Annotated in this window: 50 protein-coding genes and 2 pseudogenes (1 of these 52 running past the window's edge); 38 read left to right on the top strand and 14 right to left on the bottom strand. The window is 63.6% G+C overall.

Translation table 11 applies throughout. The annotated features are described in order from the left end of the window. From odhB to zapE, 3 genes are all read left to right on the top strand, one after another. The coding region (odhB, locus tag PTE30175_RS24775) for a 2-oxoglutarate dehydrogenase complex dihydrolipoyllysine-residue succinyltransferase (protein WP_150699733.1) at window positions 1-915 on the top strand (915 nt) is incomplete at its 5' end. Between the two features lie 88 nt (window positions 916-1,003). Beyond that, window positions 1,004-2,434, top strand: coding sequence for a dihydrolipoyl dehydrogenase (lpdA, locus tag PTE30175_RS24780; RefSeq protein WP_150699734.1), 1,431 nt, complete (start codon window positions 1,004-1,006; stop codon window positions 2,432-2,434). Window positions 2,435-2,557: 123 nt separating this feature from the next. Beyond that, on the top strand, window positions 2,558-3,655 hold the full coding sequence (gene zapE / locus PTE30175_RS24785) for a cell division protein ZapE (RefSeq protein WP_150699735.1): 1,098 nt from the start codon (window positions 2,558-2,560) through the stop codon (window positions 3,653-3,655). Window positions 3,656-3,658: 3 nt separating this feature from the next. On the opposite strand, the gene PTE30175_RS24790 is transcribed toward zapE, so the two are convergent. Then, complete coding sequence (locus tag PTE30175_RS24790) at window positions 3,659-3,985, bottom strand: hypothetical protein (RefSeq protein WP_150699736.1); 327 nt, start codon at window positions 3,983-3,985, stop codon at window positions 3,659-3,661. Between the two features lie 235 nt (window positions 3,986-4,220). Here PTE30175_RS24790 and PTE30175_RS24795 point away from each other — a divergent pair, with 235 nt between their 5' ends. Continuing rightward, window positions 4,221-4,847 carry a DUF2939 domain-containing protein gene (locus tag PTE30175_RS24795; RefSeq protein ID WP_191629204.1) on the top strand — a complete coding sequence of 209 codons (627 nt, stop codon included), beginning with the start codon at window positions 4,221-4,223 and terminating at the stop codon, window positions 4,845-4,847. Between the two features lie 217 nt (window positions 4,848-5,064). Then, window positions 5,065-5,475 carry a DUF2147 domain-containing protein gene (locus PTE30175_RS24800; protein ID WP_420819678.1) on the top strand — a complete coding sequence of 137 codons (411 nt, stop codon included), beginning with the start codon at window positions 5,065-5,067 and terminating at the stop codon, window positions 5,473-5,475. 235 nt (window positions 5,476-5,710) lie between these two features. On the opposite strand, the gene PTE30175_RS24805 is transcribed toward PTE30175_RS24800, so the two are convergent. From PTE30175_RS24805 to PTE30175_RS24815, 3 genes are all read right to left on the bottom strand, one after another. Continuing rightward, window positions 5,711-6,355: a MarR family winged helix-turn-helix transcriptional regulator gene (locus PTE30175_RS24805; protein WP_150699739.1), complete on the bottom strand. Its 645-nt coding sequence runs from the start codon at window positions 6,353-6,355 to the stop codon at window positions 5,711-5,713. A 25-nt stretch (window positions 6,356-6,380) separates the two neighbouring features. After that, window positions 6,381-7,544, bottom strand: coding sequence for a collagen-like triple helix repeat-containing protein (locus tag PTE30175_RS24810; RefSeq protein ID WP_150699740.1), 1,164 nt, complete (start codon window positions 7,542-7,544; stop codon window positions 6,381-6,383). 158 nt (window positions 7,545-7,702) lie between these two features. Then, a complete protein-coding gene (locus PTE30175_RS24815) occupies window positions 7,703-9,181 on the bottom strand; it encodes a collagen-like triple helix repeat-containing protein (RefSeq protein WP_150699741.1) in 1,479 nt (492 codons plus the stop codon). Window positions 9,182-10,385: 1,204 nt separating this feature from the next. On the opposite strand from PTE30175_RS24815, the gene PTE30175_RS24820 reads away from it, so the two are divergent. From PTE30175_RS24820 to PTE30175_RS24895, 16 genes are all read left to right on the top strand, one after another. Next, window positions 10,386-10,574: a Flp family type IVb pilin gene (locus PTE30175_RS24820; RefSeq protein WP_150699742.1), complete on the top strand. Its 189-nt coding sequence runs from the start codon at window positions 10,386-10,388 to the stop codon at window positions 10,572-10,574. Window positions 10,575-10,627: 53 nt separating this feature from the next. Continuing rightward, a complete protein-coding gene (locus tag PTE30175_RS24825; RefSeq protein ID WP_150699743.1) occupies window positions 10,628-10,825 on the top strand; it encodes a Flp family type IVb pilin in 198 nt (65 codons plus the stop codon). Then, entirely contained in the window at window positions 10,826-11,326 is a 501-nt protein-coding gene (locus PTE30175_RS24830; RefSeq protein ID WP_150699744.1) for an A24 family peptidase, read from the top strand. It abuts the gene before it with no gap. A 108-nt stretch (window positions 11,327-11,434) separates the two neighbouring features. Continuing rightward, complete coding sequence (locus PTE30175_RS24835; RefSeq protein ID WP_150699745.1) at window positions 11,435-11,935, top strand: TadE family protein; 501 nt, start codon at window positions 11,435-11,437, stop codon at window positions 11,933-11,935. Window positions 11,936-11,999: 64 nt separating this feature from the next. After that, window positions 12,000-13,004 carry a Flp pilus assembly protein CpaB gene (gene cpaB / locus PTE30175_RS24840; RefSeq protein WP_150699746.1) on the top strand — a complete coding sequence of 335 codons (1,005 nt, stop codon included), beginning with the start codon at window positions 12,000-12,002 and terminating at the stop codon, window positions 13,002-13,004. A gap of 158 nt (window positions 13,005-13,162) precedes the next feature. Beyond that, window positions 13,163-14,455 (top strand): type II and III secretion system protein family protein, encoded by a 1,293-nt coding sequence (locus PTE30175_RS24845; RefSeq protein ID WP_150699786.1) that lies wholly within the window; start codon window positions 13,163-13,165, stop codon window positions 14,453-14,455. 31 nt (window positions 14,456-14,486) lie between these two features. Beyond that, window positions 14,487-15,785: a hypothetical protein gene (locus tag PTE30175_RS24850; RefSeq protein WP_224788963.1), complete on the top strand. Its 1,299-nt coding sequence runs from the start codon at window positions 14,487-14,489 to the stop codon at window positions 15,783-15,785. Between the two features lies 1 nt (window position 15,786). Beyond that, entirely contained in the window at window positions 15,787-17,154 is a 1,368-nt protein-coding gene (locus PTE30175_RS24855) for a TadA family conjugal transfer-associated ATPase (RefSeq protein ID WP_150699747.1), read from the top strand. Further along, a complete protein-coding gene (locus PTE30175_RS24860) occupies window positions 17,151-18,074 on the top strand; it encodes a type II secretion system F family protein (RefSeq protein WP_150699748.1) in 924 nt (307 codons plus the stop codon). The genes PTE30175_RS24855 and PTE30175_RS24860 overlap by 4 nt, the downstream gene beginning before the upstream one ends. Before the next feature lie 7 nt (window positions 18,075-18,081). Continuing rightward, entirely contained in the window at window positions 18,082-19,089 is a 1,008-nt protein-coding gene (locus tag PTE30175_RS24865; RefSeq protein WP_224788964.1) for a type II secretion system F family protein, read from the top strand. A 2-nt stretch (window positions 19,090-19,091) separates the two neighbouring features. Continuing rightward, window positions 19,092-20,024, top strand: coding sequence for a tetratricopeptide repeat protein (locus PTE30175_RS24870; RefSeq protein WP_150699749.1), 933 nt, complete (start codon window positions 19,092-19,094; stop codon window positions 20,022-20,024). Window positions 20,025-20,095: 71 nt separating this feature from the next. Beyond that, window positions 20,096-20,527: a DUF3613 domain-containing protein gene (locus PTE30175_RS24875; protein WP_150699750.1), complete on the top strand. Its 432-nt coding sequence runs from the start codon at window positions 20,096-20,098 to the stop codon at window positions 20,525-20,527. A gap of 40 nt (window positions 20,528-20,567) precedes the next feature. Then, the gene (locus tag PTE30175_RS24880) at window positions 20,568-22,679 is read left to right on the top strand and encodes a pilus assembly protein TadG-related protein (protein WP_191629205.1); all 2,112 of its coding nucleotides are present in this window, start codon (window positions 20,568-20,570) and stop codon (window positions 22,677-22,679) included. A 32-nt stretch (window positions 22,680-22,711) separates the two neighbouring features. Then, window positions 22,712-24,154, top strand: coding sequence for a sigma 54-interacting transcriptional regulator (locus PTE30175_RS24885; RefSeq protein WP_150699752.1), 1,443 nt, complete (start codon window positions 22,712-22,714; stop codon window positions 24,152-24,154). Between the two features lie 16 nt (window positions 24,155-24,170). Beyond that, complete coding sequence (locus PTE30175_RS24890; RefSeq protein ID WP_191629206.1) at window positions 24,171-24,899, top strand: DUF2968 domain-containing protein; 729 nt, start codon at window positions 24,171-24,173, stop codon at window positions 24,897-24,899. A 360-nt stretch (window positions 24,900-25,259) separates the two neighbouring features. Continuing rightward, the gene (locus PTE30175_RS24895; protein ID WP_150699754.1) at window positions 25,260-27,155 is read left to right on the top strand and encodes a potassium transporter Kup; all 1,896 of its coding nucleotides are present in this window, start codon (window positions 25,260-25,262) and stop codon (window positions 27,153-27,155) included. 177 nt (window positions 27,156-27,332) lie between these two features. Here PTE30175_RS24895 and PTE30175_RS28885 read toward each other — a convergent pair. From PTE30175_RS28885 to PTE30175_RS24915, 5 genes and pseudogenes are all read right to left on the bottom strand, one after another. After that, window positions 27,333-27,422, bottom strand: a pseudogene (locus PTE30175_RS28885) (DUF2778 domain-containing protein); the annotation flags it as partial. A gap of 59 nt (window positions 27,423-27,481) precedes the next feature. Next, window positions 27,482-27,748: a hypothetical protein gene (locus tag PTE30175_RS24905; protein WP_150699755.1), complete on the bottom strand. Its 267-nt coding sequence runs from the start codon at window positions 27,746-27,748 to the stop codon at window positions 27,482-27,484. Further along, window positions 27,729-28,121: a DUF2778 domain-containing protein gene (locus PTE30175_RS24910; protein ID WP_338044475.1), complete on the bottom strand. Its 393-nt coding sequence runs from the start codon at window positions 28,119-28,121 to the stop codon at window positions 27,729-27,731. The genes PTE30175_RS24905 and PTE30175_RS24910 overlap by 20 nt, the downstream gene beginning before the upstream one ends. Further along, window positions 28,031-28,246: a hypothetical protein gene (locus PTE30175_RS29145; protein ID WP_338044474.1), complete on the bottom strand. Its 216-nt coding sequence runs from the start codon at window positions 28,244-28,246 to the stop codon at window positions 28,031-28,033. The genes PTE30175_RS24910 and PTE30175_RS29145 overlap by 91 nt, the downstream gene beginning before the upstream one ends. A gap of 49 nt (window positions 28,247-28,295) precedes the next feature. Further along, a pseudogene (locus tag PTE30175_RS24915) lies at window positions 28,296-28,778 on the bottom strand (Hcp family type VI secretion system effector). A 633-nt stretch (window positions 28,779-29,411) separates the two neighbouring features. Between PTE30175_RS24915 and PTE30175_RS24920 the strand changes: the two are divergent. Beyond that, the gene (locus PTE30175_RS24920; RefSeq protein ID WP_150699756.1) at window positions 29,412-30,566 is read left to right on the top strand and encodes a hypothetical protein; all 1,155 of its coding nucleotides are present in this window, start codon (window positions 29,412-29,414) and stop codon (window positions 30,564-30,566) included. A gap of 146 nt (window positions 30,567-30,712) precedes the next feature. On the opposite strand, the gene PTE30175_RS24925 is transcribed toward PTE30175_RS24920, so the two are convergent. Further along, on the bottom strand, window positions 30,713-33,061 hold the full coding sequence (locus PTE30175_RS24925) for a Tex family protein (RefSeq protein WP_150699757.1): 2,349 nt from the start codon (window positions 33,059-33,061) through the stop codon (window positions 30,713-30,715). Window positions 33,062-33,274: 213 nt separating this feature from the next. Between PTE30175_RS24925 and PTE30175_RS24930 the strand changes: the two genes are divergently transcribed. Genes PTE30175_RS24930 through PTE30175_RS24940 form a run of 3 tightly spaced genes read left to right on the top strand, consistent with a single transcriptional unit; the run spans window position 33,275 to window position 36,726 of the window. Further along, on the top strand, window positions 33,275-34,126 hold the full coding sequence (locus PTE30175_RS24930) for a hypothetical protein (protein ID WP_150699758.1): 852 nt from the start codon (window positions 33,275-33,277) through the stop codon (window positions 34,124-34,126). 54 nt (window positions 34,127-34,180) lie between these two features. Continuing rightward, window positions 34,181-34,384 carry a YdcH family protein gene (locus PTE30175_RS24935; RefSeq protein WP_150699759.1) on the top strand — a complete coding sequence of 68 codons (204 nt, stop codon included), beginning with the start codon at window positions 34,181-34,183 and terminating at the stop codon, window positions 34,382-34,384. A gap of 59 nt (window positions 34,385-34,443) precedes the next feature. Beyond that, window positions 34,444-36,726 (top strand): ATP-dependent DNA helicase, encoded by a 2,283-nt coding sequence (locus PTE30175_RS24940; RefSeq protein WP_150699760.1) that lies wholly within the window; start codon window positions 34,444-34,446, stop codon window positions 36,724-36,726. 82 nt (window positions 36,727-36,808) lie between these two features. Here PTE30175_RS24940 and PTE30175_RS24945 read toward each other — a convergent pair whose 3' ends face one another. Beyond that, on the bottom strand, window positions 36,809-37,627 hold the full coding sequence (locus PTE30175_RS24945) for an outer membrane protein assembly factor BamD (RefSeq protein ID WP_150699761.1): 819 nt from the start codon (window positions 37,625-37,627) through the stop codon (window positions 36,809-36,811). 21 nt (window positions 37,628-37,648) lie between these two features. Here PTE30175_RS24945 and PTE30175_RS24950 point away from each other — a divergent pair, with 21 nt between their 5' ends. From PTE30175_RS24950 to PTE30175_RS25000, 10 genes are all read left to right on the top strand, one after another. Continuing rightward, on the top strand, window positions 37,649-38,764 hold the full coding sequence (locus tag PTE30175_RS24950) for an RluA family pseudouridine synthase (RefSeq protein WP_150699762.1): 1,116 nt from the start codon (window positions 37,649-37,651) through the stop codon (window positions 38,762-38,764). After that, complete coding sequence (gene pgeF / locus PTE30175_RS24955; protein ID WP_150699763.1) at window positions 38,745-39,623, top strand: peptidoglycan editing factor PgeF; 879 nt, start codon at window positions 38,745-38,747, stop codon at window positions 39,621-39,623. The genes PTE30175_RS24950 and pgeF overlap by 20 nt, the downstream gene beginning before the upstream one ends. A gap of 320 nt (window positions 39,624-39,943) precedes the next feature. Then, window positions 39,944-41,815 (top strand): class I poly(R)-hydroxyalkanoic acid synthase, encoded by a 1,872-nt coding sequence (phaC, locus tag PTE30175_RS24965; RefSeq protein ID WP_420819677.1) that lies wholly within the window; start codon window positions 39,944-39,946, stop codon window positions 41,813-41,815. A gap of 76 nt (window positions 41,816-41,891) precedes the next feature. Further along, window positions 41,892-43,073: an acetyl-CoA C-acetyltransferase gene (locus PTE30175_RS24970; protein ID WP_150699765.1), complete on the top strand. Its 1,182-nt coding sequence runs from the start codon at window positions 41,892-41,894 to the stop codon at window positions 43,071-43,073. Between the two features lie 183 nt (window positions 43,074-43,256). Next, window positions 43,257-43,997, top strand: coding sequence for a 3-ketoacyl-ACP reductase (locus PTE30175_RS24975; RefSeq protein ID WP_150699766.1), 741 nt, complete (start codon window positions 43,257-43,259; stop codon window positions 43,995-43,997). 129 nt (window positions 43,998-44,126) lie between these two features. Next, a complete protein-coding gene (phaR, locus tag PTE30175_RS24980) occupies window positions 44,127-44,741 on the top strand; it encodes a polyhydroxyalkanoate synthesis repressor PhaR (RefSeq protein ID WP_150699767.1) in 615 nt (204 codons plus the stop codon). 169 nt (window positions 44,742-44,910) lie between these two features. Continuing rightward, window positions 44,911-46,275, top strand: a complete 1,365-nt coding sequence (rimO, locus tag PTE30175_RS24985; RefSeq protein ID WP_150699768.1) for a 30S ribosomal protein S12 methylthiotransferase RimO — start codon at window positions 44,911-44,913, stop codon at window positions 46,273-46,275. 92 nt (window positions 46,276-46,367) lie between these two features. After that, entirely contained in the window at window positions 46,368-47,549 is a 1,182-nt protein-coding gene (bktB, locus tag PTE30175_RS24990; protein ID WP_150699769.1) for a beta-ketothiolase BktB, read from the top strand. Between the two features lie 82 nt (window positions 47,550-47,631). Next, window positions 47,632-48,849, top strand: coding sequence for a cystathionine beta-lyase (locus PTE30175_RS24995; protein ID WP_150699770.1), 1,218 nt, complete (start codon window positions 47,632-47,634; stop codon window positions 48,847-48,849). A 162-nt stretch (window positions 48,850-49,011) separates the two neighbouring features. Further along, window positions 49,012-51,249, top strand: coding sequence for an NADP-dependent isocitrate dehydrogenase (locus PTE30175_RS25000; protein ID WP_150699771.1), 2,238 nt, complete (start codon window positions 49,012-49,014; stop codon window positions 51,247-51,249). Between the two features lie 104 nt (window positions 51,250-51,353). On the opposite strand, the gene PTE30175_RS25005 is transcribed toward PTE30175_RS25000, so the two are convergent. Beyond that, window positions 51,354-51,671, bottom strand: coding sequence for a hypothetical protein (locus PTE30175_RS25005; protein WP_150699772.1), 318 nt, complete (start codon window positions 51,669-51,671; stop codon window positions 51,354-51,356). A 161-nt stretch (window positions 51,672-51,832) separates the two neighbouring features. Next, entirely contained in the window at window positions 51,833-52,582 is a 750-nt protein-coding gene (locus PTE30175_RS25010; protein ID WP_191629207.1) for a helix-turn-helix domain-containing protein, read from the bottom strand. Window positions 52,583-52,832: 250 nt separating this feature from the next. Between PTE30175_RS25010 and PTE30175_RS25015 the strand changes: the two genes are divergently transcribed. The 3 genes from PTE30175_RS25015 (at window position 52,833) to PTE30175_RS25025 (ending at window position 57,001) form a co-directional block, all read left to right on the top strand. Further along, window positions 52,833-54,551 (top strand): N-acyl-D-amino-acid deacylase family protein, encoded by a 1,719-nt coding sequence (locus tag PTE30175_RS25015; RefSeq protein WP_150699774.1) that lies wholly within the window; start codon window positions 52,833-52,835, stop codon window positions 54,549-54,551. A 97-nt stretch (window positions 54,552-54,648) separates the two neighbouring features. Then, complete coding sequence (locus PTE30175_RS25020) at window positions 54,649-55,620, top strand: Rieske 2Fe-2S domain-containing protein (protein ID WP_150699775.1); 972 nt, start codon at window positions 54,649-54,651, stop codon at window positions 55,618-55,620. A gap of 13 nt (window positions 55,621-55,633) precedes the next feature. Beyond that, entirely contained in the window at window positions 55,634-57,001 is a 1,368-nt protein-coding gene (locus PTE30175_RS25025; protein ID WP_150699776.1) for a DUF1329 domain-containing protein, read from the top strand. A 266-nt stretch (window positions 57,002-57,267) separates the two neighbouring features. Here the strand turns inward: PTE30175_RS25025 and PTE30175_RS25030 are convergent, their stop codons facing one another. Continuing rightward, a protein-coding gene (locus tag PTE30175_RS25030; protein ID WP_150699777.1) for a hypothetical protein crosses the window boundary here: on the bottom strand, window positions 57,268-57,671 show its 3' portion. Its footprint extends 76 nt past the window's final position; 404 of the gene's 480 nt are visible here — the last part of the coding sequence; the start codon falls outside the window, past its right edge; the stop codon is at window positions 57,268-57,270.

Genomic DNA, 57,671 nt, shown 5'->3' on the forward strand with positions numbered 1-57,671 from the left:
CCGGCTGCCGCCAAGCTGCTGGCTGAGGGCGGTCTGGCCGCCGGCCAGGTCGCGGGTTCGGGCCGCGATGGCCGCGTGACGAAGGGCGACGCGATCGCCGCCGTCGCCGGTGGCGCGAAGGTTGCCGCCTCGGCAAGTGTCCCGGCGCCTGCCGCAGCACGCCCTGCGCTGCCGTCCGTGCCCGCCCAGATCGGCCGCGACACGTCGCTGGAAGGCCGTCCGGAGCAACGCGTGCCGATGTCGCGCCTGCGTGCCCGTATCGCCGAGCGCCTGCTGCAATCGCAACAGACCAACGCCATCTTGACCACGTTCAACGAGGTCAACATGAAGCCGGTAATGGACCTGCGCAACAAGTACAAGGACAAGTTCGAGAAGGAACATGGCGTGAAGCTGGGTTTCATGTCGTTCTTCGTCAAGGCCGCCGTCCACGCACTGAAGAAGTACCCGGCCGTGAACGCCTCGATCGACGGTAACGATATCGTCTACCACGGCTACTTCGACATCGGTATCGCCGTCGGTTCGCCGCGCGGCCTGGTGGTGCCGATCCTGCGCAATGCCGACCAGATGAGCCTGGCCGACATCGAGAAGAAGATCGCCGAATACGGCAAGAAGGCTGCCGACGGCAAGCTGTCGATCGAAGAAATGACCGGCGGTACCTTCTCGATCTCGAACGGCGGCGTGTTCGGCTCGATGCTGTCGACCCCGATTATCAACCCGCCCCAATCGGCCATCCTCGGCGTGCACGCCACGAAGGATCGCGCCGTGGTGGAAAACGGCGAGATCGTCATCCGTCCGATGAACTATCTGGCAATGAGCTACGACCACCGCATCATCGATGGTCGCGAAGCCGTGTTGAGCCTCGTGGCCATGAAGGAAGCGCTGGAAGACCCGGCACGCCTCCTGCTCGACCTGTAAGCGAGAACGCGCATCACGCGGTGTCCGCCGGATATGCTTCGGCGCACCGCGTGTCCCCCGCCGTCAACCTCACTGAGTCTCAATAAAAATGGCAAAAGAATTTGATGTAGTCGTGATCGGCGCCGGTCCTGGCGGTTATATCGCCGCGATCCGCGCCGCGCAGCTCGGCATGTCCGTGGCTTGCGTTGAAAAATGGAAGAATCCCAAGGGCGAACTCGCGCTGGGCGGCACCTGCCTGAACGTCGGCTGCATTCCTTCGAAGGCGCTGCTGGCGTCGTCGGAAGAGTTCGAGAAGATTGGTCATCACGCCAAGGATCACGGCATTTCCGTGTCCGACGTGAAGATCGACATCGCCAAGATGCTGGCCCGCAAGGACGGCATCGTGACGAAGATGACCAAGGGCATCGAGTTCCTGTTCCGCAAGAACAAGATCACGTGGCTCAAGGGCCATGGCAAGCTGGTCGCGACGAACGACAGCGGCTACCAGATCGACGTGACCGGCGACGATGCCTCGGAATCGGTGACCGCGAAGCACATCATCATCGCGACCGGCTCGAAGGCGCGTCATCTGCCGGGCGTTCCGGTCGACAACAAGATCGTGGCCGACAACGAAGGCGCCCTGAATTTCGACACGGTGCCGAAGAAGCTGGGCGTGATTGGCGCCGGCGTGATCGGCCTCGAGCTGGGTTCGGTGTGGCGTCGCGTGGGCTCGGAAGTGACCGTGCTCGAAGCCATGCCGACGTTCCTCGGCGCGGCCGACGAGTCGATCGCCAAGGAAGCGGGCAAGCTGCTGGCAAAGCAGGGCCTGAACATCCATGTCGGCGTGAACATCAGCAAGGTCACGACTGACAAGAACGGCGTGACGCTGGCATACACGGACAAGGACGGCAAGGACCAGACCCTCGTGGTCGACCGCCTGATCGTGTCGGTGGGCCGCGTGCCGAACACCGACGACCTCGGCCTGGGCAACCTCGGCCTGGCCGTGGACGAACGCGGTTTCATCCCCGTCGACGACCATTGCCGCACGAAGCTGCCGAATGTGTACGCGATCGGCGACGTCGTGCGCGGCCCGATGCTGGCGCACAAGGCGGAAGACGAAGGCGTGATGGTGGCGGAAGTCATCGCCGGCCAGAAGCCGCACATCGATTACAACTGCATTCCGTGGGTGATCTACACGGCGCCGGAAATCGCCTGGGTCGGCAAGACCGAGCAGCAATTGAAGGCGGAAGGACGCGCGTACAAGGCCGGCCAGTTCCCGTTCATGGCCAACGGCCGAGCGCTGGGCATGGCTGCGTCCGACGGTTTCGTGAAGGTGCTGGCCGATGCCGCCACCGACGAAATTCTGGGGGTTCACATCATCGGCCTGAACGCATCGGACCTGATCGCCGAAGCGGTGGTGGCGATGGAGTTCAAGGCAGCGTCGGAAGACATCGGCCGCATCTGCCATCCGCACCCGTCGCTGTCGGAAGTCATGCGCGAAGCCGCGCTTGGCGTGGAGAAGCGTTCGCTCAACATGTAATCATGTTGGCATAGCGTTTGACCGGCAAAGGCGAGGCAACTCGCCTTTGTCGTTTTGACATCCCCCACGGCCGGTTTCCGGCCGTCGCATGCGGCGGTTTTCACGCCTTTTCCCGGTAGTGGTATGGACGTTCGCGAATACTATCAACAAGAGCTCTCGACACGCGGCTATCGCCCGGACGAGGCCCAGGAGCGCGCGGTTGAACGCCTGCAGCGCTGTTACGACCAATGGGCGGCATACAAGGCGAAGCGTTCGAATACGCTCAAGAAGTGGCTGGTTCATCCGGACCTGCCCAAGGGCGTGTATCTGTGGGGCGGGGTGGGGCGCGGCAAGAGCTTCCTGATGGACAGCTTCTATGCCGTGGTGCCGATTCAGCGTAAGACGCGTCTGCATTTCCACGAATTCATGCGAGAGGTGCACCACCAGTTGCAGGCGTTGAAGGGCATGCCAGACCCGCTCGACGAACTCGCGAAGCGCATTGCGAAGCGGTACCGCCTGATTTGCTTCGACGAATTCCACGTCTCGGACGTGGCGGACGCGATGATCCTGCATCGGCTGCTCTCGGAGCTGTTCAAGAACGGCGTTCAGTTTGTCATGACATCGAACTATCGCCCGGACACGTTGTATCCGGATGGACTGCATCGCGATCGCGTGTTGCCGGCCATTGCACTGCTCGAAGAAAGGCTCGATGTCCTGAATGTCGACGCGGGTATCGATTACCGGCGCCGTACGCTGGCGCAAGTGCAGGTCTACCATCATCCGCTCGGCAACGACGCGAACCGGGCGTTGCGCGGTGCCTTCGCGGAGCTGGCCGAAGTGCCTGACGAAAGTCCGCTGCTGCATATCGAGCAGCGCGAACTCAAGGCGTTGCGCCGTGCCGGCGGTGTCGTCTGGTTCGATTTCCACACGCTATGCGGCGGCCCGCGTTCGCAGAACGATTACCTCGAACTGGCCAACCGGTTTCATACCGTGGTGCTGTCCGACGTACCGCAAATGACGCCACGCATGGCATCCGAAGCGCGGCGGTTCACGTGGCTCGTCGACGTGTTCTACGACCACAAGGTGAAGTTGCTGATGTCCGCCGCAGTGCCGCCGGAGCACTTGTATCCCGAAGGCACGTTGGCAAACGAGTTTGCGCGGACGGTTTCGCGTTTGGTCGAGATGCAGTCGCGTGAGTATCTTGAAACGCCGCGCCGGATTGTCGATACGGCCCTGACTTGACCGTCAGCGCCCCCGGTCGCCACGTCGCTCGCGCGGCGGCGGTTCGGACGGCGGGGGGCCGCCGCGTTGCTCGCGGATATGGTTGTAGATGTCCGAGCGCAAGTCGCCGTGCGGCCGGACTTCCTGTTGCGGCGATCTGCCCGGTGCGGGCTGCATCGCCCCGCCGGGGCCCTCGGCGTTATTGCCTTGGCCGCGCCCTCGGGGCGGCGATTGTTGGACTGACCAGACGCGGCCGAACGGGATCACAGACGTGATGTCGGCGAACGCACTGCCTGCGCCGCCCGCCATCAGAACACCCCACACAATCGGGACAAGAACGGTGCGTTTCATGCATCCTCCTTGTCGTTGCGGCATCCGTGCCGGACACCATGGCTCGCCGGCATCGAGAAAACCCCACTTGGGATTGCGGGCAACCCTGCACCGATTTCCGTCCCCGGCGATTACACTTTGAGCGTATTGCGCGCGGCGCCGCGTTGCTGTAAGTATTTGTAAAGCAATGTAAGCCGTGTAATGCGCCGCGCGTATGAGCGCGTACCATGACGGCAAGGTGATTCCTGGAGATTGCATGCGTCGTACGACCTGGCGGGGCTTCGCCATTGTTTTGGTTCCCGTGATCATCGCCGCCGCGTTGTTCGGCTCGCCCTATTACGTGCTTATGCGAGCCAAGCAGGCCGCCGATGCGCGCGATGCGCAGGCGCTGTCCGTCTACGTCGACTATCCCGCCGTGCGCGAGAGTCTCAAGACCAACCTGCACGACGCGCTCGGGAAGGAAATGGACAAGCGCCGCGACAATCCGTTCGGGGCACTCGCGCTGGCGTTCGGCAGCTGGGTCTCGGACCGGGTTGTCGAAGCCTTGCTGACACCGGAAGCGGTGGCCGCCATGTTGCGCGGTGACAGCACCGGGTTGCCGCCGGTGCCAGGCGCGCCTGCGCCCCGCATGGAAGACGCGCCGGCTGCTCCGCCGCAGCCCAGGTCACCGGCGCCGGCCACGTCGCCAGCGCCCGCCGACAGCGCTGCGAACGTGCCCGATGTGCCGCCGCGCACGGTGACGACGACGGCGTTTCAGGACTTCAACCACTTCCTCGTGTACGTTCACCGCAGCAATCGCCCCGATCGCGTCGTGACGTTTACGCTCTCGCGCCGCAATCTCGTCCAATGGCGTCTCACGGCGATTCAGTTGCCGGCGATGTGAGCGGGCGGCGCATGATGCACGGCTAGAGGACTTCCTCAGCACGCGGCGCCGGGTTTGTCGTAATCTTCAACGTGGCAGTCGCCGATGCCTTGGCATTGCGCGGCGGCCCTACGACAAACCAATCCGGGAGGAAGACATCATGACGAATTCATCGTTCGCGGCGCAGTGGCGCCCGCAGTTCTACAAGATCGGCGCGCGCGTGTGTATTGCCGCTGCCATGTTCGGTAGTGCATCACTGGCGTTTGCGCAGTCCGTCACGCCCGCCGGGGTCTGGAAGACCATCGACGACAAGACGGGCAAGCCCAAGGCGCTCGTGACGATCACGGAAAAGAACGGTGAGTATGTCGGCACCATCACGAAGGGGCTGGGTGAGAACGACGATCCGAATCGCGTGTGCACCGCCTGCACGGATGCGCGCAAGGGTCAGAAAATGCTGGGTATGGAAATCATCCAGGGCATTCGCAAGGATGGCGACGAATTCGTCGGCGGCAAGATCCTCGATCCCGAAAACGGCATGATCTACAGCTGCAAGATGAAGGTCGTCGACGGCGGCAAGAAGCTCGAAGTCCGTGGCTTTCTCGGCTTGGCGCTGCTCGGCCGCACGCAAACCTGGGTGCGCGACGAGTAAGGTCACCCGGATGGATGCGCTCGGGTATTGACACGGACGACGCGGGCAAGGGCTTGCTCGCGCCGGGCCGGCTCAACCGCGCTCCGTTCGGGGGCTTGCAGCGCTTATCATGGTCTTGCTGCAGGGCTTTAATTTGTACTACAAAGTTAAATGCCCCGGCGCGGCGTTTGCAGTGCGGCCGCCCCCCGGGCGGCGATGACGACGCCGCCGGTGGGCGCTGCGGGCCGCGTTTCGTCTACCCTTTCGGCCTGGCGCCCGTTACCAGGCCGGCAATGTCCTGATCCGCTTCGAAGCGCAGGCGGAAGGTCTCACTCTTCAAGGTGCGGATGCTCTGCACGAGGAAGTCGTGAATGGCCGCCAGCTCGTTGTGATCGTAGGCGGCGCTGACCGCCGTGATCTCTCGCGAAATGGAAGCGAGATAGGTCTCGATCTCGGCGCAGCGCGATTCGATCGGGTGAATCATGACCATGCGGCGATCGTGCGGATTTTTTTCCCGCTCGACGAACCCGGCACGCTCGAGACGGTCAATGACGGTGGTGATGCCGCCGGAACTAACCCCCATGAGCTCCGCCAACTGGCCGGCTGTCACCGATTCGAGCTCCAGAATCAGGTCCAATGCGTTCAAGTCGGTGACGTTCAATCCAAGCTGCTCTGCCAACGCCGAGTGATACAGCGCGGTATAGACGGACAGTCTGCGGCCCAATGAGCGGACGATGCCGGTAACGAGGTCGTTGCGATTCGAATGACGGTCGCTCATGGTGTCGTTGGGCGCATGCGGCGCGGCGGTGTCGGCGCGGCCTGCCGCGGGTTCGGAAAATGCGCTGGCGGGTTCGCCATGGCTGCGCAACAGCAAGCCGGTTTCACGTCTGAAGCGGGCCATGGCGATCTCCTCTCGCGAAGGATGGTTACTTGCCGACACTGCCGAGCAGGTTGGTGACGGGGGCCAGCAGACTTGTCACGCCGCCGCTAGCGCCACTGCCGGCGCTACCGCCGGCAGCCGATGTGACGGTACCCAACAGATTCGTGACGGGCGCCAGCGGGCTGCTTGCGCTGCTGCCGCCCGGCAGACCGCCAAGCCCGCCGGTGAGGCCGCTCAGCGGATTGCCGCTGCTCGTGCCGCCGAGCAAGCCGGTCACCGATGAGAGGGGCCCCAGCGGGGTGCTCGCCGTCGCCGGGCCGCCCGACGTCACACCGCCGAGGTTGCCGAGCAACGAGCCGAATGAGTTGCTGCCGCCGGTGCTCGTTGGACCATTGACGACACCGCCCAAGCCGCTGACGGTGTTGCCCGTCGCAACGACCGTGTTGCCCAGGTTGGCGACGACGGCATTCGGCGCCATGCCCTGGATTTGGGCGCCGACACCGGCGACCGCGCCGCCAACGGTGCCCAGCAGGCTTGCGCCGGGGCCATTGAGACCGCTTGTGCTGCCCACGGTGTGGGTCGTGTCGGACACTGTGTTCGTGATCGGCGTGATCGCCGAACTCAACGCCGTGGTCGCCTGCACGGCCGGGCCGCCGGTGAACGCTTGCGTCAGGACCGAGCCGCCGGCAATGCCAGCCTGACCAACCGTCGAGACTGCATTTCCCAGTGCGCCGGTCAAGGTGTCGACGGGCGTGCCGGCCAGCGGCCCGCTCTTGCCGATGCCGGCGACGCCGCTGCCGAGTGAGACGCCAGCCTGGCCAAGGTCCGTCACCACGTTGCCTGTGCCGGCGAGCGTGGTGCCGACCGGGTCCGTCGACGCACCGGTTGTGCCGAGACCGTTCGTCACGGCTTTGCCAAGGTCGCTCACTGCCAGCCCGGTCTTGCTTAACGCGCCGCCCATGCCTTGATTGGCCTGAGGGTTGACGAGCGGCAGGTTGGTGCTGGCGATGGTGTCGCCCAGGGCGCTGACAACGGTGCCGGCGCTGCTGACGACGCCGCCCGCATTGCCGGCGGTTGTGCCGACCGCGTTGGGGGTGCCGGTATTGACGGTGCCCGCGGCGCCGCCGCCGCCGGTACTGGAGCAGCCGGCCAGCACGAAAGCGCTGGCGGCCAGGGTCGTGAGAAGCGTCTTTTGAAGTGCGATCGTCATGGTGTATCTCCCTATTGGTGTTTCGCAGGCGCAGCACCCCGGCCGCCCCCTTTCGTTTTTCATCTGCGATGCCGCGTTGGGGCGACGGCCTGGGTGCGGGCGTCGCCTGGCCCAATTCGTCAATGCTTTCGGTACTGGTGTCCGGTTCGGCCGGGCGCTTACTTCTTGCCGCCGAGCAAGCCGCCAAGCAGACCAGTCGCCTGTGCCAGCGTGCCGCCCGACGAACTGCTGGTGCCGCCCGTTGCGCCACCGAGGCCACCGGTCAGCGAGCTGACCACATTCGTGACCGGTGCAAGCGGGTTGCCAGTGCCGCCGGCTGCACCGCCGAGACCACCGAGGCCACCGGTCAGCGAGCTGACCACGTTCGTGACCGGTGCAAGCGGGTTGCCAGTGCCGCCGGCTGCACCGCCGAGCCCGCCGAGGCCACCGGTCAGCGAGCTGACCACGTTCGTCACCGGTGCAAGCGGGCTGCCTGCGCCGCCGGCTGCACCGCCAAGACCACTCAGACCACCGGTCAGCGAGGTGACGAGATTAGTCACCGGTGCAAGCGGGCTGCCACTGCTGCCACCGACGCCGCCGAGACCACCCAGGCCGCTGAGCGCAGTCGACACGGCTGCGAGCGGATTGGCATTGGCGTTCGGGCTATAGGGCAAACCGCCGGCTGCCGTCACGATGTTGCCCAGACCCGATACGACGCCGCCGACGTCGGTGGCAATCGGGTTGTTGACGCTGCCGCCGATCGTGCCGCCGGCCAGGTTCAATCCGTTGCCGACTTGCCCCACCAGGCCCGCAACCGGCTGACCGAGCGGCGTCGCCGCACCCATCGATTGGGTCGTGCCTACCGCCATCGACGTGATCGGATTGATGATCCCGCTGACGGTCGAGGTCGGTTGCTGCACCGGGCCCGTGGTAATGGCGGTCGTCAGCATGTTGCCGCCGGTGATGCCGGCTTGACCGACTTGCGTGACGACGCCGCCCAGCAGGCCCGTCAGGCTACCGATCGGCGTGCTGGCGAGCGGGCCGGTTTGACCGAGGCCGCTCACCGCGCTCCCCAGGTCGACGCCGGCCTGGCCCAGATTGCTCACCACGCCGCCGGTGCTCGCGAGCGTCGGATTCAACGGATCCGGGATCGCGCCGAGTTGGCCTAGCCCGTTGGTGATCCCGCCGCCAAGCGACTTCACCGCGTTGCCGGTCGACACCGCCGCGCCGGACAGACCACTTTGCGTTTGCGCCGATACCAGCGGCAGCGACGTGCCGCCCAGCGTGCTACCGAGGTCAGCAACGGTCTGCCCCAGTTGCGTGACAACGCCCGTACCGGCCGCTGCGCTCACCACGCCGACTGCGTTGGCCGACGGAGCGTTGCCGCCGCCGTTGTTGCCGCCGTTGTTGCCTCCGTTGTCGCCGCAGGTACTGCAGCCGCCCGAGCCGCCGCCCGAACCGGTGCTGTTCGGGCCGCCGGTGTTCGGGCCACCCGAGCCGCCGTCTGTGCTGGTGCCGGTCGCGCCGGCGCTCGCACCTGAATCGGTGGAGCCGACGGAGCCGCTGGTGCTGCCGACCCCTGAGCCGGCGCAACCGGTGAGGGCCAGCATGGCCAGGACACAGGCAGAAGCGATGACATTGCGTTGAATGGTTTTCATAATGTTTTCCTCTGGTCTTTCAGGTCTTGAATCAGCGCGATGCTTGGGTCGTCATGCGGGCGTGCATGTGTTGCCCGATGAGGACATGCAGGAGCGCCTCGATGGCTGCGCTCTGTTGGCCGGATTTCTCCTGGGCCGAAATCGTGGCCGTTGCACCCGGGAGCGGAGCGGCGGTGGCGCGTTCGCCACCGCCTTCCCATCCGCCCCTCCCTGGGCTTGCGCCTCTACGATCTTCTGTGGCGGCGGCCTCGCTGCGGGCCACTTCGCCAATGCACCGGCTTCGCGCCGCAAAGGCGGCAGGAAGCGGTGTGGATTGCTTTGTATTGCCAATGATCATGGCGTCCCCCGACGGTTTGTTTGCATTGCAATGCGGGGGGATTTCGCAAAAAGAATGCCAGTGCGCGCCAGATGACTCGAATAAAACTTCTAATTTTTCAATCAAGTGGCCGGAAAGCCTGTGTTTATTTGACTTTCGGAAAATAAGAATCTCTAGGTTCGAGATATTCGGGTATTGTCGTCCTAGGGTTAACGCGGCAAAAATTGAACGAATCGTGTGGCGTGTTACGGGCCACGTTACGGGTTCCGTAACGTAACGCCGGGAACGAAACGGGCCGAAATTCCGTAACGCTTGACGGGGCGCGGGGGCGCGAAAGCGCGTAAATAAACGCTTGCGTTCGCATTGCAGGGGCCGGCAAAGTCAATGATCACCGGGCTGCTGGACGGGGTCGCGTAGTGGGGCAGAATGCGGCAGTTCGAATCGAGAGGCGTTGCGCCGGCAGGGACATTTCAATCAGGTTGCAAACGCAAGTTTAAAAGAACGAACCATATTTTCAGACGGGTCGGCGGTTGCCGGATTGTCATCATGGTTTTCCCTTGACAGCGTTGCAGGACATCGTTTTGGAGTATTGTTCATGCGAACGGAGTAACCAATTCTTACATTTGAAACGCTGATTGGTGGGATTACTCTAGTTCTTTCGTTTTAGTTTAAATTACGATCGAAAAAAGAACTCGCAGCGCAAGTGGTGGTCAGGCGGATCAATCGGCCGCGTGATTTTCGGACCGAACCGGGTCCACAGCATTTGCGACATGCCGGGTCGATGGCCGAATTTCAACATTAGCAAGTGGCGCAGGGTGATCGCCGTCAGGCGGATAGGTCTCCTTATGCCAAAAAAGTTTGGCGCAAGACGCGCTACAGAGGAGGGGTATGAATCTGGTTCGTGGCATTCGACGTTTTTCCCGTGACGAAGCCGGTGTGACGGCGCTCGAGTACGGCATTCTTGCAGCGGTGGTCGCGGTGGTCATTGGCGGGGTGTTTTCCACGCAGATGAGCACGACCGTCACTTCCATATTCTCCAAGGTCTCGGCCGCCGTCACCAACGTGAAGACCCAGTAGTTGCCGGGCGCATTGGACAGCATAAGAAGAGAAAGTTATCCGGGGAGTGTGAGATGAGACTGATCCGTGGATTTCAACGGTTCTTTCGCGACGAAGCCGGTGTGACGGCGTTGGAATACGGCATTCTCGCAGCGGTCGTCGCGGTGGTCATCGGGGGCGTGTTCTACACGCAGATGAGTACGGCCATCGGAACCATATTCGGTCAGGTGACGACGGCCGTCGGCAACGTGAAAACCAGCAGCGGCAGTTAGGTGCTGGCATTGCTCGTGTTGCTGTGTGTGCCAGTGATCGTGCTCGATACGACGGCACGCAGAATTCCGAACACGCTGTTGTTTGCGGTCACAGCGCTGACACTGCTGTGGCTGGGCAGTTGCGACTTGTCCGGAGTCGCCGCAACGCAGGCGGCGCCCGTATCGGTCTGGTCTCACCTGGCCGGTGGTTTGCTCGGAGGGGTCGTGCTGCTGCCGTTCTGGCGCTGGAATTTGATGGGCGCCGGGGACGTCAAGTTGTTTGCGGTGATCGGACTCATTGCCGGACATGCAACCCTGTTGCCGGTGTGGTGGCTGGCAAGTCTTGCGGCCGGGGTCCACGCAGCGGCGACATTGTTGTGGCGCAGACCGTTTGCCCGAACCTGGCGCGAACGGACGGCGGGGTGGGCTTGGGTGCGGCGCATGCACGCGTGGCGCGAGGGGCGGCAGGGTATCCCGTACGGCGCGTATCTTGCGGCGGCGGCGTTGCTGGTGAAGTTGTAAGGCATACAAAAAGATTCGGGAGGCGCGGGCGACGCCGCGCAAGGAATGTGACTATGAGCGTCGCCGAACACGGCCTACAAAGGCCGGAAGCGACGGGGAGTTTTGGGCATGAGGGCAGGCGGACGGCGGGCACAGGTACAGGCCGCGCGATCGCGCGCGCGGCAGCGGCCGCGGCGCATGCGCGGCGTGGCGGCCATCGAGTTCATGATCGTGATGATCCTGCTGCTGCCGGCGTTCTATGCCGCCATTGCCTTTTCGCTGTCGCTGGTGGCGCGCCAGATGCTGTCTCAGGCGGCGGCCGAAGGTGCGCGGGCGGCATTGCGCTCCGGCACGCTCGCCCAACGGCAGGGCTATGCCACCACCGTCATCAACCAGACGCTCACCTGGCCGGCGCTTGCCCAGGCCAACGGTATCGTGTTCTCGGCAGACCCGACATACCCCTGTCCGACGGCCACGCCGACGATACCGCAGTGCATCCTGCATGTCACGTTGACGTCCAACCAGGGCCTGGTCGCATCCTGGCCGGGCCTTGGCACCATCGTTCCACAAACATTGACCGGTACTGCCGCTGTCACGCTGGATACGTCCACGTTGACGGCGGGAACGTGAGCGCGCATCGGTTCATCCGGCTGCGCAAAATCATAGGGATCGTCAGGCCGCAAGGCCCCACGCCATGAACAAAGCCACAAAGATTCTTGCTGCAGTGTTGGTCGTTGCCGGCGCGTTGCTCGCGCTGTTCGCGTTACGGATGGGCAGCACGTCGCCGGCGGTGCCGGCTGTCACGCCGCAGGTGGCGCAAACGCTTACGCAGCGCTTCCCGGCGCTCGTCGCGACGCACGCGCTCGACGCCGGCCGGCCGATCACGGCGGCGGACATCAAACTCGTCACGTCCGATAACCCGACCGCCAACGGCTTTGCCAATCCCGAGGACGTCGTCGGCCGCGTGCCGCTTGTGGCCGTCGCCGCCGGCGCGCCGATCACGCAAAATGCGCTCGCGCGCGGCATCGCGATGCAGTTGCGATCGGGCGAACGTGCCGTTGCAATTCCCGTGACCGAGGTCGTGGGGGCCGGCAACCGGATCCGGCCCGGCGATTTCGTCGACGTTTTTTTCACCATGAAGACCAATGCCACCGCGAGTGTGACGACGCCCGCCGACGACCAGCAAGCCCGCCTGCTGGCCTCGCGCGTGCGCGTATTGAGCTACGGCCCGGCGACGCTCGACGACGTAACTTCGCCCCAGGCGAACGCACCGGCGCCGGCTTCGGGGGCGCCCGCACAGACCAACGCTACCCCTGCGGCGAACGGCGTGCCGCCGATGCCGGCTACGGCAGCAGTCGTTGCCGTGCCGGTCGCGGACGTGAACCGGCTGGTGCTTGGCACGCAACAGGGCAAGCTGACGCTCGCGCTGCGCAGCCCGGGCGACGAAACGACACCCGATGTCTCGCTATTCCCGACGACTCCGCCCGTGCTCGCGGCGCGCTCGAACCTGAGCCCGGAGCAGAAAGTCGCGCTCGCCACGCCGGAGAACCAGGCTTACGCGGGGTTGGCAACGACCGCGCTGGCCGGCGACCCGGTGCGCCGTCCGGCGGCGCGCGCGCCTTCGGGCACCCGGGGCGAGGGCGGCGGGCATACCGTTGAAGTGATTCGCGGCGCCGAGCGCGGCGCGGCGGCTTTCTAGCGGCGTGCGGCGGCGGCCTGCCGTCGCGAGGAAATGGGCGTTTGCAAGTTTGACTGATAACGGATGGATAACACATAGTGCGACCGACAAGACGCCACGACATGATGAGAAGCCAGGTTTGTTTTGCCAGACGTGAAACGGGGATTTTGCTGCTGATGATGACGGTGTTGCTGATATCGGCCGTGATTCTGGCCGCGCACACCGCCTGGGCTGCCGACACGGGCGGTGGCAACACGATGGCGCTGGGTGTACACGAGCAGCGCGAACTACCGCTGCCCGGCACGCTTGAACGCGTGGCGGTTGCCGATCCGGCCATCGCCGACGTCGTCGTATTGCGCGGCAGCGGTACGCGCAAGGGGTCGGTGCTGGTCGTTGGCAAAAAGGCGGGGATGACACAGGTGTCCGTCTGGCCGCGCGGCGGCGCGCCCGTGCAATGGCGCATTCGGGTCATGGGTGAACTGCAGGGCGCGCTTGGCGAGACGGCCGACGTCGACGTGCGTGGCAATGCGGCCGTCGTCAGCGGGCACTCGGCATCGGTGCTCGAACACAACGAACGCGCGCAGGCGGCTCAACAGGCGGCGCAGCAGGCCGGCGGCGCCGCCGGCGTCGTGCTGGACCGATCGACGGTCGGCCAGACCGGTGTCGTGCAGGTGGATGTCAAGGTGGTCGAGGTCAATCGCAACGCCCTCAAGCAGATCGGCGTCGATTTCGCGCTGTCGGAGCGGAGCAATACATTTTCCTATGGCGTGGCCAGTGCGCTTTCGCCGCGTCTGGGCAATGCCTTCACGCTGACGGGGTCGTTGACGCGCGGCGTCTTCAATATGTCCGCCGCCATCAACCTGCTGCAGAGCAACGGCATGGGGCGCGTGCTTGCGGAACCGACCCTGGTGGCCCTGTCGGGACAGAGCGCCAGCTTTCTTGCGGGGGGCGAGCTGCCGATTCCGCAGTCCGGCGGCCTTGGCACCACGACCATCGTCTACAAGCCGTTCGGCATCGGCCTCACGCTGACGCCGACCGTCCTGTCGCCCGAGCGCATCGCGCTGAAGGTCGCGCCTGAGGCGAGCGACATCGATTTCACCAACACGGTGACGATTTCCGGGACCGTGATTCCGTCGATCGTGACGCGCCGCGCCGACACGACCGTCGAGCTTGGCGACGGCGAGAGCTTCGTGATCGGCGGCCTGGTCTCGCGCACCACGACGGCCGCCGTGAGCAAGGTGCCTTTGCTCGGCGATCTGCCGATCATCGGCGCGTTTTTCCGTAACTTGAAGTACACGCAACAAGAAAAGGAACTCGTCATCGTCGTTACGCCCCATCTGGTCAAGCCAATCGCCAAGGGCGTGAAGCTGCCGTTGCCCGGCGATGCACGCGAGCAGCGTAACGGCCCCGTGTGGGGCGCCTATCTGATGGGTGTCGCCAGCGACAGTGAGTTGCCGGGTTTCTCCAAGTGAGTGCCCGCGCCGCCCAGGCAGGAGCAGAACCATGAATGCACCGACCCGAATACTGGATACCATGACCGAGCTGCACCGCTTCCTCTTCTGCTCCGCGCACGGCAGCCACGGTGAGTGGCTGTCCGAAGCGCTGCGAGGCGCGGGCGTGGTATTGCAGGAAGCGGGGCGTCCTGCGCAGTTGCAACAGCGCATCGGCGACCTCGATCCGCAGCTCGTCCTGCTCGATTTTTCGGGGGCGTCCGACGGCCGCCCCGACAGTCCCGACGACGGCGGCATCGCGCAAGCCGTGGACCTGACGCGCATGCTCAAGCGCGTGGCGCCAAAGTTGCCGCTCGTGGCGGTCGGCACGATGGCGCGCGCCGACGGCATGAAAGCCGCCATTCGCGCCGGCGTTCACGACTTCATCGACATGGCCTCGAATCACGAGGAAGCGCTCGAAGTCGTGCGCCGCGTGCTGGATCATGCGTCGGCGCCAGACGCCGCGCCCATGCGCCATGGGCGCTTCATTGCACTGATTGGCGCGCGCGTCGGCGTGGGCTGCAGCACGCTCAGCGCGCATCTCACGCAACTTGCCCAGGAGATGCGCGCGGGGCCGCGTACGGCGAAGCAGACGAAGGGCAATGAGGCCGCGGCCCCGGGACACGTTGCCTTGCTCGATCTTGGCCTGCCCGCCGGGGATGGACTTCTGTATCTCAACACGCAGGGGCATTTCCATTTCGCCGAAGCCGTCCAGAACTTGCGCCGGCTCGACGAAACATTGGTCCACACCGCCATGACCCGCACGACGAGCGGCCTCACTGTCGTGCCGCTGCCGCAGGATCTCGGCGAAATGCGCGCGGTCGCGGCGGCCGATGCGCTGTCGCTGACTGACCGCCTGCGTGCATTCTTCGATCTGATCGTCGCTGATCTCGGCGGATTTTCGAATCCCGCGTTCGTTGCCAGTCTCGCGCGTGCCGCTGACGAGGTCTGGCTAGTCGCTGACCAGAGTGTGGGTGCGATCGTGTCGCTGGCGAACCTGTTGCACGACCTGGATGAGAAGGGCGTCGAGCGCGGCCACATGCACCTGGTGCTCAATTGCTACGATCCGCGCTACGGCATGGCGGCCGAACAGATCGCCAAGCGCTTCGACGTGCCGCTGCTCGCCACGCTCCCCGACCGGCCGCTGGCCATGCTCAGCGCGACCAACCAGGGCAAGTTGATTCTCGACACGGGACGCAGTGATCCGTACGTACGCGCTTTGCAGCCGCTGGCCGAGCGGCTGATGGTGTCGCAAGCGGCTGCAGCCCGCGCGGCGCAGGGTTGGTTGGGACGTTTCATGGGAAAGCACTGATATGAGCAATTCGATCGAGTTTGCCGACGACAGCAGTGCGTTCGCCAGCTCGCAGCAATTCCAGGACATCAAGACGGCCGCGCATGAACATCTGCTCGCGCGCATCGAAGAGTTGGGCGCAGAGTTCGGACGATGGAGCCGCGGCGCGATTCAGCAGTTCGTCGACCTTGAGATGGACGGGTTCGTGCGCCTGCGCCGCATTCCGATCAATGAGTCGGAGCTGCGCCAGATCGCGGACGCGCTGACCAAAGAATTGGCCGGCTTCGGGCCGATCGAAGACTTGCTGACCGATCCGGCTGTCGAGGACATCCTGATCAACGGCTACAGCGACGTCTACGTATCGCGCCTGGGTATTCTGGCGCGCGAGGCGATCCGGTTCTCCGACAACCAGCATTTGCTGCGGATCGTGCGGCGCATTCTGGCGCCGATCGGGCGCCGGCTTGATGAATCCAACCCGATGGTCGACGCTCGTCTGCCGGACGGCGGACGCCTGAACGTCGTGATCGAACCGCTGGCCGTGGATGGTCCGGTGGTGTCGATTCGAAAGTTTCGCAAGGACCCGCTCAAGCCGTCCGATCTGCTGGCGCTCGGCAGCTTCAACGAAGAAATCTACGCATTGCTCGAAGCCGCCGTGCGGTCGCGCTGCAACATCCTCGTGTCGGGCGGGACCAGTTCGGGCAAGACATCGCTGCTCAACGCGCTGGCGAGCTTCATTCCGGCGACCGAACGCGTGGTCACGGTCGAAGACACGGCGGAATTGTCGTTGAACCACCCCCACGTGGTGCGGCTCGAATCGCGTCAGGGCGGATTCGACGGCTCCGGCGAGGTGACGATTCGCGACCTGATCCGCAACAGCTTGCGGATGCGCCCCGACCGGATCATCGTGGGCGAAGTGCGCGGCTCCGAAGTGTTGGAGATGATGCAGGCGATGAACACCGGGCATGAGGGGTCGATGGCGACGATCCACGCGAACTCGCCGCGCGAATGTCTGTATCGTCTCGAGATGCTGGCGGGCTTCGCGGGGTTTCAGGGCAGCGAAAGCAGCCTGCGCCGGCAGATCACCAGTGCGCTCGATTTCATCGTGCAGATCGGACGCCTGTCGAGCGGCCGCCGCCGCATTCTGTCGATCACGGAAGTCACGGGCGTGAGCGACACCGTCATCTCGACCCAGGAGCTCTATCGTCACGAAGCGTACATCGCTTCGGATGGCGAAGAAAAGGATCGCTGGACCTCCCTCGGCATCCAGCCGCATTCGCCGAAGCTGCAGCGCTACAAGGAACTCACGCGCGGCGCGGGGGCCGCCCAGTCTTCGCAGGGCGGCAACGTGCCGCCGGATTCGGGCGGCGGCTTCTTCGGAAGACGGCGATGAATGCCATCCTCCTCTGGATCGGCTGCGCGGCCCTGCTGCTTGTCGCGGCGGGGCTGGAACTGTGGCGCCGCAGCCATGTACGGGCGCATGCGCAGGCGACGAGCGCGTTCATCGACCAGCAGCTTGCGCACGCAGCGTCCCGACACACAGCGCAGGCGGACGGTGCACTACGCACCCAGCCGCGCCGGGCACTGCCGTGGGAATTTTTCTTCGAACGCGCCGGCGTTGCGCCATCGCCGTCGCTGTACATGCAGATACTGATTCCGGCGGTCCTGCTCACCCTCGCCATGGGCTTCTCGGCCGGGCCGTTGTCGGCCGGGGTCGTGCTGGTGCTGTACACGCTGCTTGTCGTCTTCCGGTACTGGCTGAAGGCCGCGCGCCGCTATCGCGCGATCGTGCGCCAACTGCCGGCATTCCTTGACGGCATGGTGCGCATGCTGACGATCGGCAACAGCCTTCCCGCCGCGTTCCAGACGTCGGCCGGCAATAGCGAGGCGCCGTTGCGCGACTTGCTCGAACGGGCAGCCCGGCAAGTGCAGGCCGGCGTCGACCTCGACGTCGCCCTCAGGCAGATCGCGCGTGTGCACCGGGTCGACGAAATCTACCTGTTCGCCGCCGTGGTGGATCTCAGTACGCGGTTCGGCGGGCGTGCCGACCAGATCCTGTCGCGCATGGCCAGCTTCATGCGCGATCGCGAGCAGGCACAGAAGGAGCTGGTCGCAATGTCTTCCGAGACGCGCATGTCGGCGTGGGTGCTCTCGCTGTTGCCGATCGGCGTGGGTGCCATGCTGATGCTGCTCAATCCCGCCTTCTTCGAGCCGATGCTGCACGAACCGGACGGCCAGAAAATGCTGCTCGCGGGCCTCGGCATGGAGGTGCTCGGGGGATTCCTGCTGTATCGCCTGGCACAATCGATCTGACGCCGACATGATGACGCTGCCGCGCTTGTCCCCTGATGTTTTCCTGACTTTCGGCTTGCTGCTGATGTCGGCCGGCCTCCTCACGTTGGCCGGTGCGTTGTTGATGCGGATGTTCCGCCAGTTGCGCAGCGAACGTCAGATCGAGCAGGTGCTGGCGAACCGTCAGCAACAAGCGCTGCAGGCGATCGCCGGCGGCAACAGCGTTTCCGCCGCTTCGGATAACGCAGAGCCGGCACCGAAAGACCGGGGCTGGCGCGGACTTTTCGATCGAGCGGCGGCGCTGGGCAAGCGCTGGTCCGAGACGCGTGTCGGCCACTATCTGCTTGCGGACGAAGACCGCATCATCCTCGCGCAATGCGGCTACGACGACGCCCGCGCGCGCTCGTTGTTCATCTTCGTTCGCGTTGCAACCGCGCTGCTTCTGCCTGCGGCCGTCTGGGTATGGTTTCGCGGCAACGGCGATGTCGACACGGCGGTGCGCCTCATCGCGGGCTTCGGGCTCGGGCTGTTGTTGCCAAAATTCGCCATTGCCCGGCGCGCCGCAAAGCGCTGCGAGGCGCTGGTCGGCGAACTGCCGCTGCTGATCGACCTGCTTCGCCTGTTGCAAGGCGTGGGGCTGTCGATGGACCAGAGTCTGTACGTCATCGTCAGTGACTTTGGCGGCATCCTGCCGATCTTGTCGCGCGAGTTCGAGAGCGCCAACCGCCAATATTCGACCGGCCGCAGCCGCGAGCTGTCGCTGGCGCGACTGCGCGAAGTCTACGACAACGACGACCTGCGCGCCCTGGTCCGCCTGATCGTCCAGGTCGAGCGGCACGGCGGCGCGGTACAGGAACCGTTGGCGCAGTTCAGCGAACGGTTGCGCGAACAGCGCCGGCACACGATGAAGGAGCGTATCGGCAAGCTGACCGTCAAGATGACGCTGACCATGATGCTGACGTTGCTGCCGGCGCTGCTGCTGGTGATCGCGGGTCCTGCGATCCTGTCGCTCATGCATTCGATGGAGAAAATGTAGTGATGATTGGCATCCCCCTGACATTCATGACGCGCGCGGCGGCGGCCCGCGTCGGCGCGACGGCGTTCCGGCGTGGCCGCCCGCCGTTTGCCTCGATGCTCGTCTCGACGCTCGTCGCGCTACTCGCTGCGTGCAGTTCGACGCAGACCGGCGGCTATGGCGCAGCGCCGTCGGCGGCCGATCTGATGCGCGCGGAGCAAGAAGCCGATGCACAGGCCAGGAAACCGGATTCGAAGGATGTCTATCTTTCCCTGATCCGCCAGATGCAGGGGCAGGGCATGTACTTCGCGTCGCTCGCGCATATCGACGGGTACCGTCAACAGTTCGGCAGCACGCCCGATGTCGAATTGCTGCGCGCCGATGCGCTGCGCGAGACGGGCCAGCCGGCACAGGCCGAGGCCGCGTACCGGAAGTTGCTGGGCGGCGAGCAGGCCGGCGCAGCGTGGCACGGCATCGGCTTGCTCGCCGGCCTGCGCCATGCCTACGGCGATGCCGCGCAGGCGCTGAAGGAAGCGGTGCGGCTCGAGCCGACCGAAGCCCTGTACCTGAACGACCTCGGCTTCGCATTGCTCTGGTCGGGCGACGTGGGCGGCGCACGCGTGCCGATCGCACAGGCGGCCGAGCTCGCGCCGACCAACCGAAAGGTCCTCGGCAACCTGGCAGTCTATCTGCTGGTCGCGGGCGAGCGCGGCCGCGCGGAGAAGGTGATGGCAGAAGCGCAGCTGCCGAAAACGACGCGTGACGCCATCGTGAAGCTGGCGGGGGAAATCGGACGGGCGCGCACGCGTGCGGCGGCGCCTGCCGCTGCACCCGCTGCGGCGCTCGCGCCGGCGATGCCTGCGCGCGACGACGCGGCGCAGCTGGCCACGGCGAGGGACGCCGGACGCTGGGATGTGCCAAAGACGATGTTGGACCGCTTCGCCAAGGCGCAGTGAGACGGCCGGATGATGGCGTGTGATGTGATGGCCACCGTGCGATCGAAACCAGGCAAGGACAAGGAGAACCCATGATGCACGAAGATTCCTGCGAACCCACGGCGGCCAATCGGTCTTGCGCGCCGTCTGTCCTGCGTGCGTTGTGCGTGATGGCGATGTTCAGCGCGAGCGCGATGGCGATGGCGCAGGCGCAAGGCAGTGCGCCGTTGACGGTGCCGCGCGCGCAGACCCGCGATCTTCCGCTCGGCGAGCAGACGAGCGCGCTGCTGCGTCTGCAGGCGAGCGGCGATGTCGCCGGACCGGGCTTGCCGATATTGGGTGCCGAAGCGACGTGGGCCTACACCCGTTACATGGACAGCTTCAAATACCGGATTCCCGTGTTCTACGGCAACATGGTCGGCAACGGCGGCGGGAACAGCGGTGGCGGTGGCGGCGGCGACAGCAGCGGCGCGAGCCCTTCGACGGCGGGCGTCGCCACTGCGGCAGCCTCGGCTACCCAGTGACACGAACATGATGCCGCGCGCCCCGCGACCCGCCCGATTCATGCTGTCACGGCCAAGGCCATGGCTGGCGAGTCCGCTTGCCGGGCAGCGCGGGTCTGTGCCGATCGTGGCGCTGATTTTCGTGATCGTGGCGGTCATGCTGGGCATCGCACTGGACTTGGGCGTGGTGTTTTACAAGCGGCGCGATTTGCAGAAGGCCGCCGACATGGCGGCGATTGCCGGCGCTCAGGGGCTGCCGGATTGCACGACGGTGGCCACGCTTGTGACCAACAGCCTGACCGCGAATCTTGGCGCAACGGAACTTGGCACGGCGACCGTCAGCGCGTCCTGCGGTCAATGGGCGATGGCTTCCAGCGGCACGAGCGGGACCTTTACCCCGGACGGGGCGCTTGCGGCGGGGGCTGCGCGAGACTCGGTATCCGTCACGATCAGCGAGAACGTTGCATCGCTCCTGATGGGCACGCGCAATGTCGGGGCGACGGCAGTGGCGCAGAAGAAGGGCAAGTCGGCAACGTTTTCCGTTGGATCGGGGCTGTTGGCGCTGGATACGTCGAAAGGCTTGCTTGGGCCGTTGCTGACGTCGATCGGGGTGAATCCTGCGCTTTATGTCGGATATGGAAACCAGCTGGTGGGGGCGACCGTGACGCCGTCGGGACTGCTGCAGGCCTTGGGTATTCCCGTTTCCGCCAATGTAACGGCGGCGTCGCTGAACTCGGTTGCCAAGATTCAGACGCTCACTGTCGGCCAGCTCCTGTCCGCGTCGTTGAGCGCGCTTCAGTCGCAGGGCAATGCGGCGCAGGCTTATGTCGGCGTGCTGTCGAATCTTGTCACCCTCATGGGGAGTTCGGCCGTACTCAATAATCACATCAGCTTGTTCGGCACAGCGACGACGCCGGGCGTGATTGCCGATATCAGTTCCGCCGGGACGACGGCGCTCAATGCCAACGTCAACGTGATGGACCTCATTTCGGCGGCAGTGGTCGCCGGGGTGCTGGATCCGGGCAATCCGCTGACGTCCAATGCGTTGACGGTGCCGGTGTCGTTGCCGGCGGTCACCTTGTATGGGCGCATCATCGCGCCCCCCTCGATTGCCGTCGGCGATGTGGGCGCCAAGGCGACGACCGCCCAGGTCCGTCTGTATGCGCACATCAACCCGAACAGTATCCCGGCAATCGGCACCATCCTGAGCGCGGTAGGGACTTCAGTCGACTTGCCGCTGATCATCGAGGTTGCCCAATCGACCGGCACCCTGACCGCGCTGTCGTGCACACCGCAGCGAAGCGCGACGATCGCAGTCAATTCGGGCACCGTCAATCTGTGCGTCGGCGTGTTTGCCAATGCGGCGTCGCTGACAAACAGCGCGAACAGTTGCATATCGGCCAGCGACCTGAAAGGGCGGGCGACGATTGCGACGGTACTCGGAATTCCGCCGGCGGCTGGCATTCAAGTGAAGAGCCAGGTGATGCTGTCGCTGCTGGGCAATCAATCGTCGTTGACGTTCCCGGCGAATCCGCCTGCGCTACCGTACACACAGAGTACGTCGGCAACGGTCGATGTCAGTTCGCTGGTCAGCGCATTGCTGGGCGCGATCCTCAATGATATTTCCGTCAATACGTCGGCATCGATTGGATCGCAGACGGCGTCCACGGTCGGCAACTTGCTTGGCGCGGCGGGTCCGGGCTCGACAATGGGGGCCATTGTCTCGAACGTGACGACCTTCCTGACCAATGCGAGCACAGCGGTCAACGGTCTCGTGAGCGGGCTTGGCGGCACGTTGGGCAGCCTGCTCACACTCAATATCGGGGGCGTCGTGACGGGGTTGGGCAATGTCGTGACCGGGCTGGTCGGCACGGCCGGCGCGCTCCTGACAGGCATCGGCAGCGCCCTCGGCGGTCTCGTGTGCAATGCCGTCGGCATCTTTAACCCCACGGCCGGCGCGCAATGCCAGATTCCGCTGAACATCGGATCGACGGCCAACGCCGTCAACGCGGTCGTCGGCGTCGTGTTCGAAGTGCTGAAGCAGGTCTTCGATACCACGCTGAGTCCGCTGCTGAACAATCTCCTGAACACCCTGGGTATCAAACTCGGCATCACCGACGTGACGTTGATGAACATCAATTGCAACGCCGGAACAGTGCAACTCGTCTATTGACGCATCATAAGACCGCTTCGGCGGGGAAGAGCATGAAAAGCAAGCCGTTACGTGAAGATTTGGATGTCTACGTGTGGGAGGGGAAGTCGGACATTGCCGATCGGGTGGCGCATTGCCTCGCGAGTTTCGACATCGAGGTGATCCGCGCGGACGGCGTGGACATTTCCCGTGATCGCACCAAGGCCCGCCCGTCCATCGCGGTGGTGAGCGTGTCTGTCATCGACAGCGGGCTCATCAATGCGCGCGAATGGCAAATGGGCCACGGCATGCCCGTGGTCTGGGTGGCGGCCGCGCCGCGCGAAAACGACCCCCGTGTTTACCCGCCCGAATATAGCAATATTCTGACACTGGACTTCACCGGAGCGGAACTGCGCACGCTCATCTTCAAGCTCGCCGGCGCCATCGCGGAGGCCGACAAACCGGTCCCGGAAAGCAATCTGCTCGTGGCCCACTCAAGCGCGATGCTCGGTCTGCTGTCCGAAGTCGATGCCTTCGCCGACTGCGACTCCAATGTGCTGATCCACGGCGAGACGGGCGTGGGCAAGGAGCGCATCGCCCGCCTGCTGCATGACAAGCACAGTCATTACGGCCAGGGCCCGTTCGTAGCCGTCAACTGCGGCGCCATCCCGGATGGCCTGTTCGAGTCTCATTTTTTCGGACACGCGAAGGGGGCTTTTACTGGCGCGCTGTATGCCCACAAGGGATATTTCGAGCAGGCCAACGACGGCACATTATTTCTGGACGAAATCGGCGATTTGCCGTTATATCAACAGGTGAAGCTGTTGCGTGTGCTCGAAGACAGCGCGGTGACGCGTCTGGGATCGGCACAGCCGATCAAGTTGGACTTCCGTCTGGTGGCGGCCACCAATAAAAATCTGAAAGTGATGGTGCGCGAGGAATTATTCCGCGCGGACATGTACTATCGGTTGGCGGTGATCGAATTGCGCATTCCGAGCTTGGAAGAGCGCGGCGCGGTGGATAAAATTGCGGTCTTTCGCGCTTACCTCGCCAAGGCGGTGGGTGAGCCGGAGGTTGCGGCGCATGCGCCACAATGGCTGTTCGACAGGGTTGCAAATACCCAGTTTCCCGGTAATGTACGGGAGCTGCGCAATATTGCGGAGCGCGTAGGTATCATTTATCGGCAATTAGGTGCCTGGGATGAGCAGCGCATCCGTCAGATGTTCGATACACTGTCGGCTTTGCGTGGCAGCCCCCGAGGTGACGAGGGGGCGCAGGGCGCTCAGGCGGAGTCGAGCGAGCGGGCGCGGTGGGACGTGGCCGAGCGTGCGAGGATCGTGACGGCGCTCGATGCGAACGGGTGGCGCAGGCAGGACACGGCCAATGCCTTGGGCATCAGCCGGAAAGTGTTGTGGGAAAAGATGCGCAAGTATCAGATTCTGGGCAACGAGTCCGAGGTGGCGAACGAGTTCGAGTCGTCCGGGGAGCGCGGGCCGGTGCCGGGTTTTGTCAAATAACAGGAAAATAGATCAGATGAAAGTGCGTGATTGCCGGGGGCGATTCTGGTTGAGCGTGGGGGCAGTGTGCGTGGCGGCGTGGGGATCTTCGGCGATGGCGGCCGATGCGGCGAAGGGGCCGGTGGATTCGGCCGTGCCTGGACAGACCAACACGCTGCAACTGCCGAGCGGCAGCAACGCGGCGCCTCAGGTGTCGGGAACGATCCAGGAGCTGCGCGACCGTATCAAGAATCGGGAAGTCACGGAACTGCGCACCACTTACAACGGCCGCTACGGCTCAAGTCTGTTGTTCTACCCGGCAGATATGAACTACTACGTGGCGCTTTTCCATGAAGGCCAGTTCTGGCGTGTGGTGAAGCTCCCGAATGAGAAGAAGGCCGAGGCGCTGTACGCCGACTTCGTCCGCCAGACGCAAACGCTGGCCGACGTCGAGATCCGCCGCATCAAGCTGGAAGCCCAGAAGGCGCTGATGGAGCGTCAACTGGCGGCGAGCGAGGCGCGCCTCAACGCGATCCAGAGCGACCTGGCGATCCAGCGCGAGCAGGAACAGCAACTGGCGCAGAACCAGCAGGCCGTGCGTGAGCAGGCCGGGGCGCTGGAAACCGAGCGCAATGCAGCCCGGCTTCGCCTGGTTGACCTTCAGGGCCAGATTCGATCGCTGGAAAACGCGCAGAACAGCGCGGACTCCGATCTGATGCGTTCGGTCAAGGCCAGCAGCCACAAGCCTGCAAAGCGTCATCATTGACGCCGTCGCTTCCCGGCGGAAGGGCCACCCGAGGGTAGGGTGGCCTTTTTGTTACCCGCGCGCTGTTTGGCACGCGGTACACTCAATCCGTCGGGCTGTCGAGCGCGAATGGGGGCGTGTCGCGCAATTGCAACTGGCAAATCGGCGACGGCGCATACGCGTGTCGGGTGGGGCGCATGCCGGACGCCGCCAAACCCTAGCCGGACGGGTCGTGCGCCGCCGGGCGAACTATCCTGGCGATGTCCGGTTGCGGGAGGCGGGCGGACACTCAGGACACATCCGGACTGGCGACCGGCATCGCGCCCCGTTAGAATAGCGCACATTTGTGCAGCGCAATAAAGCGACTTCCCTACCTTATTTATGACGCAAAACATACGACATGGGCATGGGCCTCAAGCCTTGCCCGCGCTCATGATCGCCGCAATCGGTGTGGTATTTGGCGACATCGGCACGAGTCCACTCTATGCGCTCAAGGAATGCTTCGACAAGGAGCATGGCATCCCGTTCAATAGCCAGGCGGTATTCGGCATCATCTCGCTGATTTTCTGGGCATTGGTGATTGTGGTCTCGCTCAAGTACGTGCTGTTCGTCATGCGCGCCGACAACAAGGGCGAGGGCGGTGTTCTGGCGCTGATGGCGCTGAGCCTGCGCAGCGTGAAACACCAGGGCGGACGTGTGGCGACCACGCTGATGATGCTCGGGATGTTCGGCGCCTGCATGTTCTACGGCGACGCGGTGATTACGCCGGCCATTTCGGTGATGTCGGCGGTGGAGGGGCTGGAAATTGCGGCGCCATCGCTCACGCGCTTCGTGCTGCCGATTACGATTGCGATCCTGATTGTCCTGTTTTCCATGCAGAAGTCGGGCACGGCCAAGGTCGGCCGGCTGTTCGGACCGGTGATGGTGATCTGGTTCGTGATTCTCGGCGTGCTGGGCGTCTACAACATCTTTCGGGCCCCGGAAATCTTCCACGCGATCAACCCATACTACGCCATCGCGTTTATTCGAACCCATGCCCTGCAGGCCTATGTCGTGCTCGGCTCGGTATTCCTGGTGCTGACGGGCGCGGAAGCGCTCTACGCGGACATGGGGCACTTCGGCATACGTCCGATCCGGTACGCATGGTCTTTGCTGGTGTTTCCGGCGCTCGTGCTGAATTACTTCGGCCAGGGTGCGCTGCTGCTCACGAACCCTGAGGCGATCCAGAATCCGTTCTTTCTGATGGCGCCGGACTGGGCGCTGCTGCCGTTGGTGATCGTTGCCACGCTCGCGACCGTGATCGCCTCGCAGGCGGTGATTTCGGGAGCGTTCTCGCTGACGAGCCAGGCGATCCAGCTCGGCTACGTGCCGCGCATGAAAATCCAGCATACGTCCGATCGCGAGATTGGCCAGATCTACATGCCGGTGATCAACTGGATGTTGCTGCTGGTGATCATCTGGATCGTGCTCGGCTTCAAGTCGTCGAGCAATCTGGCGGCTGCGTACGGCATTGCCGTGACGACCACCATGGTCATCACGACGATTCTGGCGTGCGTGGTCATGGTCAAGGTCTGGAACTGGAACAAGTTTCTGGTGGCGATGATCATCACCAGTTTCCTGGTGGTCGACTTCGCGTTCTTCGGCGCGAACCTGATCAAGGTCGAGGAGGGCGGCTGGCTGCCGCTGGCGCTGGGCGCATTCCTGTTCTTCATGCTGATGACGTGGCACAAGGGGCGTCAACTGCTGCGTGAGCGCACGGCTGCTGACGGGATTCCGCTGGCGCCGTTCCTGCAGGGGCTGCTGGCGCATCCGCCGCATCGCGTTGCCGGCACCGCGATCTATCTGACGGGCGGCAATACGCTGGTCCCGGTGAGCTTGCTGCACAACCTCAAGCACAACCGCATCCTGCACGAGCGCACGATCTTCATGACCTTCCGCACGGTCGATGTCCCCTATGTGGATGACAATGCGCGCATCGAAATGAAGGACCACACCGGCGGATTGTTCAGCGTGGTGGCGACCTTCGGTTTCAACGAGACGCCGGACGTCAAGGAAGTGCTGACGCTGATGGAAGGCAAGTCGGACATGCACTTCGAACTGATGGACACGTCGTTCTTCCTGGCACGCGAGACCGTGGTGCCGACCAAGCTGCCGGGCATGTCGATCTGGCGCGAGCGGGTGTTCGCGTGGATGCACCAGAACGCGGCCAAGCCAACGGACTTCTTCTCGATCCCGGCCAACCGTGTGGTCGAGTTGGGCACGAAGATCGAGATTTGACGGAGGCGCGCCGGCCGATACGACAAGCGCCGCGTTGTTTGAACTGCACCCCGAAAGTTGGACATCAATCCAACCTTTGGGGTGTTTTTCATGACGAAATACAAAACGGAGTTCAAACGACGGCTAGTTCAGGAGTACCTGTCTGGCGCCGGTGGTGCCGGATTTCTGAGCAAGAGGCCCGCCAGTGGGCCGATCCACGATCCAATATCTACCGGCCGAAATCGGTTCGATGCCGAGCAAAGCGGTGCAACCGCCTCGGTTTCGATACGCACCGTGCATGCCGGTTCCACGCCCGCCCGCCTGCTTTCAGAGGCTCAATGCTCGTGCTAGGTGTCCTTCCAGAAGCGTCGAGCACAGATTCGCCACAGCCGGATGAGCAAGATATAAACGACAACTGCCGTCACCAGTTGGCAGATCATCATCGTGGGAACTATGAGGTCGTTGGCATCTTGAATGCCTAGCTTGCCTGATAGGCCGTACCAGAACGTCAACTGATAATCTGGCACGGGGTAGATGTGAACATGCTTGATCGAATACAACCAAATAAACAGAAAGAGCAGAATTTTATAGGCCCTACGGACAAGTGTTGCCATGCGTAATCACCTCAATGCAACCGTAGGCCATCAGTCCGGAATCGCGAGCGGGCACGCGACTAGTAGCAAGGAGTGCGCGGCGAATCGCCAAGTATTCCACGCGGCTAGATAGTGTGATGCAGCCTTGGGAAATGCCACTTCCGCCCAGTGGGTGAAGCCGAAAAAGACCTCGACGCACGCCGTTGATCCACGTTTGATCATCGATGCGGCCATCGTCCCGATAGAGCGCGAACCATTCTCGGTGATCGACAAAGCGCCTCGTAATGCTGGTGCCGAGATCCGTCATCCACTGGTAGGCTTTTGAAAAGTTGCCGCCCGTCGGACGGTCGACAATCCAGTATTTTCCTGCGGGTAGCGGCCCGCTATACGGGATTGCTGTGCATCCCCCCGGTTTCGATAAGCGCCATCCCCGGAGAACGCCAGATAGGTGCCGACGCCATTGATAACCAGCGGGGCCAGGGTCTCGTTATTGACCACAAACTTGCCGTATAACGCCATGAATCAGTTCCCGATGCTGTTGAGAAAAGGGGGCATGCCGCAGTGCCAATTAGCGGTCATTCCACGCATCGGTGAACTTGATATTGCCGTCGGTGTAATGCCATGTGATGCGCTCGTACATCATGGAAACTGACTCCATGTGATTGAGCTGCGACATGCTCATCACTTTGGTATTCGCCATGCCGGGATTGACGCCGGTGATCTTCACGTCTTCGAGCAGCATCGCGAAATACAGCTCCTCGCGCCCGTTATTGTTGATTCGATATCAGCGCAACTCAGCAGATTCCAGGGTTTGACCCGTTGCGACGGCTTTGTACAGATACGGACTCGACGCATCGAACTCCTTTTCGAGGGACATCGGAGAGTGCATGCGGGTGCCGGTGATAATTCCGCTCTGGCCATCCACGGGCAGCGTAAGGCCGTGGCTGAATCCAATGATCTCGATACTTCCCTCTCGTCCCTGAACGGTCGAGGAGCCCTTGATGTCGGTGCCGCCGTCATCCTTGAGCCACAGATGCGCTGGAATTGCCATAACGTCCATCTCCAAGTAGGTAAGCGCGATGTTCGCGCGAGGCCGCCACTTATATCGCGGCACAGCGTACGTGGGCAATGGGCAAAGTCCCAATTCAATATTCCGGCGCGACTCAGGCATTGACTGCGCTCGCACAGGTGCAGCTATCGGAATGAACGACGGTGTCGCCGCCTCCAGTCGCCCCGCCTTGGCCAACCCCAGCCATTTGTGCACGATATTGGCGTTCATGCCGTACTTGCGCGCCACGCTCGACACCGACTCGTCCGCAGCGTGGCACTCGGCCACAACCACTCGCTGGAATTGTTTCGAGTGGGCGCACCGTACGCGCTGAACTGCCAATTCTGTACTCATGAAAGTGTCCGCTTATTTTTAAGCGGACACTATCTGTCGACTCGGCGAGCCCTGCAAGATGGGTTCGCCAGCTGCTTACCTCTGATCGACCTTTGTTCCGAATAGTTGATCAGTCTTCGTCCCTGCGCGGAACCTGCACATTTGTGGCGGGAATCAAAACACTTCAGTTGAAACACTGAAGCTGCGCTATGGCTTGTGGGCAATATCGGATCTGCGCCCCCTCTCGCGAGCTGTCCCGGGGGCGTAATGCGATGCAGGCGAATTGAGCACCGAGGAGGGGGTATGGAGGCTGTGCGTCAGGGAGGAGCGTCAAGATATTTCAGTCGAGGCGAATGGAAGCGATTGCCGGTCTCGAAGGAGGGCGTACAGGTCTACCGCGTCCCGGATCGCCGGGGCCGAAGTCTCGCTGGGCGCCATCAAGCCATTGTCCGGGCGCTGGAAACGATCAGGAATCGCTCCGCCGATGTCGAGGGAGAGCAGAAAACGCTTGGCGACGTTTACCAATTCGACAGAACACTCACCACATTGCAGGAGGCCGTTGATCAACTTGGGCGCCGATGGCGGCTCAGCAGTCCCATTGGCAAACCTTGGGGTGCGCGATCGCTCAAGGGCTCTGCTGCCGACGTGCAACGGGCGCTGGATCTGTATCAAAAATCGATCCATGCGCTGGAACGGCGGTTTGACATCGTGGATCGCTATAGAGCAAACGAATTGAGCCGAACGGAGGCAAATCGCGAGATCGCCGCGTTGTCCCCTCGTGTTGGCGATCTACTCAAAGAGGCGCGGGCATGTATCCCGAAGGAGAAACGCCGCATCCGAACCAAATGCGCAATGATCCTGGGCGTGACGCTGGTCGCCTTGACCTTGACGGCGCTCGCCTCAACGGCGGTCGGCCTGGTGCCAATAGGCATCGGCTTGGTCCTGACATTGACGGGTTCGCTATTGACGGCGACAAACGGTATCGCCAGTCACCTGATTTTTCAGCGCAATCCGGCTTGGGGGGCGCTTGAGAAGGCATTCGATGAATGCGAACTTCTATTTGAGAATCTGGAGAAAAGTATGTGGGCAAACGTGAGTATCCAAGTAACGGCCTTGGAAAGGCACATGGCGGAGATTGAGAAGCTGACGGATACGCGACTAGCCAGGACAGAGACGCGACTTGCGCAAATCGGGAGCGCTCAGGCTGAAAACAACAACGCGCTGTTGGCCGCGATTGCCTCGGTCAAGCAAAGCGGAATCGCCGACAAAAATGCAGTCAGAGAGTTATTGACGAAAACGCTAGAGGACTTCGCACAGCAGCAGCGCGAACAAATGGAAGCGCATTTCCTGGACGTTCGAGAAAGTCTCCGGCAAGAATTTGCAGGGGCCAGGGCGCAAGGTACCGAAATGCAACAGTCATCGGGGCAGCGTCGGGATATGGCGTCGAGCCGTCTCTGATGCTTCAGGAGGTGTGAATGCGTGAGGTCCTGCGCCGCTGCACATCCTCGGTATCTCCGAATCCGCCAAAAACAAACGGGAGCGTCTCCACGCTCCCGTCTGTCATTTTGATGCCGCGCAACGGCAAGGCTTTCGCGCTGTTGGCCTTAACGCTTGAGCTTCGCGAACGCCGCCGCCATGGCGCTGACCTGCTCCGGCTCACGCGGGCGCGGCTGCGCACGGCCACCGCCATTGCCACGGCTGCCACCGCCATTGCCGCCGCCGCCGCCACCGCTACCCGGGCGATCGCTCGCACCGGCCACCGGCAGGTCATCGGCCAGGCGCATCGTCAGCGAAATGCGCTGGCGCCGCGGGTCGACCTCGAGCACCTTCACCTTCACGATGTCGCCGGCCTTCACCACTTCATGCGGGTCCTTGATGAACTTCGTGGACATGGCCGACACGTGGACGAGGCCGTCCTGGTGCACGCCAATATCGATGAACGCGCCAAATGCGGCCACGTTCGTCACGACGCCTTCGAGCTGCATGCCCGGCTTCAGGTCGGTGAGCTTCTCCACGCCTTCCTGGAACGTCGCCGTCTTGAACTCCGGGCGCGGATCGCGGCCCGGTTTCTCCAATTCCGTCAGGATGTCCTTGACGGTCGGCAGGCCGAATCGTTCGTCGACGAATTCCGTCGGCGACACACCGCGAACCGCCTCGCGGTTGCCCATGACACCGGCAATGTCCTTCTTGATCTTCGCGAGAATGCGCTCCACGACCGGATACGCTTCCGGGTGGACGGACGAGCGGTCCAGTGGATTGTCGCCCGCGTTGATGCGCAGGAAGCCTGCCGCCTGCTCAAACGTCTTGTCGCCCAGGCGCGGCACCTTTTTCAGCGACTCGCGATTCGCGAACGGGCCATTGCTGTCGCGGAAGTCCACGATATTTTTTGCCAGCGTGCCGTTGAGCCCCGAAACGCGCGCCAGCAGCGGCGCTGATGCCGTGTTCACGTCGACACCGACCGCATTGACGCAATCCTCGACCACCGCATCGAGCATGCGCGCGAGTTCGCGCTGGTTTACGTCATGCTGGTACTGGCCGACGCCGATCGCCTTCGGCTCGATCTTGACGAGTTCGGCCAGCGGATCCTGGAGGCGGCGGGCAATCGAGACCGCGCCGCGCAACGACACGTCCAGCTCCGGAAATTCGCGTGCGGCGAATTCGGAGGCCGAATACACCGACGCGCCGGCTTCCGACACGACGATCTTTTGCAGCCTCAGTTCCGGGTGACGCTTCATCAAATCGAGCGCCAACTTGTCGGTTTCGCGCGACGCCGTGCCATTGCCGATGCTGATCAGCTCCGCGCCGGTGGCTGCCGCGAGCTTCGCCAGACGCGAGATCGAGCCGTCCCAGTCGCGGCGCGGCTCGTGCGGATAGATCGTGTCGGTACCCAGCAGCTTGCCCGTGTTGTCGACGACGGCGACCTTCACGCCCGTACGAATACCCGGGTCGAGACCGATCACGGCCTTCGGGCCGGCCGGCGCGGCCAGCAGCAAGGCCTTCAGGTTGCGCGCGAACACGCGAATGGCTTCGCTTTCAGCCGTTTCCCGCAATTGCGTGAGCAATTCCGATTCCAGATGCGGCTGCACCTTGACGCGCCAGCACCAGCGGCATACGTCGGCGAGCCACTTGTCGGCCGGGCGGTTCTGGTTGCGAATGCCGAAATGCCCCGCGATCACCCCTTCGCCGGGATGCGGCACTTGCGCATCGAGCTCTTCGCCGAGTCCCAGCTTGACCATCAGGATGCCGAGATTGCGGCCGCGGAAGAGGGCAAGCGCGCGGTGCGACGGCACCGAGGCGATGCTCTCGGCATAGTCGTAGTAATCGCGGAATTTCTCGCCTTCCTCGCTTTCCTTGCCTTCGACGACCTTCGAGGACACGACACCTTGCGTCCACAGATAGTCGCGCAGCTTGCCCAGCAGTTCGGCCGTTTCGCCGAACTGTTCGGACAGGATGTCGCGCGCGCCGTCGAGGGCGGCCTTGACGTCGGCGACGCCTTTTTCCGCGTCGACGAACTTGGCCGCTTCGGTTTGCGGATCCAGCATCGGATCGGCCATCAGCGCCTGCGCCAGCGGTTCGAGGCCGGCCTCGCGGGCAATCTGGGCACGCGTGCGGCGCTTGGGTTTGTAGGGGAGGTAAAGATCCTCGAGCGTCTGCTTCGTGTCAGCGGCCTCGATCGCCGTGCGCAGCGCGTCGGTCAGCTTGCCCTGTTCGTCGATGCTTTGCAGGATCGCGGCACGGCGATCCTCGAGTTCGCGCAGGTAGAGCAGACGTTCCTCGAGGTTGCGCAGCTGCGTATCGTCGAGATTGTCGGTGACTTCCTTGCGGTAGCGCGCGATGAACGGCACGGTGGCGCCTTCGTCCAGCAATTGAACGGCGGCGGCGACCTGACGCGGCTTAACGTTGAGTTCGTCGGCGATGCGTTGAACGATCTGAAGAGCTACGGTTTGCGTCATGAGTGTTGCGAATTGCCTTGAACGGAGCCTTTGACATCGGCAGCCCGCACCAGCGGCGGGCGTGCGGCGGGATCGCACCCGCCGCGCTTGCTCGTGCCGCGCCGCGAATTCCCGCGCCGGCGGCACAAGTGCCAAGAGCGAGGCATTTTGCCATAAACCGCGGGCGCGTCCGGTCGTGGAATGCTAAAATTTGGCATCACTTCGCTCAACCTCATGATTTCCTTCGCAAAAAAGTTTTCGCTCAGCCCGCTCGCCGCCTGCATTGTGTTCGCACTTGCTGCCGTGCCGGCTGCGCCTGCCTTCGCGCAGGGCCAGACTGCCGCCGAATCGATGGGGCGCTTGCCGCACCAGATCGAGGCGCCAAAAGCCCCGTACGACGCTACCGCCGATCGCGTCGCGCCGGCTTCCGCCGCCGCGCCGAACGCCAGCGACGCCATCCCGCCCGTGGATGACAACCTGAATCTGCACCCGGAAGCGTCCGATTTCGACGGCCGCCGTGCGCTGCTCGACCGGCAGCGCGCGTGGGCCGAGTATCGTTTTTCCGAAGCCGAGTACGAATGCGCTTCGAAGTTCTTCGTGACGTCGTGCGTTGAGAGCGCGCGCGAAAAGCGCCGCGAAGAACTGAAAGCCATTCGCAGCCAGCGCCTGGTGCTGGACGACGATGTGCGCCGTGCGCGCGCCGAAGAACGGGAGACGCGGCTGGCGGAAAAGAAGGCGCAGGAAGCGGCCGAGGCGACGCAGAAAGAGGCCGAACGCCGGGCTAACGTCGAGAGCTATCAGAACAAGCAGGCCGAGTATCAGCAGCGCGTGACCGAACGCACCGGACACGCGCCGGAACGCGCGGCCAACGCGGCGGCGCACGACGCGAAACAGGCCGAGCGGCAGCAGAAGCTCCAGGAAGCGCAGAAATCGGCGGCGCAGAAGGCGGCGGAACGCGAGGAAAACGTGCGCAAGTATCAACAGAAGCAACAGGAAGCCATCGAGCGGCAGCAGAAGTCCGACGAACGCAAGGCGAAAGCGGCCGAAGGCGATAATTCCCCCCGGAACGCGTTGCCGGGCAAATAAGCCGTGGCATGCCGTCGGCGGGAAGCATTTGTCGAGTAGCGAGAGGAGCGTGCGATGCAGCAGGACCTTCATTCCGTACAGTGGCGCATCATCGAACTGCAGATCGAGCACCGCGATCTCGATTACCTGATAGATAAGCTGCTGACGGAGCCGACGTACGATGAACTCCAGGTCAGCCGCCTGAAGAAGCGGCGGCTGAAGATCAAGGACACCATTACGCTGCTGCAAGTGCAGCAGACACCCGACCAGCCCGCCTAGGTGGGCGGTTGCCGTTTTTCTGACGGACCCGTTGCGGTTCGTCGCACCCAGTAGCCGTTTTGACCGAATCCGCCACACCCCGCGAGACGTCTGCCGACACGTCGTCCTCCGCACCCGACGCCGCCACGCCGGCCGCCGCCGCGACATTTCACGGACTTGCGCCGCTTGCTGCCAGGCGCGTGCGCGAGCTCGAGGAAATTTTCGGCGACGGCGGCATGCTGTCGCGCGCCATTGACGGTTATCGCAGCCGCGAGCCGCAGCGAGAAATGGCGCGCGCCGTCGCTGCCGCCATGGACTCGCACGACACCTTGATCGCCGAGGCCGGCACCGGCACCGGCAAGACGTACGCCTATCTTGTGCCCGCCATGCTGTGGGGCGGCAAGACGATCATCTCGACCGGCACGAAGCATTTGCAGGATCAGCTGTTCGGCCGCGACATTCCGACCGTGCGCCGCGCATTGGCCATGCCCGTCACGGTGGCGATGCTCAAGGGACGGTCGAATTACCTGTGCCACTACTATCTGGAACGCACACAGCAGGAGGGCCGGCTCGGCTCGCGCCACGAAGCGGCGCAACTGCGTGAGATCGCCGTATTCGCGCAGGTCACCCATAGCGGCGACAAGGCCGAGCTGGCGAGCGTGCCGGAAAATGCGCCGATCTGGGCGCACGTGACATCCACGCGCGATAACTGCCTCGGTCAGGAGTGCCCGCGCTACAAGGACTGCTTCGTGATGCAGGCCCGCAAGGAAGCGCAGCAGGCCGACATCGTGGTCGTGAACCACCACCTGTTCTTCGCCGACGTGATGCTGCGCGACACGGGCATGGCCGAGCTGCTGCCGAACGCCAACACCATCATTTTCGACGAAGCGCACCAGTTGCCCGAAACGGCCACCCTGTTCTTCGGGGAGACGGTGTCGACGGGGCAATTTCTGGAATTGGCGCGCGACACGGTGGCCGAAGGCCTGATCCACGCGCGCGACGCGGCCGAGTGGGTCAAGCTCGGCGCCAGTGTCGAGCGGACCGCGCGCGATGTTCGTCTGACATTCGGGCAGGACAATGTCCGCATGGCGGTCGGCCAATTGCCCCCCAGCCATGGTGTGTTCGACGCCCTCGATGCTCTCGATGCCGCCCTGCAGGACTTGATCGAAACGCTTCAGCATCAGGCAGAACGTGCCGAATCGCTTGGCGCGTGCCTGCGTCGTGCGACCGAACTGCATCAGCAACTGGAACGTTGGCGCATGGGCGTCAATCCGCCTTCGCCGGGCGAGACGCCGGCTGAGGATGCCGATGCCCCGCGCGTGACGGACGGCAAACGGGAAAAGGCGGCCAAAGCCGCCAAGGCGGCGCGTGAACGCGAAGCGCTTGAAGCCGCTTTCAAGGCGAAAACGGCGGCGGAATTGTCGGTGGACGCCGGGGCCGGTGCAAACGCGCCCGCAGCGGCAAAGGCGGCAGATGCATCCGGCGACGTGCCGGAAAACGTCAGATGGATTGAAGTGTTTTCGCAGGCCGTGCAGTTGCATCAAACGCCGCTGTCGATCGCGCCGATTTTCGCGAAGCAGCGGGGCGGTGCGCCGCGCGCCTGGGTTTTCACCTCGGCGACACTGTCTGTGCGGGGAAATTTCGCACACTACGCCGCTCAGTTGGGGCTCGATGCGAACAAATCGCTGACGCTGGCCAGTCCCTTCGACTACGAAAATCAGAGTTTGCTGTATGTGCCGCGCGGGCTGCCGCAGCCGTCGGCGCCGGGGTTCACGGATGCCGTGCTCGATGCCGCGTTGCCGGTGCTCGAAGTCAGCGGCGGGCGCGCGTTCGTCCTGTGCACGACGCTTCGCGCCGTGAATCGGGCGGCCGAGCGGCTTCGCGACGAATTTGAGCGCCGTGGCTGGGATTACCCGTTGCTGGTGCAGGGCGAGGCGAGCCGCACCGAACTGCTCGACCGGTTCCGTGCCCTGGGCAACGCCGTCCTGATCGGCAGTCAAAGCTTCTGGGAAGGCGTGGACGTGCGTGGGGAGGCCCTGTCGCTGGTGATCATCGACAAGTTGCCATTCGCACCGCCCGACGATCCGGTGCTGGCGGCACGCCTCGACGCCCTGACGAAAAAGGGTCTGAGCCCGTTTGCCGTGCATCAGTTGCCGCAGGCCGTCATCACGCTGAAGCAGGGGGCGGGGCGTTTGATTCGTTCCGAGGGCGACCGGGGCGTGTTGATGATCTGCGATCCCCGTCTTGTCGACAAACCTTACGGCCGCCGTATCTGGCAGAGCTTGCCGCCATTCAAGCGCACGCGCGAGCTGCCCATCGTGCGCGGATTCTTCGACGAACCGGATAGCCCGCCATCCGCCTGACGGCGCCCGAAATGCACTGGCAATAAAAAATCCCTCGCCGTGGCGAGGGATTTTCTTTATCGCACACCCGCGGGCGGGCCGCTTACTTCCAGAGCTGCCACCACGACTTGTCCGGATTCTTGCGGCGGTAGCCGAGCGTCAGGTAGTCGCTCTTCGGGTACGTTGCCGCCATCACACGCTTGGCGTCATCGCGCAATTGCGTCATGCCGAGCGCGTCATAAGAGCGGATCATGATGCCCAGCGCGTCTTCATTGGCGGGCGCTTGATCGTAGTCCTTCAGGGCCGTTTGCGCACGGTTCACGGCGGCCAGATATGCGCCGCGGCGATAGTAGTACTCGGCGGCGTGCACTTCATGCGCGGCCATCGCATTGACGGCGTAGCGCATGCGCAGGGCGGCATCCGGCGCGTACTTGCTGTTCGGATAGTGCTCGACCAGGTACTTGAAGCTGTCGTAGGCGTCGCGAAGTGCCTTCGGATCGCGTTCTGACAGGTCCTGGCCGCTGAAGCGGCCGAACAGACCCAGATCGTCGTTGAAGTTGATCAGGCCCTTGAGGTAATAGGCGTAGTCGATCGACGGGCTGTCCGGATGCAGCTTGATGAAGCGGTCGACGGACGTCAGCGCCTGCGCGGAATCATTGTCCTTGTAATAGGAATAGGCGGCGTTGATCTGCGCCTGCTGGGCGTGCTGGCCGAACGGATCGCGGCCTTCCAGCATTTCATAATACTTGGCGGCCTTCGTGTAATCGCCGCTGTCGAAGGAGTCCTTCGCTTCCGCGTATAATTTGTTCGTCGACCAGCTGGCCGTTTCGTCGACCTTCTCCGGCAGGATGCCGCAGGCGGCGAGTCCGCCAGCCAGGATTGCGGCCAGCGTCAGATGTTTGACAATTTTCAGGGCTTGCATGCTCGTTGGCTTCAGTTCTCGATGACCCGTTCAATACTGCTGGATTATAGCCCAAGCGCTTCATTTGCCACGGAAATTGCGGAGGATCCGATTGATGACGATCTTTCACCGCGTTCCGCCGATGCCATAAACGTCCCTGCAACCGCCGCCTTCGAGGCGCCGTTGTCGGCCGAAATCCCGTTCACGCTGGCCGGCGACCGCCTCGACAAGGCGCTCGCACAACTGTTTCCCGACTATTCGCGCAGCCGCCTGCAGGCGTGGGTGGAAGCCGGGCGCGTCACACTCAACGGCGCGCCGGCCAAGGTGCGCCAACGTGTCGCCGGTGGCGAACAGATCGTCGTCACGCCGGCGGCGCTGCCGGAACAGCTTGCGTTCTCTGCCGAGCCTGTGCCACTCGCGGCGGTTTATGAAGACGCCGCATTGAGTGTTTTCAACAAACCTGCCGGACTCGTCGTCCACCCGGCCGCAGGCAACTGGTCCGGCACGCTGCTCAACGGGCTCCTGCACCGTTACGGTCAACAGGCCGCCGATCTGCCGCGTGCCGGCATCGTCCATCGGCTGGACAAGGACACCTCCGGGCTGATGGTCGTGGCGCGCACACTGGTCGCGCAGACCGATCTCGTGCGCCAGTTGCAGGCGCGGACCGTCAAACGTCATTACGCGGCCCTCGTCTGGGGGCGCCCCGTCGCCCGCAAGGTGGTCGATGCGCCGATCGGCCGCGATCCGCGCGAGCGCACGCGCATGGCGGTCGTCGAGGGCAGCGCAGGCAAGCCGGCCCGCACGCGGGTCGTCACCCTGGCGACCGCCAATTGGGAGGAATCCCCGGTTTCCCTCGTGCTATGTTCGCTCGATACGGGGCGTACGCATCAGATCCGGGTGCATATGGCGCATCTGGGGCATCCGTTGCTGGGCGATTCGCTGTATCGGTCCCGCGCCAAGCGCCCGCCGCTGCCGAACGGATTCGCGCGGCAGGCGCTGCATGCGTGGCGGCTCGGGCTGCTGCACCCCGACGACGGGCGCGCCATGCACTGGCAAGCGCCGTTACCCGACGACCTCGCGGCGCTGAAGGCGGCGCTGGGCCTGACGTTCGACCTTTCAACGCTCCCCGATTCCCTGGATGACCTCTTCCCCGCTTGAGCACCCTGTTTCGCCGGACCTGACGCCGCCGGGGCCGCAAGGCGCGGCAACGGGATATCCGGCCAGCTGGATCGTGCCGGATTGGCCCGCGCCGGCCAACGTGCGCGCTGTTTTCACGACCCGCGAAGGCGGCGTGAGCGCAGGGCCGCATGCCTCGTTCAACCTGGGCGTGAAGGCGGACGACGATCCCGAAGCCGTGCGCATCAATCGTGAGCGCCTGGCGGCCATCACGGGGGCAACGCCGGCCTGGCTGGCGCAAGTGCACAGCGCTCGCGTCGCCGACGCCGAAGAGGCATTGCGGGGGTATGACACAGGACAGCCGATCGAGGCGGACGCCAGCGTCACGACGGCCACGGGTATCGCATGCGCCGCGCTGGCGGCGGATTGCCTGCCGGTCCTGCTGTGCGATACCGACGGTCAGGCGGTCGGTGCCGCGCACGCCGGCTGGCGAGGATTGTGCAGCGGTGTCATCGAGGCGGCGGTGAGGTCGCTGCGGGCCCGTTTGCCTGCCGGCGGTGAAGGTACCGCCGTGCTGGCGTGGCTGGGGCCTTGCATCGGGCCAGACGCATTCGAGGTGGGCAGCGAGGTGCGCGAGTCGTTTCTGGCCGCGGCGAATGCGGGGGAGGCCGAAGCCACGAACGCCGCGTTCGTGCCGCACGGGGCCGCCGAAAACGGCAAATATCTTGCGGATTTGTGTGCGCTGGCGCGCTTGCGTCTCGCCCGGGAGGGCGTAACAACGGTCTCGGGCGGGCGATGGTGTACGGTCAGCGATCCGGCCCGTTTCTATTCGTATCGCCGGGATCGGGTGACGGGGCGTCTTGCCGGCGTTGTCTGGCGCGCCGGCCCTTCGATCCGCTGACATACAGCAGCAGGGCGGCGGGCGCGAGTCCGCCCAGAACGAATGTCAGTATGCCGAGGATCAACGACGGCATGGTGATGGAAACCATCAGCAGCACATAGAGCCAGCCGAGCAGAACGATAAACATCGGGAACGACGCACATCAAAAACGCCCGCCGCAGCGGGAAAATCCAGCCAAACGTTCGCGGCAAGCATTGACATGCCTGCCGCCGCACGCAAGAATGGTCCACAGGTGCCCGCTTCACGCCAAACGCGAGGGGCGATGCACCGCGTTCCGGGCGCCGGCCCGCGAATGCAACGGACATGACACTCAGGCTACCATGAATCGCGCCAGTGCCAATCACGATCCGGCCGCCAAGGCCGCCTCGTCTGCAAAGACTTCGCCATCGTCTTCCGCTCAAGCGTTCCCGCCAGCGTTTCTCTCTGCTCAGGACATGTCGCAATGGTTCGATGCTGCGCGTCGAATGTTCAGCGATGCCCAGGGCAACGGAGGCTCGGGCGGCGCGGCGAATCCATTTGCGGGCGCTTTCTTCAACCCCATGGCAAACCCGTTCGCGGCGCTCGTCGGCGCGAATTTGCCGCAGACGCCGGCCCTCTCGATCGATCCGGCGCGTCTGACCGAATTACAAAAGGAATACGCGCAAGCATTTTCCGAATTGATGGCCCAATTCAAGGACGGCGGCGCCGAATCCGCGCCTGCGCTCGGCGATCGGCGTTTTGCCGGGGACGGCTGGCGTAATCCGTTCTACGCGCTGCCGGCTGCGCTCTATCTGCTCAACGGACGTTTCCTGTTGCGCATGGCCGAGCTGGTCGATGCCGATGCGAAGACACGCGAGCGCCTTCGTTTCGCCGTCGAACAATGGGTTGCGGCCGCCGCGCCGAGCAACTTCATCGCCACGAATCCCGATGCGCAGCAGCGTATCCTGGAGACGCGCGGCGACAGTCTCGTGGCGGGCGTACGGCACATGCTCGCCGACATGGGCCGCGGAAAAGTTTCGCAAACCGACGAAGCCGCCTTCGAAGTGGGCCGCAATGTCGCGACCACGGAAGGCGCGGTCGTGTTCGAGAACGAACTGATCCAGCTGATCCAATACAAGCCGCTTACGCCGACCGTGTTCCAGCGGCCGCTTGTGATCGTGCCGCCTTGCATCAACAAGTACTACATCCTGGACCTGCAGCCCGAGAATTCCCTCATCCGCTATGCCGTTGAGCAGGGACATACCGTATTCGTCGTGTCGTGGCGCAATCCGGACCAGTCGCTCGCGGGCAAAACGTGGGACGACTACATTGCGCAGGGGCCGCTCGCGGCGCTCGATACCGCGCGCGAGATCAGTGGCCAGAAGCAAGTCAACGCCCTCGGCTTCTGCGTGGGTGGCACGCTGCTTGCGGCGGCGCTCTCCGTCCTGGCCGGACAAGGTCAGAATGGCGCCAAGTCGCCGGTCGCGAGTGTCACGCTGCTCACGACGCTGCTCGATTTTGCCGACACGGGTGTGCTCGACGTCTTCATCGACGAAGCCCACGTGCAATTCCGCGAGCAGACCATCGGCGGGGTCAACGGAAAACCGGCCGGGCTCATGCGCGGCATCGAACTCGCGAATACCTTTTCGTTTCTGCGTCCGAACGATCTCGTCTGGAATTATGTCGTCGACAGCTATCTGAAGGGAAAGGCGCCCCAGCCGTTCGACTTGCTGTACTGGAACGGCGACGGTACCAATCTGCCGGGGCCGATGTTCTGCTGGTACCTGCGCCATTTGTACCTGAAAAATCAGTTGAAGGAGCCGGGTGTGCTGTCGGCCTGCGGCGTGCCACTCGATCTTGGCCGCATCGATGCGCCGGCCTACGTTTTCGGTTCCCGCGAGGACCACATCGTGCCGTGGACGTCGGCGTTCCGCTCGTTGCCGCTCCTGGGTGGCGAAAAGCGCTTCGTACTGGGTGCCTCCGGCCATATCGCGGGGGTGGTCAACCCGCCGGCGAAGAAGAAGCGCAGTTATTGGCGCAACGACGACGTGGGCGCAGAATCGCAGGCCTGGCTCTCGGGCGCAACGGAGCATCCGGGCAGTTGGTGGACCGACTGGAGCGAATGGCTGGCACCCTTTGGCGGAAAACGCATCAAGGCGTCAAATGCGTATGGTAATGTTGCCTTTCCACCGATTGAGCCGGCGCCGGGCCGCTATGTGAAGGCGAAGGCCTGAAGCCGAAGCGCGATATCGGGATGGACAGGAGAGGGCACCGCCGCCCGCTCGAATTAATTGAACCGAGGATGATGTTATGACGGATATCGTGATTGTGTCGGCCGCGCGGACCGCGGTCGGAAAATTTGGCGGTTCGTTGGCCAAGATTGCCGCGCCGGAGCTTGGCGCGACCGTGATCCGTGAAGTGCTCCAACGCGCGAAGTTGTCGCCGGAGCAGGTCAGCGAAGTCATCATGGGCCAGGTGCTGACGGCCGGCTCGGGCCAGAATCCGGCGCGTCAGGCGTCGATCAAGGCCGGGCTGCCGCACATGGTGCCCGGCATGACCATCAACAAGGTGTGCGGCTCGGGCCTCAAGGCCGTGATGCTTGCGGCCAACGCGATCATCGCGGGCGACGCGGACATCGTTGTGGCGGGCGGCCAGGAAAACATGAGCGCGTCGCCGCACGTGCTGCCGGGCTCGCGCGACGGGTTCCGCATGGGCGAGGCCAAGCTGGTCGACACGATGATCGTCGACGGCCTGTGGGACGTCTACAACCAGTACCACATGGGCCAGACGGCCGAGAACGTCGCGAAGGAATACGGCATCACGCGTGAAGCGCAGGATGCCTTCGCCGTTGCTTCGCAGAACAAAGCGGAAGCTGCCCAGAAGGCCGGCCGCTTCGACGCGGAAATCGTGCCGGTGTCGATCCCGCAGCGCAAGGGCGATCCGGTCTTGTTCAAGACCGACGAATACGTTCGCCATGGCGCCACGCTCGAATCGCTGTCCAGCCTGAAGCCGGCGTTCACGAAGGACGGTTCGGTCACGGCCGGCAACGCCTCGGGCCTGAATGACGGTGCTGCCGCTGTCGTCGTCATGTCCGCCAAGCGTGCCGAACAATTGGGCCTGAAGCCGCTCGCGCGCATCGTTGCCTATGCCAACGCGGGCGTCGATCCCAAGGTCATGGGCATGGGCCCGGTGCCGGCATCGCAGCGCTGCCTGGAGCGTGCGGGCTGGAGCGTGCAGGACCTCGACCTGATGGAAATCAACGAAGCGTTTGCCGCGCAGGCGCTGGCCGTTCATCAGCAAATGGGTTGGGACACGTCGAAGGTCAACGTCAATGGCGGCGCCATCGCCATCGGCCATCCGATCGGTGCGTCGGGCTGCCGTATTCTGGTGTCATTGCTGCACGAAATGGAACGCCGTTCCGCGCGCCGCGGCCTGGCCTCGCTATGTATCGGCGGCGGCATGGGCGTGGCGCTGGCGGTCGAGCGCGTCTGAGGGCGTGCGCGCCGCGCAATAAGCATTCGCGTCGGCGGTACGCCTGAAGGAAATGCATGAGGCGTACGCATGATGATGAACGCGGAGACGGAAGCCGCTTGCGGGAACGCAGCGGCTTCGTAAAGGTCAATTGGCAGTCGTATCTGGCGGCCGCAAGTGGCCGCCATCAAGGGGGAGAGTTCCATGACTCAACGCGTTGCTTATGTTACGGGCGGTATGGGCGGCATCGGTACGGCCATCTGTCAGCGGCTGTACAAAGACGGATTCCGTGTCGTGGCCGGTTGCGGCCCGAACTCGCCGCGCCGGGTGAAGTGGCTGGAAGAGCAAAAGGCGCTCGGTTACGATTTCGTGGCCTCCGAAGGGAACGTCGGCGACTGGGATTCGACGAAGGCGGCATTCGACAAGGTCAAATCCGAAGTCGGCGAGGTCGATGTGCTGGTCAACAATGCCGGTATCACGCGTGACGTGGTGCTGCGCAAGATGACGCACACCGACTGGACCGCGGTGATCGACACCAACCTGACCAGCCTCTTCAACGTCACCAAGCAAATCATCGACGGCATGGCCGATCGCGGCTGGGGCCGCATCGTCAACATCTCGTCGGTCAACGGTCAGAAAGGCCAGTTCGGCCAGACCAACTACTCCACCGCCAAGGCCGGTATTCACGGCTTCACCATGGCGCTGGCGCAGGAAGTCGCGACCAAGGGTGTCACCGTCAATACCGTCTCGCCGGGCTATATCGGCACGGACATGGTGAAATCGATCCGTCAGGATGTTCTCGACAAGATCATCGCCACGATTCCTGTCAAACGCCTTGGGAGGCCGGAGGAAATCGCGTCGATCGTGGCCTGGCTGGCGTCGGAAGACTCCGGTTTTGCCACCGGGGCTGACTTCTCGCTGAACGGCGGCTTGCACATGGGGTGATGGCAGCTGTGCGGCAGGCCCGGGGTTAGGGCTTTGCCGCATAGCAACAAGCGACCTACAATCGATAATATGTGGAATCTCCGACCGCCGGTCGGGGATGTCCCTTTAGAAAAGCAGGAAATCCAGCGCATGACCGCGAGCAAGAAGACCGACGAACGCCTCATCAAGAAATATCCGAACCGGCGTCTGTACGACACGCAAACCAGCACGTACATCACGCTTGCCGACGTGAAGCAATTGGTGCTCGAGACTGAGGAGTTCAAGGTCGTTGACGCCAAATCGGGGGAAGACCTGACGCGCAGCATCCTGCTGCAGATCATTCTGGAAGAGGAAACCGGCGGTGTGCCGATGTTCTCGAGCGCGATGCTCTCGCAGATCATCCGTTTCTACGGTCACGCGCTGCAGGGCATGATGGGCACCTACCTGGAAAAGAATATCCAGACGTTCATCGAGATCCAGAACAAGCTGGCCGACCAGTCCAAGGGGATCTATGAGGGTGCGGCGTTCAATCCTGACGTCTGGGCGCAGTTCATGAATATGCAGGCGCCGATGATGCAGGGCATGATGACGAACTACATCGAGCAATCGAAGAACCTGTTCGTGCAGATGCAGGAACAGATGCAGAGCCAGGCCAAGAACATGTTCAGTACGTTCCCGTTCCCAGGTGGCCCGGGCGGCCCGGGCGGCCCGGGCGGTCCGGGGGCGCCGGGTGCACCTGGCAGCAAGGATCCGAAGAAGCCGTAAGCGACTGCCGCATTCGGCGGAACGGGCAGCGGGCGAACAGGGTAAAATACGCGGTTGTTCGGTTGTCACCAGCGGTTTCAACCAACGTTTTCAACCCGCGTTTTGTTGCAGGTGCGCGGCGTCTTGTCGCCAGCGCGCGCCTGCGAGCGCATATATCAGGATTTGCCCCATGTCCCGCCCTTCGCCCGCCGGCACGCCCAAAGTCGGCTTTGTTTCGCTTGGTTGCCCCAAGGCCCTGGTCGACTCCGAGCAAATCCTGACGCAGTTGCGCGCCGAGGGTTACGACATCGCCGGCACGTATGACGGCGCCGACCTGGTTGTCGTCAATACCTGTGGCTTCATCGACGACGCCGTGCAGGAAAGCCTCGACGCAATCGGCGAAGCGCTCGCCGAAAACGGCAAGGTCATCGTTACCGGCTGCCTTGGCGCCAAGAAGGACGCCGCCGGGCAGGACATCGTCACCGCCGTCCATCCGAAAGTGCTCGCCGTGACCGGCCCCCATGCCGTCGGCGAAGTGATGAACCATGTGCACCTGCACCTGCCGAAGCCGCACGATCCATTCACCGATCTCGTGCCGCCTGCCGGCGTCAAGCTCACGCCGCGTCACTATGCCTATCTGAAGATTTCGGAAGGCTGCAATCACCGCTGCACGTTTTGCATCATCCCGTCGATGCGTGGTGATCTTGATTCGCGTCCCGTGGCGGAAGTCATGCTCGAGGCCGAAAATCTGTTCAAGGCGGGTGTCAAGGAACTGCTTGTCATCTCGCAGGATACGAGCGCCTACGGCGTCGACGTCAAATACCGCACCGGTTTCTGGAACGGCCGTCCGCTCAGGACGCGTATGACCGAACTTGTGACCGCGCTCGGCGAATTGGCCAAGCAGTACGATGCCTGGGTGCGCTTGCACTATGTCTACCCGTATCCGCACGTCGACGAAATCATCCCGATGATGGCCGAGGGGCACATCCTGCCGTATCTCGACGTGCCGCTGCAACACGCGCACCCGGACGTGCTCAAGCGCATGAAGCGTCCGGCCTCTGGCGAGAAGAATCTGGAACGTATCCAGGCGTGGCGCAAGATGGCCCCGGACCTGACGATCCGCAGCACCTTCATTGCCGGTTTCCCGGGCGAGACGGAATCCGAATTCCAGTATCTGCTGGACTTCCTGCGCGAAGCGGAGCTCGACCGGGTGGGCTGCTTTGCCTATTCGCCGGTCGAAGGCGCGCGCGCCAATGAATTGCCCGGCGCGCTGCCCGACGAAGTGCGCGAGGAGCGTCGCGCGCGCTTCATGGAAGTGGCGGAGGAGATTTCGGCGAAGCGCCTGCAACGCAAGGTGGGCAAGACGCTGCGCGTCATTGTCGACGAAATCAATCAGGACGGCGGCATTGCCCGCTCGGCGGCCGATGCGCCCGAGATTGACGGTCTCGTCTATATCGCGCCGACGCAAAAGGCGTCCAAGCGTTACAAGGTCGGCGATTTCGTGTCGGTTCGGATTACGGGCGCGGACGGTCATGACCTGTGGGGCGAAGTCTGACCGAAGACATCTAGTCCGTTGCGCCGCAGCATGTCGCGGCGCAACGGCGCTATACTCATCCCGATACCGGAATTTCAATGAGGAGATGAGCGATGCAACGCGAGGTCGTAGTTGTCAGCGGTGTGCGTACCGCTATTGGTGATTTTGGCGGCAGTCTCAAGGATGTCGCACCGACGGAGCTGGGTGCGCTCGTCGTGCGCGAGTCCCTGGCGCGCGCCGGCGTGGCCGGCGACGAAGTCGGACATGTGGTGTTCGGGCATGTCATCAACACGGAACCCAAGGATATGTACCTGGCGCGCGTGGCTGCCATGAACGGCGGCGTGAGCCAGCATGCGCCGGCACTCACGCTCAACCGCCTGTGCGGTTCTGGCCTGCAGGCCGTGGTGTCCGCCGCGCAGTCCATCCTCCTGGGCGATGCCGATGTCGCCATCGCGGGCGGTGCGGAGAGCATGAGCCGCGCACCGTACCTGATGCCCGGCGCCCGCTGGGGCACCCGCATGGGTGAGTCGCGCCTCGTCGACATGATGCTCGGCGCGTTGCATGACCCGTTTGCCGCGATCCATATGGGCGTGACGGCCGAAAATATCGCCGCCAAGTGGGGCATCACGCGCGACGACCAGGATGCGCTGGCCGTCGAATCGCATCGCCGCGCCGCCAATGCCATTGCGCAAGGCTACTTCAAGGATCAGATCGTCCCGGTCATGCTCAAGAGCAAGAAGGGCGAAGTGGCGTATACGCTCGACGAGCACGTGCGCGGCGACGTCACCCTTGAAGACCTGGCGAAGCTCAAGCCGGTTTTCAAGAAAGACGGTTCAGTGACCGCGGGCAACGCCTCGGGCCTGAACGACGCGGCCGCCGCGATGGTGCTGATGGACCGTGAGCAAGCCGATCGCCGCGGCGTGAAGCCGCTGGCTCGGCTCGTGAGCTACGCGCATGCCGGCGTCGATCCGAACTTCATGGGCATTGGTCCCGTGCCGGCGTCGCAGAAGGCGCTGTCGCGCGCGGGCATCACGGTCGCGGATCTCGACGTGATCGAGGCCAACGAAGCGTTCGCCGCGCAAGCGTGTGCCGTGTCACGCGATCTCGGCTTCGATCCGGCGAAGGTCAACCCGAACGGCTCGGGCATTTCGCTGGGGCACCCGATCGGCGCGACCGGTGCGCTCATTACTGTCAAGGCGCTGCACGAATTGCAACGCATTGGCGGCCGCTACGCACTCGTGACGATGTGTATCGGCGGCGGGCAGGGCATTGCCGCCGTGTTCGAACGTATTTGATTCAGGCGCCGCGCGGCCTCCGGGCCCGCGGCCGATTTCATCCGGGGCCGGTTATGCCGGCCCGCTGCATTTTGGAGTCACGATGACGCAAGAGACCCGCAAGCCGCAGGACGTCCCCGAAGCCAATGGCTGGCACCGGCAAACCAATGTCCTGCATGCCGACACCCATATCCCTGCGGGTTTCTCGGCCATGCCGGCGCCGGTGGCGCGCGCGTCGACCGTCGTGTTTCCCGATCTTGCCGCCATGCGGGCGCTCGACTGGAAGAATGACAGTCAATGGCGTTATGGCCTGCATGCCACGCCGACGTCAATGGAGTTGATGCAACGGCTCGCGGCGATCGAAGGCGGCCGGCATTGCCTGTTGTTTCCGTCCGGCTTGGCAGCCATCGCCAATGTGTACTTCGCGCTCGTGAAGTCGGGCGACGATGTCCTGATTCCGGACAATGCCTATTCGCCAAACCGTGATCACGGCGACTGGCTGAAGGAAGACTTCGGCGTCTCGGTGCGGTATTACGATCCGCTCGTCGGTGCCGGCATTGCTGACCTGATCCAGCCGAACACGAAACTGATCTGGATCGAGGCGCCCGGTTCCGTCACGATGGAAGTGCCGGACGTTCCCGCGATCGCCAAGGTGGCGCGCGATCGCGGCATCCCCACGGCCATCGACAATACCTACTCGGCCGGTCTTGCGTTTGCCCCGTTTCATCATGGCGTGGACATCTCCGTGCAGGCGCTGACCAAGTACCAGTCGGGCGGCAGCGATGTGCTGATGGGGGCCGTCACCACCGTCGACGACGACCTGCATCATCACTTGAAGCGTGCGCGCATGCGCATGGGGTGGGGCGTGTCGGCCGACGATTGCAGTCTGCTGCTGCGTAGCTTGCCGTCGCTGAAACTCCGGTTCGAAGCGCACGACCGTAGCGCGCTGGCGCTGGCGACCTGGCTTAAGCACCGTCCGGAAATCACGGCGGTGCTGCACCCCGCGTTTGCCGACTGTCCGGGCAATGCGTTCTTCAAACGTGATTTCACCGGCGCGGGCGGCCTGTTCTCGGTGGTGTTCGACGGCCGTTTTCCCGGCGCGCAGATCGATGCGTTCGTCGAAGGCCTGCGACTGTTCAAGATCGGCTTCAGCTGGGGCGGCGCACACAGCCTGGCCGTGCCTTACAAGGTGCCCTTGATGCGAACGGTCACGTCCTGGCCGCACAAGGGCGGACTGGTTCGCTTCTACGTCGGCCTGGAAGATGTTCGCGACCTGCAAGCCGACATCGAGGCAAGTCTGAAGGCCCATCTGGTGGGCTAAGCTCGCAGGCATGTAAAATTCGCAAGTTGCCGTTGAAAAATGCAAAAAGCCTGCAGGGTTCAGCTTTCCGACCCCGAAATCAGGCAAAATTCGCTTGTTACCGCCGGGCTGCGACCCAGCCGGCGGCGTTTACCGTCCTATTTCTTGATCTTGAGTTAAGCAATGAGCACCAAGCAGCCGACTATCATCTACACCCTGACCGACGAAGCGCCGCTTCTGGCGACGAGCGCATTCCTGCCCATCATCCGCACGTTCACCGCGCCGGCAGGCATCGACGTCACCACCAGCGACATCTCGGTGGCCGGACGCATCCTGGGCGAATTCCCGGAATTCCTCACGGAAGCGCAACGGGTGCCCGACAATCTGGCCGAACTCGGTCGTCTGACGCTGCTGCCTGACACCAACATCATCAAGCTGCCCAATATCAGTGCCTCCGTGCATCAGCTGGTCAGCGCGATCAAGGAACTCCAGGGCAAGGGCTACAAGGTGCCTGACTTCCCGGAAGATCCGAAGACGGATGCCGAGAAGGCCATTCGCCAACGCTATTCCAAGTGCCTGGGCAGTGCCGTGAACCCGGTGCTGCGCGAAGGCAACTCGGATCGCCGCGCGCCCGCCGCCGTGAAGAACTACGCCCGCAAGAACCCGCACAGCATGGGCGAGTGGAGCATGGCTTCGCGCACCCACGTGGCGCACATGAAGCACGGCGACTTCTACCACGGTGAAAAGTCCATGACGCTGGACCGCGCCCGTGACGTGAAGATGGAACTGCTGACCAAGAGCGGCAAGACCGTCGTGCTCAAACCGAAGGTCGCGCTGCAAGACGGCGAAATCATCGACAGCATGTTCATGAGCAAGAAGGCGCTGTGCGACTTCTACGAAGAACAAATGGAAGACGCGCGCAAGACCGGCGTGATGCTGTCGCTGCACGTGAAGGCCACGATGATGAAGGTCTCGCACCCGATCGTGTTCGGCCACGCCGTGAAGATTTTCTACAAGGAAGCCTTCGAGAAGCACGGTAAGCTGTTTGACGAACTGGGCGTGAACGTCAACAACGGTCTGGTCAATCTGTACGACAAGCTGGAATCGCTGCCGAGCTCGAAGCGCGAAGAAATCATCCGCGACATGCACGCCTGCCATGAGCATCGCCCGGAACTGGCGATGGTGGACTCGGCCAAGGGCATCTCCAACCTGCATGCGCCGAACGACGTGATCGTGGACGCCTCGATGCCGGCCATGATCCGCATCGGCGGCAAGATGTGGGGCGCCGACGGCCGTCCGAAGGACACCAAGGCCGTGATCCCGGAGAGCACGTTTGCGCGCATCTATCAGGAGATGATCAACTTCTGCAAGACCAACGGCAACTTCGATCCGGTCACCATGGGCACCGTGCCCAACGTCGGGCTGATGGCGCAGCAGGCCGAAGAATACGGCTCGCACGACAAGACGTTTGAAGTGCCGGAAGCCGGCGAAGCCCGCATCGTCGACATCGCCACCGGCGAAGTCCTGCTGGTGCAAAACGTGGAAGAGGGTGACATCTGGCGCATGTGCCAGGTCAAGGACGCGCCGATCCGCGACTGGGTCAAGCTGGCCGTTACCCGCGCGCGCAACTCGGGCATGCCGGCCCTGTTCTGGCTGGATCCGTATCGTCCGCACGAAGCCGAGCTGATCAAGAAGGTCGAGACCTACCTCAAGGACCACGACACGAACGGCCTGGACATCCAGATCATGTCGCAAGTGCGCGCCATGCGTTATACGCTGGAGCGCGTCATTCGTGGCCTGGACACCATTTCGGTCACGGGCAACATCCTGCGCGACTACCTGACCGATCTGTTCCCGATCATGGAACTGGGCACCAGCGCCAAGATGCTCTCCATCGTTCCGTTGATGGCCGGCGGCGGCATGTACGAAACCGGCGCGGGCGGATCGGCACCCAAGCACGTCAAGCAGTTGGTCGAAGAAAACCATCTGCGCTGGGATTCGCTGGGTGAGTTCCTGGCACTGGCCGTGTCGCTGGAAGAGCTGGGCATCAAGACCGGCAACACCCGCGCCAAGATCCTGGCCAAGGCGCTGGATGCCGCCACTGGCAAGCTGCTGGAAAACAACAAGAATCCGTCGCCCAAGACCGGGCAACTGGACAACCGCGGCAGCCAGTTCTACCTGGCCATGTACTGGGCCCAGGAATTGGCGGCGCAAACCGAAGATGCAGGCCTGGCCGAACAGTTCGCGCCGCTGGCCAAGCAGCTGACCGATAACGAGCAGACCATCGTTGCCGAGCTGTCGGCCGTGCAAGGCAAGGCAGCGGATATCGGCGGCTACTACAAGCCCGACTTCGAGAAGCTGGACGCCGTGATGCGTCCGAGCAAAACGCTCAACGCAGCGTTGGCTGCCGCTCGCGGGTAAGTTGAAGGGCGGCCGGACTGCCAGCAGCGCCTGCAGTCCGGCCGATCCCGGCGCCATCCGGCAGTGACCGGATGACACGACGCGATGTCCTTAGCGTCGGGCATTCACCGCTTCGGTCCCTTCATCCCCTCGGATTCGAGGGCAGCGTTGCGCTCCTCGCTCGCTTCGATGGGGTCCATGTCATCTTCGATGGCCGTCTCGGCGCGTTCCACCGCCGCTCTCATTTCGTCTGCGGTCGGGTCGGCTTCGGTGTCATCGTCGCTGGGGGGATCCAGCATGTCCTTGAGCATGGCCGCCAACTCCGGTGTATCCCACGCCTCGCCACGCTGTTTCTTCTTTTTTATGTAGTGTCTGACTTCGGCGTCTTGCTCCGCCGTCAAGGGCAGCCCACGGAAGGTGTGTTGAGGGTCAGTGTCTGGCATGATCTTCCTCCGGGGGTCTTCTCGCCTTGAGTGTAGCGCGATTGCGGCCGGGCGGGCATATTCGCGGCCCCGGGCGTCGGGAAATCAACGGCGGTGGCCGGGTAGCGTTCAACCGGCGCGATCACACGCCCTTGGTGGCGACCGCCTGACCCATGGTGCGCTCAACCCGTGCTGTCGCCGTCGGCCAACAGATCGACAGCATGCGTCGAAATCAGCACCCAGTACCACGCCTTCGGATCGGCCGACGCATGCCGGTCGGCTTCGCCGAGCAGGCGGATATTTCGTCGCCAGTCGCGGATCATGTCGTCCAGACGCGCGAGCGAGGCCTTCGATACCTTGACCATCTCCGAGCCCCACGGCACTTCGGGTTGCAATGCCATGCTCTCCGCGCCGGTGCGGATCCAGTGCGCGAATTGTGCCCGCATCGGCCCGTCGCGGCGCCATTCGACATCGCGCACCGTGCGCAGGCGCACATTGTTGCCGGGCAGCAACTCGATCAGGCCCAGCCGATCCAGGCGCGCCAGGCAGGCGATGAGGGTGGCGTCGTCGAGCATCTGCTCGCGGCGCAGTTCCTCAGGCGACCAGCCGCGCAGGATCGTGGTGAACACGAATGCGAGATTCCGTTCCTGCGAGAGCGCCTGTTCCTGCTCCACACTGAGCTGACGCAGCCGTGCGTCGGCACTTTGTGCCGCGAACTCGATCAGTTCGACCAGGCTCACGTCGACAAATGCGCAAAGATCCTCGAGCCGTTCCAGCGTCAGGCCCTGGCCCGCGAGCCAGCGCTTGATGGTCGGCTCGCTCACGCCCAGCGTGCGCGCAATCTCGCGATACCCGATGCCCTTGGCGCGCAGCAGGCGCTTGAGGCTGGCCACCAGCAGGGGCAATTGACGGTCGGTTGACTTGTTTGGCATGCGAGATGGGAGAGGCTCGGGGGAAGGTCCAAAAGACCCGCCAGATGATGCCGGCGAGCGCCGAATGCGAAAATTTGAGCGTTTCGGGATCATGACATGATCCTTTTTGGAAAGTCCACTGTGCCAAAAATCGGCGTCCTATGATGGCTTCGCACTCGTTGCAAGCAATCCCGCATCAGGATGAGACGCTGCATCGCCGGTCGCGCCGCGCTCGTCCACCTCCATAACACAGACGACAGGAGCGAGACACATGGCAGATTTGTTGATACGTGGCGGTACGGTGGTCGACGGCACGGGCGCGCCCGGCATGCGCGCGGACGTGCGCGTGCAGGGCGACGCCATCGCGGAGATCGGCCCGGACTTGCCGCACCGGGGCGAGCGCATCTTCGACGCGAGCGGCTGCGTCGTGACACCGGGCTTCATCGAATCGCACACACATTACGACGGCACCATGTGGTGGCAGCCCGATCTCGATCCGCTGCCGGGCTACGGCGTGACGACGTCGATCATGGGCAACTGCGGCTTCTCGGTTGCACCCGTCTCTGACGATGCCGCCGCGCGCATGGAGATGGTCAAGATCTTCTCGTTCTTCGAGGACATCCCGAGCGCGCCGTTCGTCACCTCGCTCAAGTGGGACTGGAAGACATGGTCGGAGTACAAGCAATCGATGGTGCGCAACGTGAAGGCGTCGGCGAACATCGCCACCTTCGTCGGCCACATCGCCCTGCGTCTTGCCGCAATGGGCATGCAGGCCTGGGAGCGCGCCGCGACGCCGCGGGAAATTGCACGCATGGCGAATCTGCTCGACGACGCGCTGCAAGCCGGTGCGCTCGGCCTTTCGTCGAACCTCAGCGATCACGACGGCGACGACCGCGCCGTGCCGTCGCTGCTTGCCGACGACGCCGAGTTTGCGGCGTTGATCGCCGTGCTCGAGCGTTATCCGGGCACATCGCTGCAGGTGATCGTCGACACGTTCATGCGCAAGACGGCACCGCAGGCGACCGATCGCATCGCGCGCCTGTGCGAAGGCCGCGCGATCCGGGTGCAGTGGGCCGGCGTGCCGACGCTGCAATTCCAGAAGGACATCCAGGGCCCGATGCTCGAACAGCACGAACGCTTCAAGCGCGAGGGGCGCGATTTCTGGACCGGCTTCACGCACGTGTCGCCAACGTACACATTGAGCGTCAACCATTCGCTGATTTTCGCGCAATCGAACGACTACGTGTGGCACGAGGTCGTGCTCGCCAAGACCGAAGCGGAGAAACTCGCGTTGCTGCGCGATCCCGAGTGGCGCGCCCGCGCACGGCATTCCTGGGATGTCGAGGCATGGCGCCACTCGCCGATGGCGCGGCCGGACGATCTGCACCTGCTCAACTCCGACAACGGCACCGGCCCGGTCAAGCTGAGCGTGGCGGCATACGCCAAACAGCTGGGTGTGCATCCGTCCGATGCCATGGCCGACTGGCTGATCGCCAACGGCTTGCAGTCGACCGTGCATCTCGCGCCGTTCGCGATCGACGAGGAGACCGTGGTGCGCCTGCTCAAGGATCCCTACACGGTCGGCAACATCAGCGATGCCGGCGCGCACGGCCAGATGCTGTGCGGCGGCGGCGAGAACGTGCTGCTGTTCACGCACTACGTGCAGGACACCGGCGCGCTCACGGTGGAAGAGGCCGTGCATGTCCAGACGGGCAAGCTTGCACGCCATTTCTCACTGCATGACCGTGGCGAGCTCAAGGTCGGCAAGCGCGCCGACATTACCGTGTTCTCGCTCGACGAGGTCCGCCATCGCGAGATGAAGAAGGTATTCGACGTGCCCGACGGAAAGGGTGGCCACACGTGGCGCTGGACGCGGGACGCCGCACCGGTGCGGCTCACGCTCGTCAACGGCACGCCAACCTTTGACGAAGGGCGCTTCACGCAGGCGTTCCCCGGGCGCGTGATCGGCCCGGTCGCCGAACCGGCCTGACCCATCGGCGACACCTCTCCCGCGGACGAACGGACGGCAGCGCCGATGCCGCGGCCGTCTCGTCCCGGGCCATCCATCACGACCGAGGAGCCATTGCATGTCGACAATCGAACCCATTCCGATGAAGTTCCGCGTGCCCGAGATCGCGTTTCCCATGGGCTGGTACCGCGTGGCGGACGCTGCCGAGATCGGCCACGACACCCTCAAGGCGGTCAGCTATCTGAACCAGCAACTGATCGTGTACCGGACGAAGTCCGGCGCGGCACAGGTGGCCGACGCCTATTGCCCGCACCTTGGCGCGCACCTCGCGTCGCACGACGGCTGCATCAAGGACGGCGCAATCGTTTGCCCGTTCCACAAGTGGTCCTGGGACGGCGCCAGCGGCCGGTGCGCCGGCATTCCGTACTCCGCTGTCCCGCCGCTGGAAGGGCTCACGCTCACGCTGTACCCGACGCGCGAAGTCGATGGCATGGTGCTGATGTGGTACCACCCGCAAGGCGCCGAGCCGGACTTCGAGCCGTATGCGAGCACGGCGCTGCAACGCGACGCGTGGATCCTGTTCGACAGCCACGCGTGGGTCAGCACGAGCCCGTACTGCGACATCTTCGAGAACCTGTTCGACACGGCGCATATCGTGCAACTGCACGGCGCCGGCAAGATGCCGGTGATGCGCACGATGGAGCCCATGCCGCATGGCCTGTATGTCGATTACGAGATGGATCCCGAGGCGGAGGAGTTCGGCATCGGCAAGCTCGAGATCAACTTCACGGGTGTGACAGCGATCCACCAACTGTTCGAAGGTCCGGGATGGGCGACGAACTTCATCATCGCCTCGACGCCGATCGACAACGAGCGCTTCATCCAGACGGTGCGCCTTTACGTCAAGGATCTGGGCTCGAGCCTGTTCAACGAACAGATCGGCCGTCCGTGGATCGAGCGCTTCAAGTACGAGGTCGAGCAGGACTTCAAGGTGCTCGATTACAAGAAGCATCTGCCGAAGCCGCGCCTGTGCGGCGGCGACGGACCGATCTACCAATACCGCGCGTACGCGAGCCGCTATTACGTGTGAGGGAGGGGGCAAAATGAAGCACCGCAAGGAAATCGGCATGGCGCTGACCGTGGCCGCCGCATGCATCCTGCCCGGATACTGGGCCCATGCCAAGGGATCGCCTCAGGAGGTGCAGTCGCTCGGCGCCGACCTGACCTGCATGGGCGCGGAGAAGGCCGGCAACAAGGACGGCTCGATTCCCGCCTTCAGCGGCAAATGGACCGGCGTGCCGCCGGGTGTCAAGTTCGAGTCCGGCCGCAATTACCCGGACCCGTACGCCACCGAGAAACCGCTGTTCGTGATTACCGCGAAGAACATGCAGCGGTACGCGAGCCGGTTGACGGAGGGGCAGGTCGAACTGCTGAAAAAATACCCGGAAACGTTCCAGATGGCCGTTTATCCCACGCATCGCGACTTCGGTTATTCAGAGGCCGCATGTGCCGCAGCAAGGGAGAATGCGGCCAAGGCCGAGCTCGAGGACGAGGGCGCGGGCCTCAAGGCGCTCAACGGCGCGCCGCCGTTCCCGATTCCGAAGAGCGGGCTGGAATTGCTCTGGAACCATCTGCTGGCGTCGACGGTGTACACCTACACGGCGACGCAGGACCAGGCAGTCGTGTATCCGAACGGGGACATCGCCTGGGGCAAGGTGCTCTTCGAGGTGTATTCCCCGGCGCTCGCGCCGAACGCGCACACGAATACCGACGGCATTTACGCCTACTTCAAGACGCAGACCTTACTGCCATTGCGGGACAAGGGGTCGATCATTGTTGGCAATGAGCAATACAACCACAAGCGCAATCCGCGCCTGGGCTACGTCTACAGTCCGGGCACACGCCGTGTTCGCCAATTGCCCGACTATGGCTTCGACATGCCGCAAGGCCCCGGAGGTTTTCGTACGATCGACGACGACCGGCTGTTCAATGGATCCCCTGAGCGTTACGACTGGAAAATCCTCGGCAAGAAGGAAATCTACGTGCCGTGGGACGGGTATCGGATCCAGCAGGCCAACGTAAAGTATGCGGACCTGCTCAAGCCGAATCACGTCAATCCGGAATACGTGCGCTACGAGCTGCGGCGCGTGTGGGTGCTCGAGGCGAAGCTCAAGCAGGGCTACCGGCATCAGTATGCGCGGCGCGTGATGTATCTCGACGAGGATAGCTGGAACGGCATGATGGCGGAGAACTACGACGCGCGCGGACAATTGTGGCGCTTCGCGATGATCAACTATCTCTATGCCTTCGATGCCGGTTCGTACATCAACTCGACGTCGATCTACTACGACTTCAATTCGGGCGTGTACATGACGGACAAGATGACCAACGAGCGGGCGCCGGTCATCAACGCGGGCGGCATGACGAAGGCGGCATTCACGCCGGACGCGGCGCGCATGAGCGGTTTGTAGCGCAATGGCGGGACCGCCCGCAGAGTTGGTGCGCGGGCGGCGCCGTCGAGGCCATGCGCGATCAGCCTGATGCGCGCGCAATTTCCGGATTTGGGTGAGGTTGTGATGATTCCTGACGCGGGGCACATGGTGCAGATGGAGCGCCCCGAGGCTGTCAACAGGCATCTGCTGCGATTCCTGGAATCGTTGAAGGCGGAGCTTTGAGTTGTGAAGCAACGGTGGCAACGTTTCGGCACGCTTGCGAAGACGCGCCGAAACGCGTGGGGTCAGCGTGAACCTGCGCCCGCGCCGACACCGACACCCACTCCGATGTTGCCGCCGGCGGCAGCACCCGGCGCGGTAACGACGCCGTTTAACGCACCTGCGGCACCCGTGCCGATGTTGCCGGCCGCACCGGCAGCATCACCGGCGGCGGTGCCGATCTTGCCCGTGGCGCCCTGTACTGCCCCCTGTGCCTGAGTCGCGGCGCCCCCGGCGGCATTGCCCACGGCATCGAGTGCGGCCTTGCCATGGGACTTGGTCTGCGCGCTACCTTCCGCGCCGACACGGCTACCACGTTGCTTTGCTTGCGCCGAGCCATTCGCGCTGCCATTCGCGTTGGCGCTTGCGCCCGTATCAGCGCCAACGCCGACTGTGGCCTTCGTGTTGAGGTCCGCGCCTACACCGACGG

This window comes from Pandoraea terrae, assembly GCF_902459695.1.
Lineage (GTDB): Bacteria > Pseudomonadota > Gammaproteobacteria > Burkholderiales > Burkholderiaceae > Pandoraea > Pandoraea terrae.

Coding starts and splice junctions, on each gene's coding strand:
- lpdA (WP_150699734.1), top strand. CDS start 1,004: ATGGCAAAAGAATTTGATGTAGTCGTGATCGGCGCCGGTCCTGGCGGT.
- zapE (WP_150699735.1), top strand. CDS start 2,558: ATGGACGTTCGCGAATACTATCAACAAGAGCTCTCGACACGCGGCTAT.
- PTE30175_RS24790 (WP_150699736.1), bottom strand. CDS start 3,985: ATGAAACGCACCGTTCTTGTCCCGATTGTGTGGGGTGTTCTGATGGCG.
- PTE30175_RS24795 (WP_191629204.1), top strand. CDS start 4,221: ATGCGTCGTACGACCTGGCGGGGCTTCGCCATTGTTTTGGTTCCCGTG.
- PTE30175_RS24800 (WP_420819678.1), top strand. CDS start 5,065: ATGTTCGGTAGTGCATCACTGGCGTTTGCGCAGTCCGTCACGCCCGCC.
- PTE30175_RS24805 (WP_150699739.1), bottom strand. CDS start 6,355: ATGGCCCGCTTCAGACGTGAAACCGGCTTGCTGTTGCGCAGCCATGGC.
- PTE30175_RS24810 (WP_150699740.1), bottom strand. CDS start 7,544: ATGACGATCGCACTTCAAAAGACGCTTCTCACGACCCTGGCCGCCAGC.
- PTE30175_RS24815 (WP_150699741.1), bottom strand. CDS start 9,181: ATGAAAACCATTCAACGCAATGTCATCGCTTCTGCCTGTGTCCTGGCC.
- PTE30175_RS24820 (WP_150699742.1), top strand. CDS start 10,386: ATGAATCTGGTTCGTGGCATTCGACGTTTTTCCCGTGACGAAGCCGGT.
- PTE30175_RS24825 (WP_150699743.1), top strand. CDS start 10,628: ATGAGACTGATCCGTGGATTTCAACGGTTCTTTCGCGACGAAGCCGGT.
- PTE30175_RS24835 (WP_150699745.1), top strand. CDS start 11,435: ATGAGGGCAGGCGGACGGCGGGCACAGGTACAGGCCGCGCGATCGCGC.
- cpaB (WP_150699746.1), top strand. CDS start 12,000: ATGAACAAAGCCACAAAGATTCTTGCTGCAGTGTTGGTCGTTGCCGGC.
- PTE30175_RS24845 (WP_150699786.1), top strand. CDS start 13,163: ATGACGGTGTTGCTGATATCGGCCGTGATTCTGGCCGCGCACACCGCC.
- PTE30175_RS24850 (WP_224788963.1), top strand. CDS start 14,487: ATGAATGCACCGACCCGAATACTGGATACCATGACCGAGCTGCACCGC.
- PTE30175_RS24855 (WP_150699747.1), top strand. CDS start 15,787: ATGAGCAATTCGATCGAGTTTGCCGACGACAGCAGTGCGTTCGCCAGC.
- PTE30175_RS24860 (WP_150699748.1), top strand. CDS start 17,151: ATGAATGCCATCCTCCTCTGGATCGGCTGCGCGGCCCTGCTGCTTGTC.
- PTE30175_RS24865 (WP_224788964.1), top strand. CDS start 18,082: ATGATGACGCTGCCGCGCTTGTCCCCTGATGTTTTCCTGACTTTCGGC.
- PTE30175_RS24870 (WP_150699749.1), top strand. CDS start 19,092: ATGATTGGCATCCCCCTGACATTCATGACGCGCGCGGCGGCGGCCCGC.
- PTE30175_RS24875 (WP_150699750.1), top strand. CDS start 20,096: ATGATGCACGAAGATTCCTGCGAACCCACGGCGGCCAATCGGTCTTGC.
- PTE30175_RS24880 (WP_191629205.1), top strand. CDS start 20,568: ATGCTGTCACGGCCAAGGCCATGGCTGGCGAGTCCGCTTGCCGGGCAG.
- PTE30175_RS24885 (WP_150699752.1), top strand. CDS start 22,712: ATGAAAAGCAAGCCGTTACGTGAAGATTTGGATGTCTACGTGTGGGAG.
- PTE30175_RS24890 (WP_191629206.1), top strand. CDS start 24,171: ATGAAAGTGCGTGATTGCCGGGGGCGATTCTGGTTGAGCGTGGGGGCA.
- PTE30175_RS24895 (WP_150699754.1), top strand. CDS start 25,260: ATGACGCAAAACATACGACATGGGCATGGGCCTCAAGCCTTGCCCGCG.
- PTE30175_RS24905 (WP_150699755.1), bottom strand. CDS start 27,748: ATGGCAACACTTGTCCGTAGGGCCTATAAAATTCTGCTCTTTCTGTTT.
- PTE30175_RS29145 (WP_338044474.1), bottom strand. CDS start 28,246: ATGGCGTTATACGGCAAGTTTGTGGTCAATAACGAGACCCTGGCCCCG.
- PTE30175_RS24920 (WP_150699756.1), top strand. CDS start 29,412: ATGGAGGCTGTGCGTCAGGGAGGAGCGTCAAGATATTTCAGTCGAGGC.
- PTE30175_RS24925 (WP_150699757.1), bottom strand. CDS start 33,061: ATGACGCAAACCGTAGCTCTTCAGATCGTTCAACGCATCGCCGACGAA.
- PTE30175_RS24930 (WP_150699758.1), top strand. CDS start 33,275: ATGATTTCCTTCGCAAAAAAGTTTTCGCTCAGCCCGCTCGCCGCCTGC.
- PTE30175_RS24935 (WP_150699759.1), top strand. CDS start 34,181: ATGCAGCAGGACCTTCATTCCGTACAGTGGCGCATCATCGAACTGCAG.
- PTE30175_RS24945 (WP_150699761.1), bottom strand. CDS start 37,627: ATGCAAGCCCTGAAAATTGTCAAACATCTGACGCTGGCCGCAATCCTG.
- PTE30175_RS24950 (WP_150699762.1), top strand. CDS start 37,649: ATGACCCGTTCAATACTGCTGGATTATAGCCCAAGCGCTTCATTTGCC.
- pgeF (WP_150699763.1), top strand. CDS start 38,745: ATGACCTCTTCCCCGCTTGAGCACCCTGTTTCGCCGGACCTGACGCCG.
- phaC (WP_420819677.1), top strand. CDS start 39,944: ATGAATCGCGCCAGTGCCAATCACGATCCGGCCGCCAAGGCCGCCTCG.
- PTE30175_RS24970 (WP_150699765.1), top strand. CDS start 41,892: ATGACGGATATCGTGATTGTGTCGGCCGCGCGGACCGCGGTCGGAAAA.
- PTE30175_RS24975 (WP_150699766.1), top strand. CDS start 43,257: ATGACTCAACGCGTTGCTTATGTTACGGGCGGTATGGGCGGCATCGGT.
- phaR (WP_150699767.1), top strand. CDS start 44,127: ATGACCGCGAGCAAGAAGACCGACGAACGCCTCATCAAGAAATATCCG.
- rimO (WP_150699768.1), top strand. CDS start 44,911: ATGTCCCGCCCTTCGCCCGCCGGCACGCCCAAAGTCGGCTTTGTTTCG.
- bktB (WP_150699769.1), top strand. CDS start 46,368: ATGCAACGCGAGGTCGTAGTTGTCAGCGGTGTGCGTACCGCTATTGGT.
- PTE30175_RS24995 (WP_150699770.1), top strand. CDS start 47,632: ATGACGCAAGAGACCCGCAAGCCGCAGGACGTCCCCGAAGCCAATGGC.
- PTE30175_RS25000 (WP_150699771.1), top strand. CDS start 49,012: ATGAGCACCAAGCAGCCGACTATCATCTACACCCTGACCGACGAAGCG.
- PTE30175_RS25005 (WP_150699772.1), bottom strand. CDS start 51,671: ATGCCAGACACTGACCCTCAACACACCTTCCGTGGGCTGCCCTTGACG.
- PTE30175_RS25010 (WP_191629207.1), bottom strand. CDS start 52,582: ATGCCAAACAAGTCAACCGACCGTCAATTGCCCCTGCTGGTGGCCAGC.
- PTE30175_RS25015 (WP_150699774.1), top strand. CDS start 52,833: ATGGCAGATTTGTTGATACGTGGCGGTACGGTGGTCGACGGCACGGGC.
- PTE30175_RS25020 (WP_150699775.1), top strand. CDS start 54,649: ATGTCGACAATCGAACCCATTCCGATGAAGTTCCGCGTGCCCGAGATC.
- PTE30175_RS25025 (WP_150699776.1), top strand. CDS start 55,634: ATGAAGCACCGCAAGGAAATCGGCATGGCGCTGACCGTGGCCGCCGCA.